51 protein-coding genes (2 of these 51 running past the window's edge) are annotated in these 57101 nt (G+C 64.4%); 24 read left to right on the top strand and 27 right to left on the bottom strand.

Translation table 11 applies throughout. The annotated features are described in order from the left end of the window. From I6F17_RS19890 to I6F17_RS19850, 9 genes are all read left to right on the top strand, one after another. Positions 1-233 carry the end of an acylneuraminate cytidylyltransferase family protein gene (locus tag I6F17_RS19890; RefSeq protein ID WP_225130448.1) on the top strand. The gene continues 469 nt to the left of window position 1, outside the view, so only the last 233 of its 702 coding nucleotides appear in the window; the start codon falls outside the window, past its left edge; it ends in the stop codon at positions 231-233. A 13-nt stretch (positions 234-246) separates the two neighbouring features. Continuing rightward, entirely contained in the window at positions 247-1068 is an 822-nt protein-coding gene (locus I6F17_RS19885) for an SDR family oxidoreductase (protein WP_225130447.1), read from the top strand. Positions 1069-1079: 11 nt separating this feature from the next. Continuing rightward, complete coding sequence (locus I6F17_RS19880; protein WP_225130446.1) at positions 1080-2606, top strand: hypothetical protein; 1527 nt, start codon at positions 1080-1082, stop codon at positions 2604-2606. Beyond that, positions 2603-3493 (top strand): class I SAM-dependent methyltransferase, encoded by an 891-nt coding sequence (locus I6F17_RS19875; RefSeq protein WP_057028697.1) that lies wholly within the window; start codon positions 2603-2605, stop codon positions 3491-3493. The genes I6F17_RS19880 and I6F17_RS19875 overlap by 4 nt, the downstream gene beginning before the upstream one ends. Further along, entirely contained in the window at positions 3490-4422 is a 933-nt protein-coding gene (locus I6F17_RS19870) for a hypothetical protein (protein ID WP_225130445.1), read from the top strand. Before I6F17_RS19875 ends, I6F17_RS19870 begins: the two co-directional genes overlap by 4 nt. A gap of 23 nt (positions 4423-4445) precedes the next feature. Then, positions 4446-5843 carry a surface carbohydrate biosynthesis protein gene (locus tag I6F17_RS19865; RefSeq protein WP_225130444.1) on the top strand — a complete coding sequence of 466 codons (1398 nt, stop codon included), beginning with the start codon at positions 4446-4448 and terminating at the stop codon, positions 5841-5843. Beyond that, the gene (locus I6F17_RS19860; protein ID WP_225130443.1) at positions 5840-7243 is read left to right on the top strand and encodes a capsule biosynthesis protein; all 1404 of its coding nucleotides are present in this window, start codon (positions 5840-5842) and stop codon (positions 7241-7243) included. Before I6F17_RS19865 ends, I6F17_RS19860 begins: the two co-directional genes overlap by 4 nt. Positions 7244-7254: 11 nt before the next feature. After that, positions 7255-8004 (top strand): glycosyltransferase family 2 protein, encoded by a 750-nt coding sequence (locus tag I6F17_RS19855; RefSeq protein WP_225130442.1) that lies wholly within the window; start codon positions 7255-7257, stop codon positions 8002-8004. A gap of 156 nt (positions 8005-8160) precedes the next feature. Further along, positions 8161-9123, top strand: a complete 963-nt coding sequence (locus I6F17_RS19850; RefSeq protein ID WP_036007439.1) for a UDP-glucuronic acid decarboxylase family protein — start codon at positions 8161-8163, stop codon at positions 9121-9123. Between the two features lie 119 nt (positions 9124-9242). On the opposite strand, the gene I6F17_RS19845 is transcribed toward I6F17_RS19850, so the two are convergent. Continuing rightward, complete coding sequence (locus I6F17_RS19845) at positions 9243-12188, bottom strand: M10 family metallopeptidase C-terminal domain-containing protein (protein ID WP_225190441.1); 2946 nt, start codon at positions 12186-12188, stop codon at positions 9243-9245. 197 nt (positions 12189-12385) lie between these two features. Between I6F17_RS19845 and I6F17_RS19840 the strand changes: the two genes are divergently transcribed. Further along, entirely contained in the window at positions 12386-12688 is a 303-nt protein-coding gene (locus I6F17_RS19840; RefSeq protein WP_057028692.1) for a hypothetical protein, read from the top strand. 118 nt (positions 12689-12806) lie between these two features. Then, positions 12807-14000 (top strand): CoA transferase, encoded by a 1194-nt coding sequence (locus I6F17_RS19835; RefSeq protein ID WP_225125709.1) that lies wholly within the window; start codon positions 12807-12809, stop codon positions 13998-14000. Positions 14001-14088: 88 nt separating this feature from the next. On the opposite strand, the gene I6F17_RS19830 is transcribed toward I6F17_RS19835, so the two are convergent. The 7 genes from I6F17_RS19830 to I6F17_RS19800 form a co-directional block, all read right to left on the bottom strand. Next, positions 14089-14955 carry an outer membrane protein gene (locus I6F17_RS19830; RefSeq protein ID WP_225125707.1) on the bottom strand — a complete coding sequence of 289 codons (867 nt, stop codon included), beginning with the start codon at positions 14953-14955 and terminating at the stop codon, positions 14089-14091. Positions 14956-15123: 168 nt separating this feature from the next. Next, a complete protein-coding gene (locus tag I6F17_RS19825) occupies positions 15124-16641 on the bottom strand; it encodes a tripartite tricarboxylate transporter permease (RefSeq protein ID WP_128266766.1) in 1518 nt (505 codons plus the stop codon). Positions 16642-16656: 15 nt separating this feature from the next. Further along, a complete protein-coding gene (locus I6F17_RS19820) occupies positions 16657-17199 on the bottom strand; it encodes a tripartite tricarboxylate transporter TctB family protein (protein ID WP_225125705.1) in 543 nt (180 codons plus the stop codon). Positions 17200-17366: 167 nt separating this feature from the next. Continuing rightward, entirely contained in the window at positions 17367-18353 is a 987-nt protein-coding gene (locus I6F17_RS19815) for a tripartite tricarboxylate transporter substrate-binding protein (protein WP_225125703.1), read from the bottom strand. Positions 18354-18496: 143 nt separating this feature from the next. Continuing rightward, positions 18497-19294: an enoyl-CoA hydratase/isomerase family protein gene (locus I6F17_RS19810; RefSeq protein ID WP_225125693.1), complete on the bottom strand. Its 798-nt coding sequence runs from the start codon at positions 19292-19294 to the stop codon at positions 18497-18499. 57 nt (positions 19295-19351) lie between these two features. Then, complete coding sequence (locus I6F17_RS19805; protein ID WP_225125690.1) at positions 19352-20551, bottom strand: aminotransferase class V-fold PLP-dependent enzyme; 1200 nt, start codon at positions 20549-20551, stop codon at positions 19352-19354. A 147-nt stretch (positions 20552-20698) separates the two neighbouring features. Further along, complete coding sequence (locus I6F17_RS19800) at positions 20699-21901, bottom strand: alanine--glyoxylate aminotransferase family protein (RefSeq protein ID WP_036043885.1); 1203 nt, start codon at positions 21899-21901, stop codon at positions 20699-20701. 133 nt (positions 21902-22034) lie between these two features. Between I6F17_RS19800 and I6F17_RS19795 the strand changes: the two genes are divergently transcribed. The 3 genes from I6F17_RS19795 to I6F17_RS19785 all read left to right on the top strand — a co-directional run bounded on the left by I6F17_RS19795 (position 22035) and on the right by I6F17_RS19785 (position 26281). Further along, positions 22035-22781, top strand: coding sequence for a GntR family transcriptional regulator (locus I6F17_RS19795; RefSeq protein WP_225125688.1), 747 nt, complete (start codon positions 22035-22037; stop codon positions 22779-22781). A gap of 103 nt (positions 22782-22884) precedes the next feature. Next, positions 22885-25860 carry an FAD-binding and (Fe-S)-binding domain-containing protein gene (locus I6F17_RS19790; RefSeq protein ID WP_225125686.1) on the top strand — a complete coding sequence of 992 codons (2976 nt, stop codon included), beginning with the start codon at positions 22885-22887 and terminating at the stop codon, positions 25858-25860. After that, positions 25853-26281, top strand: a complete 429-nt coding sequence (locus I6F17_RS19785) for a heme-binding protein (RefSeq protein ID WP_036043888.1) — start codon at positions 25853-25855, stop codon at positions 26279-26281. The genes I6F17_RS19790 and I6F17_RS19785 overlap by 8 nt, the downstream gene beginning before the upstream one ends. Positions 26282-26451: 170 nt before the next feature. On the opposite strand, the gene I6F17_RS19780 is transcribed toward I6F17_RS19785, so the two are convergent. Further along, complete coding sequence (locus I6F17_RS19780; RefSeq protein WP_225125684.1) at positions 26452-27234, bottom strand: enoyl-CoA hydratase/isomerase family protein; 783 nt, start codon at positions 27232-27234, stop codon at positions 26452-26454. A 166-nt stretch (positions 27235-27400) separates the two neighbouring features. On the opposite strand from I6F17_RS19780, the gene I6F17_RS19775 reads away from it, so the two are divergent. Further along, positions 27401-28780, top strand: a complete 1380-nt coding sequence (locus I6F17_RS19775; protein ID WP_225125681.1) for a caspase family protein — start codon at positions 27401-27403, stop codon at positions 28778-28780. Here the strand turns inward: I6F17_RS19775 and I6F17_RS19770 are convergent. The 8 genes from I6F17_RS19770 to I6F17_RS19740 form a co-directional block, all read right to left on the bottom strand. After that, the gene (locus I6F17_RS19770; RefSeq protein WP_225125679.1) at positions 28753-30879 is read right to left on the bottom strand and encodes a molybdopterin oxidoreductase family protein; all 2127 of its coding nucleotides are present in this window, start codon (positions 30877-30879) and stop codon (positions 28753-28755) included. The genes I6F17_RS19775 and I6F17_RS19770 overlap by 28 nt on opposite strands. 165 nt (positions 30880-31044) lie before the next feature. Next, positions 31045-31851, bottom strand: coding sequence for an SDR family oxidoreductase (locus tag I6F17_RS19765; protein WP_225125678.1), 807 nt, complete (start codon positions 31849-31851; stop codon positions 31045-31047). Between the two features lie 23 nt (positions 31852-31874). Further along, positions 31875-33167 (bottom strand): TRAP transporter large permease, encoded by a 1293-nt coding sequence (locus I6F17_RS19760; protein ID WP_036029014.1) that lies wholly within the window; start codon positions 33165-33167, stop codon positions 31875-31877. Further along, on the bottom strand, positions 33158-33709 hold the full coding sequence (locus I6F17_RS19755) for a TRAP transporter small permease (protein WP_225125676.1): 552 nt from the start codon (positions 33707-33709) through the stop codon (positions 33158-33160). The genes I6F17_RS19760 and I6F17_RS19755 overlap by 10 nt, the downstream gene beginning before the upstream one ends. Before the next feature lie 63 nt (positions 33710-33772). Next, the gene (locus I6F17_RS19750) at positions 33773-34744 is read right to left on the bottom strand and encodes a TRAP transporter substrate-binding protein (RefSeq protein ID WP_036043896.1); all 972 of its coding nucleotides are present in this window, start codon (positions 34742-34744) and stop codon (positions 33773-33775) included. A gap of 299 nt (positions 34745-35043) precedes the next feature. Continuing rightward, a complete protein-coding gene (locus tag I6F17_RS19745) occupies positions 35044-35772 on the bottom strand; it encodes a Crp/Fnr family transcriptional regulator (protein WP_036007486.1) in 729 nt (242 codons plus the stop codon). Positions 35773-36093: 321 nt separating this feature from the next. After that, complete coding sequence (locus tag I6F17_RS37765) at positions 36094-36222, bottom strand: hypothetical protein (RefSeq protein WP_275970700.1); 129 nt, start codon at positions 36220-36222, stop codon at positions 36094-36096. A 93-nt stretch (positions 36223-36315) separates the two neighbouring features. Next, the gene (locus tag I6F17_RS19740; protein ID WP_036043897.1) at positions 36316-37029 is read right to left on the bottom strand and encodes a helix-turn-helix domain-containing protein; all 714 of its coding nucleotides are present in this window, start codon (positions 37027-37029) and stop codon (positions 36316-36318) included. Between the two features lie 151 nt (positions 37030-37180). On the opposite strand from I6F17_RS19740, the gene I6F17_RS19735 reads away from it, so the two are divergent. Beyond that, positions 37181-37498, top strand: a complete 318-nt coding sequence (locus I6F17_RS19735) for a cytochrome c (protein ID WP_081493895.1) — start codon at positions 37181-37183, stop codon at positions 37496-37498. Positions 37499-37505: 7 nt separating this feature from the next. Here I6F17_RS19735 and I6F17_RS19730 read toward each other — a convergent pair whose 3' ends face one another. Genes I6F17_RS19730 through I6F17_RS19720 form a run of 3 tightly spaced genes read right to left on the bottom strand, consistent with a single transcriptional unit; the run spans position 37506 to position 40519 of the window. Beyond that, a complete protein-coding gene (locus I6F17_RS19730) occupies positions 37506-38609 on the bottom strand; it encodes an ABC-type transport auxiliary lipoprotein family protein (RefSeq protein WP_225125674.1) in 1104 nt (367 codons plus the stop codon). A 3-nt stretch (positions 38610-38612) separates the two neighbouring features. Beyond that, a complete protein-coding gene (locus I6F17_RS19725; RefSeq protein WP_225125672.1) occupies positions 38613-39380 on the bottom strand; it encodes an ATP-binding cassette domain-containing protein in 768 nt (255 codons plus the stop codon). A 2-nt stretch (positions 39381-39382) separates the two neighbouring features. Next, positions 39383-40519 (bottom strand): ABC transporter permease, encoded by a 1137-nt coding sequence (locus I6F17_RS19720; RefSeq protein ID WP_036043916.1) that lies wholly within the window; start codon positions 40517-40519, stop codon positions 39383-39385. A 177-nt stretch (positions 40520-40696) separates the two neighbouring features. On the opposite strand from I6F17_RS19720, the gene I6F17_RS19715 reads away from it, so the two are divergent. Both I6F17_RS19715 and I6F17_RS19710 read left to right on the top strand, forming a co-directional pair. Then, on the top strand, positions 40697-40972 hold the full coding sequence (locus I6F17_RS19715) for a hypothetical protein (RefSeq protein ID WP_036043901.1): 276 nt from the start codon (positions 40697-40699) through the stop codon (positions 40970-40972). Then, positions 40973-41461, top strand: a complete 489-nt coding sequence (locus I6F17_RS19710; RefSeq protein WP_225125670.1) for a phage holin family protein — start codon at positions 40973-40975, stop codon at positions 41459-41461. Positions 41462-41470: 9 nt separating this feature from the next. Here I6F17_RS19710 and I6F17_RS19705 read toward each other — a convergent pair whose 3' ends face one another. Together I6F17_RS19705 and I6F17_RS19700 are read right to left on the bottom strand one after the other, a co-directional pair. Beyond that, positions 41471-44164 carry a bifunctional acetate--CoA ligase family protein/GNAT family N-acetyltransferase gene (locus I6F17_RS19705; RefSeq protein WP_225125668.1) on the bottom strand — a complete coding sequence of 898 codons (2694 nt, stop codon included), beginning with the start codon at positions 44162-44164 and terminating at the stop codon, positions 41471-41473. 64 nt (positions 44165-44228) lie between these two features. After that, the gene (locus I6F17_RS19700) at positions 44229-45062 is read right to left on the bottom strand and encodes a universal stress protein (protein ID WP_225125666.1); all 834 of its coding nucleotides are present in this window, start codon (positions 45060-45062) and stop codon (positions 44229-44231) included. Positions 45063-45240: 178 nt separating this feature from the next. Here I6F17_RS19700 and I6F17_RS19695 point away from each other — a divergent pair, with 178 nt between their 5' ends. From I6F17_RS19695 to I6F17_RS19685, 3 genes are read left to right on the top strand one after another with little or no spacing between them, the layout of a single operon-like run. Next, positions 45241-46224 carry a zinc-dependent alcohol dehydrogenase family protein gene (locus I6F17_RS19695; RefSeq protein ID WP_036043920.1) on the top strand — a complete coding sequence of 328 codons (984 nt, stop codon included), beginning with the start codon at positions 45241-45243 and terminating at the stop codon, positions 46222-46224. Between the two features lie 23 nt (positions 46225-46247). Continuing rightward, entirely contained in the window at positions 46248-47786 is a 1539-nt protein-coding gene (locus I6F17_RS19690; RefSeq protein WP_225125719.1) for a bifunctional aminoglycoside phosphotransferase/ATP-binding protein, read from the top strand. Continuing rightward, complete coding sequence (locus tag I6F17_RS19685) at positions 47786-48772, top strand: CHAD domain-containing protein (RefSeq protein ID WP_036043922.1); 987 nt, start codon at positions 47786-47788, stop codon at positions 48770-48772. Before I6F17_RS19690 ends, I6F17_RS19685 begins: the two co-directional genes overlap by 1 nt. Here I6F17_RS19685 and I6F17_RS19680 read toward each other — a convergent pair. Beyond that, the gene (locus I6F17_RS19680; RefSeq protein ID WP_225125664.1) at positions 48769-50595 is read right to left on the bottom strand and encodes an alpha/beta fold hydrolase; all 1827 of its coding nucleotides are present in this window, start codon (positions 50593-50595) and stop codon (positions 48769-48771) included. The two genes, I6F17_RS19685 and I6F17_RS19680, sit on opposite strands and share 4 nt — an antisense overlap. Positions 50596-50800: 205 nt before the next feature. Between I6F17_RS19680 and I6F17_RS19675 the strand changes: the two genes are divergently transcribed. Next, positions 50801-51529, top strand: coding sequence for a CBS domain-containing protein (locus tag I6F17_RS19675; protein ID WP_225125662.1), 729 nt, complete (start codon positions 50801-50803; stop codon positions 51527-51529). Between the two features lie 12 nt (positions 51530-51541). Here I6F17_RS19675 and I6F17_RS19670 read toward each other — a convergent pair whose 3' ends face one another. From I6F17_RS19670 to I6F17_RS19660, 3 genes are all read right to left on the bottom strand, one after another. Continuing rightward, a complete protein-coding gene (locus I6F17_RS19670; RefSeq protein WP_225125660.1) occupies positions 51542-52006 on the bottom strand; it encodes a RidA family protein in 465 nt (154 codons plus the stop codon). Positions 52007-52021: 15 nt separating this feature from the next. After that, the gene (locus tag I6F17_RS19665) at positions 52022-53713 is read right to left on the bottom strand and encodes a benzoate-CoA ligase family protein (RefSeq protein WP_225125658.1); all 1692 of its coding nucleotides are present in this window, start codon (positions 53711-53713) and stop codon (positions 52022-52024) included. A 143-nt stretch (positions 53714-53856) separates the two neighbouring features. Beyond that, positions 53857-54348 (bottom strand): MarR family transcriptional regulator, encoded by a 492-nt coding sequence (locus I6F17_RS19660; RefSeq protein ID WP_036043987.1) that lies wholly within the window; start codon positions 54346-54348, stop codon positions 53857-53859. Positions 54349-54626: 278 nt separating this feature from the next. On the opposite strand from I6F17_RS19660, the gene I6F17_RS19655 reads away from it, so the two are divergent. Then, positions 54627-55802, top strand: a complete 1176-nt coding sequence (locus tag I6F17_RS19655) for an ABC transporter substrate-binding protein (protein ID WP_225125656.1) — start codon at positions 54627-54629, stop codon at positions 55800-55802. 105 nt (positions 55803-55907) lie between these two features. After that, positions 55908-56363, top strand: coding sequence for a cupin domain-containing protein (locus I6F17_RS19650; protein ID WP_225125644.1), 456 nt, complete (start codon positions 55908-55910; stop codon positions 56361-56363). Between the two features lie 9 nt (positions 56364-56372). Here I6F17_RS19650 and I6F17_RS19645 read toward each other — a convergent pair whose 3' ends face one another. Beyond that, positions 56373-57101: the 3' portion of a flavin-dependent oxidoreductase gene (locus I6F17_RS19645; RefSeq protein WP_225125642.1), read on the bottom strand. The gene runs 522 nt beyond the window's last position; 729 of the gene's 1251 nt are visible here — the last part of the coding sequence; the start codon falls outside the window, past its right edge; its stop codon occupies positions 56373-56375.

The following is a 57101-nucleotide window of genomic DNA, read 5'->3' as shown; positions in this document are numbered from 1 at the left end:
GCCTCTCGAAATCCGCCAATCCGCCCATCACCCGACGGCAGGACGCCCCGCGCTGCTTCGACATGAACGCGTCGATCTATGTCTGGCGGGTCGCACCGTTCCTGGAGCACCCCGCGGTGTTCTATCCGGATACGCGCCTGTTCGAGATGCCGGAAGAGCGTTCGATCGACATCGATTCGGATCTCGATTTTGCAGTGGTGGAACTGTTGCTCCGCCAGCGGCTACCGGCCTGAGGAGGCGCAAGCGATGACCGCGAGCTTCAAGGCTCTGTTCGATCTGACTGGGCGGACGGCCGTCGTCACCGGCGGCTGCGGCATTCTCGGACGTCGATTTGCCGAGGGGCTTGCCGAGTTCGGCGCCAATGTCGCGATCGTGGATCTCGATCAGGCTGCGACCGACGCGGCGGCGGCCGACGTCGCCTCACGCCATGCCATCCGGGCCAAGGGCTACGGTTGCGACATCACCAATTCCGATGCGGTGCGCAAGACGGCCGATGCAATCGAATCCGACCTCGGACCGGTCTCGATCCTTCTCAACAACGCCGCCAGCAAGACCCGCGACATCGACGCCTTCTTCGCACCGGTCGAGAAATTCTCTCAGGAGACCTGGCGCGAGATCATGGCTGTCAACCTCGACGGCATGTTCAACGTCGCGCAGGTGTTCGGCGGCCGAATGGCTGAGCGCGGCTACGGCGCCATCGTACAGACCGCCTCGATCTACGGCCTCATGGCGCCCGACCAGCGCATCTACGAGGGCTCCGAATATCTCGGTCGTGCCATCAACACGCCCGCGGTTTACACTGCGTCCAAAGCCGGCGTAATCGGCCTGACCAAACACTTGGCAACCTACTGGGCCGCGAAGGGCGTTCGCGTCAACACCCTTACCCCGGGCGGGGTGGAGAGCGGACAGAACGAGACCTTCAAGGCGCGCTATGGCGCCCGCATCCCGCTGGGCCGCATGGCCAGAGCGGACGAGATGGTCGGCGCGATGCTGTTCCTGGTGTCCGACGCGGCCTCCTACGTGACGGGGCAGAACATCGCCGTCGATGGCGGATTGAGCGCCTGGTAACGAAACACCAAATGATCAAGCGCCTGATCCAGAACACGGTGATTTCGGCGTTTGCCTTCGGCGTGGCCGCGTTGCTGGGCCTCGCAGTCATTCCGCTGATCATCGGAACCTGGGGGGTGACCGAGTTCGGTCTCATCGTCATTTCGCGGCTTCTGCTTCCCAGCGGCATGATGGCGGTGCTTGACCTCGGTCTGTCCGAGGTCGCAACCCAGGTCGTCGCGCGCGCGCGAGAGCACCGCAATTGGACCCAGGCCAGCCGCCAGATCGCCTTCCTGGGCGCGGCCTCCATCGCTCTCGCCTTGATCCTCAGCGCCGCCATCTGGCTCGCGACGCCGCTGTTCGTCATCGTGATGAAGGTGGACGCCGCGCACCTCGAGACGTTCGCCCGGATCATGCACTACACGGCCCTCGCGAATCTGATCTTCGTTCCGGCGCTGGTGTGGGAGGGCATTGTCAAAGGCTTCGAGCGCTACAACCTGCTCCGCGCCGCCGAGGTCACGTCGACGGCGGCCTATGTCGGCCTGACATTCGCAGCATCGTGGGCGGCGGCAGGCTTCGAGCTGGTCGCCTACATCTATCTCGCCACCCTGGTGGCCCGCGCCGTCGTCATCGGTATTGCCGCCTTCGTCGCCCTGCGGCACAAGCACGTACGATTGCTGCCATGGACCCAGGACATCCGGCAGGACATTCAGCATCGTTGCCTGCTGTTGCTGCAAGGCAAGCTCATGGGCGGCATTTCCGGACCGCTTCAGCCCTTCTTAATCGGATTGCTGTTCGGACCCAAGGCCGTCGGCACCTATGATGCGCTGGTGCGCCTGTCGCGAGTCTCAAAGGTTGTCGTGAGCCTTCTGACATCCGCCCTGCTTCCGATTGCCAGCCGTCTCGACGAGCGCGGCAGCGCCGCGTCGTTCCAGCGCCTCGGCGACCTCGGCGTCGTCATGATGCCGATGTTCGTCGTACCGCCGCTCGCCAGCACCGCTATCCTTTCGCCTCAAATCATGGAGATCTGGATCGGCCCGCTTCTTGCGCCCTACGCGTTCTGGATGGGCCTCAGCTTCCTGGTTCCGATCTGCGCGCAATATGTGGCAACCGGCAGCCTGATCTTCCTGACGCGGCCCGAGGTGCAGGCCAAGCTCAACCGGCTGGTGGCCGTTCAGCTTCTGATCTGGGCGGCGATCTCCGCCGCGACACTGCATTTGTTCGCGGAACGCGCCCTGATACTTGGCCAGGTCATCGGCAGTATCGCCGTGCTTCCCTTGCAGTTGAGAGAGTTGCGCAGTGCACTCGAGCTCGATCGCAATCAGTTCGCGAAGATGATCGGAACCCAGTTCGCAATCCTCCTCCTGGCAAGCGTTTTTCTCGCAACAATTGCAGGTTACATTCGGTTCGACAGCGTGCTAAAGCTCGCGCTCGGTTCCATGGTTTTCTGTCTGGTGACCTGGGTGCTCCAGTACTTTCTGGTCCTCGAGCATCGGCACCGGACCGTATTTCCCGCAGTCGGGCAACTGATGGGACTGACATCCAAAGCAGCTAAATGAACATCCACGCGACAGATACGAAAGCGGTCACTCCAGGGTTCGCTCCGGCGTCTTTGTCGGACAAGGCCATGAGCTATGCTATCGACGCAGCAAGGAGCATTGGCCGTCTTGCCTTGCGCCGCGTGAAGCGCACGGCCGACATCGTCGATTCCGAGTATAATCTGACGCATTGGCAGCGGATGCTGTCAGAAAAGAAATGGACCAAGGCTGCCAACGTCGACGAGTTCCTGATACAGAAGAACCCCGCGCTGGGTCTTCGCAAGGTGGACAATCAGATTTGCAGGACCGCGGCTGACGACTACTATCGCTATCGCGCCAGAGCCCTCGCCGACCTGCTGGCACGGCATACTGGTGGCGCCACGGAGGTCATCGAACTCGGCGCGGGCTGCGGCATCAATCTGCTGTCGCTTCACCTCAGTCATCCCGACTGGAGGCTCCGCGGGTTCGACATCGCGCCGAACGGCATTGCTGCGGGCCGGGAGATCGCAGCACATTTTGGCCTTTCGGACCGGATATCGCTCGACAAAATCGACCTGACCGACAGCAACGACCCGAACTATCCCGCCATCAAGGATCAGGTCGTCTTCACGTACTTCTGCATCGAACAAATCCCTTATGACGTGCGCAAGGTGGTGGATAACATCATTGCTGCGAGGCCAAAGCGCGTCATCAACATCGAGCCGACGACGGAGCTACTGAATCTCTCGAGCCCCCGAGATATCGTCAGCTTCCTCTACATCCGTTCGGTCGACTACCAGACGCAGCTGTTCTCGACGCTCGACGATTACGAGCGGCAGGGCCGCCTCCGCGTCCTGGCGCGCGAACGAATGCCGTTCGCGCCGACGATCCACAATGATGGTTTTTTGTATTGCTGGGAGCCCACATGACAGCCATCGACACGACGACTGATCGGCCCGCCCCGAGCAAGCCAAAGGTCAGCCAATTCCGTCGCCTCCTGTGGCATGTCAATCGCACTGATCTTGGATGGGCGATAAAGGCAGCTCTGACCACCTTGCAGTTGCCAGCGCGCGCCAAACGCATCGAGCTCCTCAATCGGCTTCCCTCGAAGCCCGAATGGTCCGAGGCGAGCCGCAAGCTGGCGGCGGACGGGTATGTCGACGTGTCCGAGCTCGTGGACCGCAGCCTCGCTGAAGCAGTCGCTGCGGTGGGCGAGGCCAAGGTGAGCCGGCTGAACGAACTTACCGGCAAGCAGCAGCTCGGGCATAAGTCCTTCTGGGTCAGTCTGCTGGACGAAGACCTCGTCAACGGCGCATTCGCGACCGACCATCCTTTCGTGCGCTACGCCCTACAACCGGCTGCACTGCGCATCATCGGCGACTTCATGCACGATCTGCCACAATTGTCGGACGTATTGCTGACGCTGTCGCAACCCACTCCGAACCAAGCACTGAGTTACTCTCAGCTGTGGCATCTGGATCACGACGACAAGCGCGTGTGCAAGCTCTTCATCTATCTCACCGATGTAAGGGACACGGCCGACGGTCCGTTCACGTTCATCCCGGCCGGCCCGTCGAGGCCTTTCCGCAACACGCTGAAGAGCCACATGAGCGACGCACAGGTGTTCGCCAAGACCGGTCCTGACGCGGTCAAGGAAATGATCGCGCCGCGCCTGTCTTCCTTCATTGTGAACACGGCCCGCTGCCTGCACATGGGAAGCCGAATTCAGTCGGATCACAACCGCCTCCTCTACACGGCAACCTACATCCAACAGCCGCGCATCTTCCCCGAGCCGCCGCCGCGCTTCCGAGCGGCCGGCGTGCTGACGGAGCTCGAGCGCGCAGTAATGCGGCTCTGACGCGGCCGGCCGGGAGTCACATCTTGCGCATAGGCCTGGTGGTCGATCACCCCAAGCGTGACCTGCCGGGGGCGGTCATGCTCGGTTATCAACTCGCGCGGCGCGGCGTCTCCGTCGTGCTGGTGCCGATGTACGAGCAGGCCGTCGATGTCCCACGGCTCGGGCTGGACGCACTGGTCGTCAACTACGCGCGTCCCGTCAATCTCGACCTGATGCGCAGCTTCGCCAGAGCCGGCCTGGCGCTCTACGTGCTCGATACCGAAGGCGGCGTGCTCGCGCAAAAGGGCGGCAACTCGCCACCGGCTATGGCGGCCCACATCAAGGACAGCGGCTACGCTGACATCCTGACTGGCTATTTCTTCTGGGGCAGCCGGCTGCACGAGGCCTTCCTCGGGGCCGGCACCATGAAGCCGGAGCAGCTTCACCTCACCGGCTGCCCGCGCTTCGATTTTGCGGCCCCGCGCTGGCGCCCGTTGCTCGACGGCGAGCCGCGCGGCTATCTGCTCGTCAACGCCAACTTTCCGCTTGTCAATTCACGCTTCACCGGCAAGCCGGGCGGCGAGCGCGAAGCCATGGTGCGGGCCGGGTGGGATGGCGGCTATGTCGATCGCTTCATCGCGGACCTGAAGCAGGTCTTCGCCAACTATCTGGCCGAAATCGACCGGCTCGCCGCGGCGCGCCCCGACCGCAGCATTCTCGTGCGTCCGCATCCGTTCGAGAGCGAAGACGTCTATCGCAACGCACTCTCGCGCCATGCCAACGTCCTGGTCGAAGGCTCCGGCAGCGTGCTCGATCGCATCCGCAATGCAGCCGCCGTCATTCATCTCAACTGCGGCACGGCGGTGGAATCGGTCCTGCTCGGCAAGCTCCCGCTCCAGCTCGAATACCTGAACACGCCGACCACCGCCAGCCATGCCGCGCTGCCCGCGCGCGTCAGCCGGCCGGTCGCCTCGTTCGACGAGTTGCTCGGCGCGATCGACAACATCGAGCGCGAGACCGAGGCCTTCGATTTCGCCCGCGTTCACGCCGCCGATATCGAGGCATTCTTTCACTTGAACGACGGGCAAGCCGCCGAACGCGTCGCCGACGTCCTGACGCGCGCGCTGAACGCGCGCCGGCCCTACGTATCGCTGCTTGCCACCATGAAGGGCACGCGCGACAAGCCGAGCATCGGCCAGATCATCAAGGGCGCCGCCAGCGCGGCGCTCGGCTCGGCCGTCACCGAGCGGCTGCGCAGCCAGTTCAATCCGGCCCGTCGCGACAAGCGGATCGCACCGTCCATCGTCCAGCCCCTGCTTCAGCGCATCGCCGCGCACGATCAGGCGAGCCCGTCGCAATATACGGCAAGGCGCGCACATTGCGCGATGACGGGCTTGCCGCTCGCGAGCATTGCGATCGAACACGCCCCAATAGAGCCATGACAGCATCTGCGAAGACCATTCTCATCACCACGCTTGCCGAATACCAGACGCGGTTCTGGATTCCGGTGGCGCAACGCTTGCGCGCGGCAGGCCATGACGTGGAGCTGCTTGCCTTCGACGATCGCAGTGCCGAGATGTCGGTAGCCGAGGGCGTGCCGGTCACAAACATGTATCGCGAAGGCCTCAAGGCCGGCTCCTCGCCCGACGATCGCGGCGCCTTCGATACGCGCGTCGCATCTTACGGGTTGGACGGAACGAACTTCCTGTTCAGCCATGAGCGCTTCACCTTCGGGATCCGCGATAGCGCCGCCTTGCGCCGCCGCTTCATGATCTACGCCAACGCGATGGAGACGGTGCTCGACCGGCTGGAGCGGCAAGGCAAGCACGCGGAGCTGGTGCAGGAGCTCGGCGGCTTTCTCTCGGTGATCGCGAGCTTCTACGCCGCAAGGCGCCGCAACATCCGCAACTGGTTCATCGAGCCGTCGTTCTTTCGCGGCCGCATGTATTTCACGCCCGACACGCTCGGCGCGCCCGACGTGATGCCGACGCCGGCGGACACGGTTTCATCAGAGGTCCGCGCCTATCTCGACGACACGCTGACGCAGCGCGCGATTGTCATTCCCAAGAAGGACCAGCATCATTATTCGGCGGCCTTCAAGAAGGTCGTCAATTTGCGCAACGCCAATCGTCTCGTCGAAAAGCTCTGGGACCAGTTCGCGCTCGGCAAGCACCAGGAATTCGGGCACAATCTGCGTCACGCTCAGGTGCATGCCGCGATGGCGCTTAACGCGACGCGGTTGCGCAAGCTCTACCAGCCGCTTCCCGAAACGCCCTTCGTCTACTATCCGTTCCACGTTCCGGCAGATATGGCGCTGACGCTTCGCTCGCCGGACTATCTCGACCAGGTTGCGACCATCGACTTCCTGCTGCGCACGATCCCGGATTCGCATGTGCTGGTGGTGAAGGAGCATCCTGCCCAGATCGGGGCAATCTCGGCCGCCCGCCTGTTCGAGCTCGCGCGCCGGTTCGACAATTTCGTGCTGTTGCCGCCGCAGACCAACAATTACACGGTGCTCGATCGCGCCGCTGCCGTCGTCTCCGTCAACAGCAAGTCGGGCGCCGAAGCGCTGCTGCTCGGCAAGCCGGTGGTGGTGATGGGCGACGCATTCTACCGCTCCTGTCCGCTGGTCTATGCGGTCGATCGTCTGGCCGACGTACCCGCACGGTTGCGCGCGGCGCTCGCCGCCGGGCCGTTCGATCCCGCCCAGGGCGCGCCCTATTTCGAGTCGGCCTGGCGACGGTCTTATCCGGGCGAGCTCTATGTCAGCGACACCAAGCTGCTCGACACCTTTGCGGCCTCCTTGCGTACCGCAATCGCCGCGCCTGACCGCGCGAACTGAACGGACCCGTCATGCCGCTCGTTTCGATCATCACTCCATCCTGGAACGTCGAAGGCCTGATCGAGGAGACGATCCGCTCGGTGCAGAGCCAGACATTCACAGATTGGGAGCTCTTGATCGCCGACGACTGCTCGACGGACAAGACCCCGCAGATCATCGCCGGCATCGGCGAGCGCGATCCGCGCGTCAAGCTGATCCGGCAGGCGAAGAATGGCGGCCCGGCGCTGGCGCGACAGGCCGCGATCGACCAGGCGAAGGGCCGCTATCTCGCCTTCCTCGACAGCGACGATCTGTGGCTGCCCGAGAAGCTCGAGCGGCAGCTCGCCTTCGCAAAGGCAAAGCAGGCCGCACTCAGCTACACCGCCTTTCGCCGCATCAACGACACCAACACGGTGACTGGCCGGCTGATCGAGGTGCCGGCCTCGCTCGCCTATGGGCAGCTCCTGAAGAACACTGCGATCGCGACGCTGACCGCGATGGTCGACCGCGAGATCGCAGGTCCCGTCGCGATGAAGAACGAGGGCTACGACGATTTCTGCCTGTGGCTCTCGATCCTCAAGCGCGGCCATACCGCATACGGCCTCAACGAGGATCTGGCCCGTTACCGGGTCAGAGGCTCCTCGGTCTCCAGTCGTCCGCTGCGCTCGGCCAAATGGGTCTGGCAGATCTATCGCAACGTCGAGCAGCTCTCCTTGCCCCGGTCCGCCTGGTGCTTTGCCCATTGGGGGGCGCGGGCCTGGCTGAAACGGCGGGAATTCTAGAGGCATGGCGGGACCCGGCTGGAAAGAAATGCCAAAACAACCCCATGCACAGTAGGGGTATTATAACACCTCCATCCAAACCCATTTGGCTATTGGCGAGTCCGGCCGTTGCCGATACCACTCAGCCTGCTCCCCGCGGACAATCTGGAACCGATCATGCCGTTTGAAAACTACAGGAACAGCCGCATCCTCGTGACCGGGGGCGCCGGGTTCATCGGTTCGCACCTCTGCGAGCGGCTGCTGGATGCCGGCGCCGAGGTGGTGTCCGCGGACAATTATTTCACCGGCAGCCGACGCAACATCGCCCATCTGATCGCAAATCCGCTGTTCGAGGCGGTCCGGCACGACGTCACCTTCCCGCTCTACATCGAGGTCGATGCGATCTTCAACCTGGCCTGTCCGGCCTCACCCATCCACTACCAGCGCGATCCCGTGCAGACCACCAAGACCTCGGTGCACGGCGCCATCAACATGCTGGGACTCGCCAAGCGCCTCAAGGCGCGCATCTTCCAGGCTTCGACCAGCGAGGTCTATGGCGATCCGCTGATCCACCCGCAGACCGAGGATTACTGGGGCAACGTCAACCCGATCGGCATCCGTTCCTGCTACGACGAGGGCAAGCGCTGCGCCGAAACTCTGTTCTTCGACTACTGGCGCCAGCACAGCCTGCCGATCAAGGTCGCGCGCATCTTCAACACCTACGGCCCGCGCATGCAGCCAAATGACGGTCGCGTGGTCTCGTCCTTCATCGTCCAGGCGCTGAAGGGCGAGCCGATCAGCGTGTTCGGCGACGGCGGCCAGACCCGCTCGTTCTGCTATGTCGACGATCTCGTCGAGGCCATCATGCGGCTGATGGTGACTGGGGAAGACGTCACCGGCCCGATCAATCTCGGCAACAATTCCGAGTTCACGATTCGCGAGCTCGCCGAAAAGGTCATCGAGCTCACCGGCTCGCGCTCCAAGCTCGAGTTCAAGCCGCTGCCGCAGGACGACCCGCGTCAGCGCCAGCCCGACCTCGCCAAGGCGAAGGCCGTGCTGAACTGGGAGCCGAAGGTTGCGCTCGAAGACGGGCTGAAGGAGACGATCGCTTACTTCAAGCACTCGCTCGAAATCGCCTGATCCCGCTCGCGGGCCATTCCCGTCACTGCGGATAGCTGCAATTTAGTCGCCAGGATGGGACATCGGCGAACCAAGACAGAGATGTTTGCCGGAGAAGCCTCGCGGAAACGACCTCGCCTTCAGGTCAGCTGGAAATCGAAATCGTGACGGGCCTGGAGAAAGTCGGCCAGAATGTCGATTGCAGCCGTGCCGTGACTGTCCGCCGGTGGAGTCCACTGATCCGACGCGGTCCACGGATCGGCTGGTGCCGGGATAAAGTCCGGCGGCTCGGATGGAGCAGTCAGCGGCGCCCCGCTTTGGGTGAAATCGAACGCGAAACCATCGCCGGATGTCGGCGCAGCGCCCACCGTGCCGTCGCCGTTGAGGTCCTGCTGGAGCGTCGGCTCCAGCGCTTTCAGAGACGGATCGGACCCGAGCACTTCCGGGGCCGCGGCAAGGGTCGTCAGGAAGTTGCCGTTCGCGTCCGTGCTCCACACGGAATAATGGGCATTCGCCGAGTTCTTCCAGACCACGTCGTAGCCACCGCCGGATACCTTCTCGGCGCCGATCACCGACCAGGTGCCCCAGTTCGCTGTGATCACCGCAGAGCCTGCATACTTCAAGGTCGGCCCGGTACCCGTCGCGATGCTCTCGAGATGGTAGTTGCCGCCGGATGAAACAACGCGCGTCGATCCAAACGCCTCGATCGTGGTGCTGACGGTAGCAGCGACGCCGATCGTCCCGTCACCGTTCAGATCTTGCTGCAGCGTCGGCTCCAGCGTCATCAGCGATGGATCGGTTCCCAGCATTTGAGGAGCCGAACCCAGCGTGGTCAGGAAGTTGCCGTTGCTGTCCGTGCTCCAGACGGAATATTGCCCGCCTGCCGAATCCTTCCAGACCACGTCATAGCTGCCGCCCGCCACCTGCTCGGCGCCGATCACCGACCAGGTGCCCCAGTTCGCTGCGATCACCGCAGAGCCCGCATATTTCAAGGTCGGCCCCGTACCCGTCGCGATGCTCTCGAGATGGTAGTTGCCGCCGGATGAAACCAGACGCGTCGATCCAAGCGCCTCGATCGTGGCGGTGACGGCAGCAGGGACGCCGATCAGACCGTCACCGTTCAGATCTTGCTGCAGCGTCGGCTCGAGCGTCTTCAGGGACGGGTCGGTTCCCGACATTTGGGGGGCCGAACCCAGCGTGGTCAGGAAGTTGCCGTTGCTGTCCGTGCTCCACACGGAATATTGCCCGCTCGCTGAATCCTTCCAGACCACGTCATAGCCGCCGCCCGACACCTGCTCGGCGCCGATCACCGACCAGGTGCCCCAGTTCGCTGCGATCACCGCAGCGCCCGCATATTTCAAGGTCGGCCCCGTACCCGTCGCGATGCTCTCGAGATGGTAGTTGCCGCCAGATGAAACGAGGCGCGTCGATCCAAGCGCCTCGATCGTGACGGCAACAGGGAAGCCGATCAGACCGTCACCGTTCAGATCTTGCTGCAGCGTCGGCTCGAGCGCCTTCAGGGATGGATCGGTTCCCAGCATTTGGGAGGCCGAACCCAGCGTGGTCACGAAGTTGCCGTTGCTGTCCGTGCTCCACACGGAGTATTGCCCGGTGGCCCCTTCCTTCCAGACCACGTCATAGCCGCCGCCCGACACCTTCTCGGCGCCGATCACGGACCAGGTGCCCCAATTCGCTGCGATCACCGCAGAGCCCGCATATTTCAAGGTCGGTCCGGTACCCGTCGCGATGCTCTCGAGATGATAGTTGCCGCCGGAGAGAACGAGACGCGTCGATCCAAGCGCCTCGATCGTGGTTGTCACCAAGCCGGAGCTTGCGAAGGTACCATCGGTGAATTGGAAGTACTCCACACCCACGGCAGTGTCGGTGCCGTCGGGCAAGCCGGAACGTTGATCGACGATCGTGAATGTCTGCGTCGCCACGTCGTACGAAATCAGGTAGTTGGCCCGGCTGCCCGAATATACCGCCGTGTCCGTGCCTGAACCGCCGTTGATGGTATCGCTGCCCGCACCGCCGGTGATCGTGTCGTTGCCGCCGGCGCCGTTCAGCGTGTTGGCGATGGCGTTGCCGATGATCGTGTCGTTGCCGGACCCGCCGGTGGCGTTGTCGATGTAGGAGCGCGCGTCGCCGCTATAAAGATAGGCGTTGTAGACGTTGCCCGATGCGTAGTGGCCGTCGCCGAGATAGGCCAGTTGCACGGCGGAGAACACCGACGAGGCACCGGGATTGAGGTTGATGCTCAGGTTCGTCGTGTAGTTCGACAGGTCGTAGGTATCGATGCCGCCGCCGTCCCAGACGGTCTCGTAGATGCGATTGGCCGAGCCGCCGACGCCTCCGCCCGGTGCGAGCTGGCCGACGCCATTGATGAACTGCTGCCCCGTGGTCGGATTCCAGGTGTAGACGGTGCTGCTGCTTTGCGTCGTGTAGTCCGCGCCGTACATCGTCTGGAGCGCGAGGATATCGTTGGCCATGTAGGTCTGCGAATATCCGTAGGCTTCGTTGGTATAGCCGCCCGTGGTCGAAGCGCCGACATAGCTGCGATAGCTCATGACGGTGTATTCGCTGCTGTCATGCGCGCTCGGCACCGCAACGTTGCCGGGGCCGCCGGCCTCCTGGCTGTGCTTGAGGCCGATCGCGTGTCCGAGCTCGTGCAGCGCAGTGGTGAAGTAGTAATTGCCGAGCTTGGCCAGCGAGAAATTGTATTGAGTCCCGAACCAGATGTCGCCGCCGGGTGCATAATTGCCGGGATAGTAGGCGTAGGCGGTCGGATTGGCGGCCGACGACTGCGCGATCATGAGGTCGGCGCCGTTGGTGCCCGCATATTGGATGTTGGCGTTGGTGTAGCTCAGGATCAATCCGACGGCGTAGTTGATCGCCGCCTGGATCTGCGTGGGCACCGAGGCAAAGCCCGAGGTGGTTGGCTCGCCGCTGCCGCCGGAATAAGGATTCGAATAGTCGCTCGGCGCGTCAGGAAAGCTGTAGGTGATCGTGCCCGACCATTTGACGCCGGACAGCAGGCCGTCAATCTCGGCGTTGTTGGTGGCACTGACATAAACGGCGGTGGCCAATGGACTCTCCAAGCAACGCGTCGTGTGATTCGCCGCGGGGGCACATGATTCTAGCTAGAGAGTTAAACGTTTGGTTTAAATGGGGCAGCGGCGTTTGCGCTGCTCCCATAAGGCCGTGTTAGCCATTAAATCCCGTAGTCATACGGAACGGCAGCATAGAGTTTCGTTCCCGGAACACCCGTGATTTGCAGGGTTTCATGAAGCGACGCACACTCCCGGCCGGCCTGTTTGGCGCCTTGATTGCGCTTGCTGGACTGTCCCATCAACCTCTCGGAGGACTGCCCGTGATGGTGGAGAAGGCCAAGGCAGACGACAGCAGCAAGGCAGGGCGCGCGCCCTCCATGCCGATGGCGCGAGATCCTGCCGCTGCGGTGGCAGAGGAATATGAAGCTGCCCGCCGGAAGGGAACGCGGGAGGCCCTTGAACTCTTCATTGCGCGCCATGGCGATGATCCCCTTGCCGCGCAGGCGCGGGCCGAATTGAAGCGCCTGTCGCGCTGATCTCGCAGACAGCGCCTCAGGCAAGGCATTTCAGCAGGCGGCATCGGCGCCGGCCCGGCTTGTCGCGTGATCTCTGGGCACTATGGTAGGCGCCCAATCTGTCCCGGAGCCTTTCACGATGCCCTTCCCGCATGCCTCGGAAGCCCTGTCGCGCTTCACCGTGCTCGATCTGACCCGTGTCCGCTCCGGGCCGACCTGCGTGCGCCAGCTCGCCGACTGGGGCGCCAACGTCGTCAAGATCGACGCGCTGACCGAGGATGCCGGCGGCGAGCAGCCGGGCGGGCCACGGCGCGGTTCCGACTTTCAGAATTTGCACCGCAACAAGCGGGCGATGACGCTGAACCTGAAGGACGAGCGCGGGCTCGCGGTGTTCAAGCGCCTCGCCGTCAAGGCCGACGTCGTGGTCGAGAATTTCCGGCCCGACGTGAAGAAGAAGCTCGGCATCGACTACGACAGCCTCGCCGCGATCAACCCGCGCATCGTCTATGGCAGCATCTCCGGCTTCGGCCAGGACGGCCCCTACCACAAGCGGCCGGGCTTCGATCAGATCGCGCAAGGCATGGGCGGGCTGATGTCGATCACCGGCGCACCGGGCGAAGGCCCGATGCGGGTCGGCATTCCCGTCGCCGACCTCAGTGCCGGTCTGTTTTGCGCGATGGGCATCCTCACCGCCCTGCTCGAGCGCGAGGTCTCGGGCAAGGGCCAGTGGGTGCAGACCTCGCTGCTGCAGGCCCAGATCTTCATGCTCGACTTCCAGGCCGCGCGCTGGCTGATGGAGAAGGAGGTCGCCAAACAGGCCGGCAACAACCATCCGACCAGCATTCCGACCGGCGTGTTCAAGACCTCCGACGGCTACATCAACATTGCCACCACGGGCGGGCGGATCTGGGAGCGCTGTGCGCAGGCGATCGGCGCGCCGGAGCTCTACACTCATCCCGACTATGCGACGGCTCCCGCCCGCTCGAAGAATCGCGATGCGCTCAACGCCGAGATCGAGAAGCGCACCGTGACGAAGTCGACCGAGACCTGGGTCCGCGAGCTCAACGAGGCCGGCGTGCCCTGCGGGCCGATCTACGCCATCGACCAGATGTTCGAGGACGCGCAGGTCAGGCATCTCGGCATTGCGCAGGACGTGCCGAACGATGAAGGCCGGCATATCCGCCTGGTCGGCCAGCCCGTGACGCTGTCGCGCACGCCAAGCAGGATGGTGGTGCGGCCGCCGGAATTCGGCGAGCAGACCGACGAAGTGCTGAAGGAGTTCGGCTTCGAGACCGACGAGATCGCAAGGCTCCGCGACGCCAAGGTGGTGTGACTTCGCGCGCCCCCGCCTGCAACGACAAAGCCCGGCACGAGGCCGGGCTTTGTTTATTGTTAGACGCCTCTTTTGTGATCCAGCTCGCTCAGTACTTCGCGACGACCGGGCCACCAAATTGATAGTTGATGCCGGCGCGCAGGATGTGGTCGGTGAAGCGAGAGGAAGCACTGGCCGCAATCGTGGGCAACGGCGCCAGCGAGAACGGACCTGACGAGAACCGGCCGAGATCCACATAGAGATATTCGAGCTTGGCGCTCCAGTTCTGAGTGATCTTGCCTTCCACACCCGCACCCACGGTCCAGCCGACCCGCGTGTCCGACGAAGAGCTGGTCGAGGCGACCGTGACACCAGCCGGGGTGAAGCCGACGATGGTGCCCGTGGTCTTGATCTCGCCGAAGGCCACGCCGCCGGTGCCATAGAACAGCACTTTCGGCGTCGCCAGAATGCCGACGCGGCCGCGCACCGTGCCAAACCATTGCAGATGCTGGTCGAGCGTCAGAGTGGTGCCGGCAGCAGCGCCGGGGGGCAGAAAGGTCAAGCCGGGAAGACAGGCGCCGCCTGCAAGGCTGGTGGGGGCGCAGCTGAAGCCGGCCCGTCCCTTCTCGTCCGACCAATTCAGGTCGCCCTCGATGCCGAACACCCAATTCGTGCTCTGCCAGTTGTAGCCGGCCTGGCCACCGGCGACGGCGCCGTTCATGTCGAACGAGGCGCTGGTGACGGATCCGGCCGGCGGCGCGATCACCGCACCGGTCGCCGTGTTGGTATAGGTGACGTCAGTGCGCGAACGGCCCCAGCTGTAGCCGCCGTTGGCGCCGACATAGAACCCGGTCCAGCTCCAGACCGGATCGACGATAGGCGCCTTGACATACGGCTTTGCCGCGAGATCGGCGGCCAGCGCGCCGGTCGCAAACAGCGACATCGCGGCCGCCATTCCAATCACTACCCGCTTCATAGAGAATTCCCCCTTGCACGATCTTGTGATCGAAATATACCCGCCTCCTCGCCCAAGGGCTGTGCCGCCGCGGCAACATTCGGAAACAATCGGACACGCGGTGGTATCCCGACCGAAAAGCTACCTTACATATAAACCATTGATTTCAAAAAAGATTAGCCCAGTGCCCTAGGCGGATGTCGCCCTGGTCCCATGCGTCAACCCGACACGGGCGAGGAGGTGGTCGATCACCGGCCAGAATAGCAGCACAATCGCCAGGGTTGTGATCGAGCCGACTAGACCGTTCGACCAGAACACCTTCAGGGTGCCGCCCGAGCCGATCATCGACAGGCGGAAGGCATCCTCAGCGCGGTTGCCGAGCACGAGCGCCAGGGTGAACGGGGCCAGCGGAATGCCGATCTTCTTGAAGACGTAGCCGACGACGCCGAAACCCAGCATCAGCCAGATGTCGAACATCGCGTTCTGGATGGCATAGGCGCCGATTGCGCAGGATACCACGATCATCGGCGCCACCGCCGCGAACGGCACGCGCAGGATCGAGGCGAAGATCGGCACCGTCGTCAGCACCAGCACGAGGCCGACGACGTTGCCGAGATACATCGAGGCGATCAGGCCCCAGACGAAATCCTTGTGCTCGACGAACAGCAGCGGCCCCGGATTGAGACCCCACACCATCAGCCCGCCGAGCAGGATCGCGGCCGTGCCCGAGCCGGGAATGCCGAGCGCCAGCATCGGCAGCAGCGCCGAGGTGCCGGAGGCATGCGCCGCCGTCTCCGGCGCGAACACGCCCTCGATGCGGCCCTTGCCAAAACTCTCGGGCTCCTTGGCGAAACGTTTTGCCAGATTGTAGCCCATGAAGGAGGCCGCGATCGCACCGCCCGGGGTGATGCCGAGCCAGCAACCGATGAAAGAGGAGCGCAGCAGCGTCACCCAGTATTTCGGCAGATCCTTCCAGACGCCCAGCACGACGCGCAGCGAGATGCTAGCCGCATGCCCGCGCAGCGCAAGGCGCTCCTCCATCGTCAGCAGGATCTCGCTGATGCCGAACAGGCCGATGACGGCGACCAGGAAGTTGATGCCGCGCAAGAGCTCCGGCGAGCCGAAGGTCATGCGCAGACTGCCGGACACCGTATCCATGCCGATGCCGGCCAGCAGCAGGCCCAGCGACATCGAGATGACGGTCTTGTGCTTGGCTTCGCGCCCGAGGCCGACGAAGGAGCAGAAGGTGAGGAGGTACACCGCAAAGAACTCGGGCGGGCCGAACTTCAGCGCAAAGGACGAGATCATCGGCGCGAGGAAGGTGATCAGGAGCACCGCGACCAGCGAGCCGACGAAGGAGGAGGTGAACGCCGCAGTCAGCGCCTCCGCCGCCCTGCCCTGCTGCGCCATCGGATAGCCGTCGAAAGTGGTCGCGACCGACCAGGCTTCGCCCGGGATGTTGAACAGGATCGAGGTGATGGCACCGCCGAACAACGCGCCCCAATAGATGCAGGACAGCATCACGATGGCCGACGTCGGGTCCATCGTGAAGGTCAGCGGCAACAGGATCGCAACGCCGTTGGGGCCGCCGAGCCCGGGCAGCACGCCGACGAAGATGCCGAGCACCAGCCCGACCATCATCAGCACGAGCGTCTTCCACGTCAGCAGGACGGCAAAGCCGTGGAGCAGGAGACCGAGAGCTTCCATCGCGCGCGGCTCCGCCTAGCGGCCGAGGGCCGCTTCGAGCGGCCCCTTCGGCATGATGACGTCGAAGGCGACATCGAAGGTGACGAACATGATCGCCGTGAACGCGAACGCGGTGAGCAGCGACTTCCACAACGCGATCCGGCCAACCAGCCGCATGAAGCCCGCGATCAGGAGAAAGCTCGCGACATAGAGGCCGAGGAACTGCGTCGCCAGGCAGAACAGCAGCGTCGGCACGAACACCGCCAGCACGCGGCGACCTTGCGCACGTGTGACGAAGGTTCCGGACGAGGCACGCCGCGCCAGCAGCGCGGCGATCAGACCGTAGAGGCTGCCGCCGGCGAGAATGACGGAGAGATAGAACGGGAAATAGCCGGGCTCCGGCCCGGTCGCATCCCAGGACGCGCCGGTGCGCCAATTGTCGTAGCCGAGCGTGACCGCGAGCGCGAGCAGCAGCAGGCAGACGACGATCTCGATCGTGCCGGAAGAGACGACGGAAGGGGAATCGTCTTCTGGCGCGGTGGGATCCTCGACAACGATTTCGAAATCGGTTTGGGACATGCTCTGTTAGGGACGGAGTGCGTTCAATTCCCCCTCTCCCCGCTTGCGGGGAGAGGGTCGGGGTGAGGGGGAGTCTCCGCAGGGACGGTGAGAGTCGAACTCGCGGAGAGAGCCCCCTCACCCAACCCTCTCCCGTAAGAACGGGGAGAGGGAGAAAAAAGGGACAGCTACTTCGCGACGAAGCCGGCTTCCGTCATCAGCGACTTGTTCAGCGCATCGTCCTCCTCGAGGAACTGCACCATGTCCTTGCCGGCGAGGAAGATCGGCTTCAAGGCCTGCTTCTCCATGTAGTCCTTGTACTCCGCGGTCTGCGTCACCTTGTGGAACAGATCGACGTAGAACGCCTGCTGCTCCGGCGTGACCTTGCCAGGCAGGAACATCGCGCGCAGCATCAGATATTGCACGTCGACGCCCTCTTCCTTGCAGGTCGGGATGTCGGCCCAGGACTGGGTGTCGGTCACCTTGGTTGTATAGGCAATGCGCTCCCTGTCGAACACGCAGAGCGGACGCACCTGGCCGGCGCGCCAGACCTCGAGATTTTCGGATGGGTTGTTGACGTTGGCTTCGGTGTGGTTGCCGACCAGCTGGGTCGCTGCCTCGCCGCCGGACTTGTAGGGCAGATAGGAGAATTTCGCGCCAGTCTTCTGCTCCAGGAACACGGTGAGCACGTGGTCCTCGCGCTTGGAGCCGGTGCCGCCCATCTTGAACGGCGCGCTCGCAGCCTTCGCGGCCGCGACGAATTCCTTCAACGTCTTGGGGCCCGCGCTGTTGTCCCACAGCACGAACTGGTCGAGCGCGACCACGGAGACCGGCGTCAGCTCGCGCCAGTTGAACGGGATCTTCGCCGACAGCGGCAGCATGTAGATCAGCGAATAGGCGATCAGCACCTTGTTGGGATCGCCCTCGCTGGACTTCATGTACATCAGCGCTTCCGCGCCGGAGGCGCCGCCCTTGAGCGAGACCACCATCGGCTGCTTCATCAGATTGTTCTTCTGGATCGCGGCCTGCATCATCCGGGCCATCTGGTCGGAGGCGCCACCCGCGCCCGCCGCCACCACGATCTCCACCGGTTTGGTCGGCTCCCAGGCCGCAACGGCCGGCGTGCTCAACAACAGCGCTGTCGCAGCGCCGACGGCTTTCACTGGAATTCGCACGAGTTTCGTCCCCTGATGTTTTTTGAGTTGTAGGTGCGGAAAATTCTATCCCTGCATAGTGCGGACTAATCCTGAGGAGTTCAAGCGGACGGGCAATTGCACGCATATGACTTTCGACTGACGGAGCCGAAAGCCCGTGAGACTTATCTGCCCTTCCAGACCGGCGTCCGCTTGTTGAGGAAGGCATCCATGCCCTCGCGGAAATCTTCGCTCATATAGGCTTTCAGGATCAGGTCCTCGCCTTCCTCGCGCGAGAGCGTGCGGCGGATGCGGCGCACCGCTTCCTTGGTCGCTTCCAGCGTCAGAGGCGCGTGGCTGGCGACGAGCTTTGCAGTCTCGTCGGCACGGCGCTGCAGCGTCTCGACGTCAGGCACAACCTCGTTGAGCAGGCCGAGCGCCAGCGCCTCCGGCGCCTCGACCAGGCGCGCCTTGAAGATCATATCCTTCGTGCGGGCGGGACCGACCAGCGCGACGACGCGACTGATGTTCGACATCGACAGGCAGTTGCCGAGCGTGCGTGCAATCGGAAAGCCCATCCGCGTCGTCTCGGTGCCGATGCGAAGATCGCAGCAGGCCGCGATCCCTGCGCCGCCGCCGGTGCAGGCGCCGGCGATCGCCGCGATCACGGGCACGCGGCACTGCTCGAGCGTGCCGAGCACGCGATCGATGCGCGCCTCGTAGTCGAGCGCATCCTGCGCGGTCTTGAAGGCGCGGAATTGCGAGATGTCCGTGCCGGAGGCGAACGCCTTGTCGCCAGCGCCGGTCAGGATCAGCGCCTTGATCGAACGGTCGACGTTGATATCCTGGCATATCTCCGCCATGCGGTCATACATGGCGAAGGTCATGGCGTTGCGCGCCTGCGGGCGGTTGAAGGTGATCCGCGCGATGCCGTCCGTGACGGAGTAGAGCAGGTCTTCGTTGGCAGTCGTCGGTGCGTTCATCGCGCGCTCACTTTCTTCACTACAGTTCATTCAGGCCGCCCTCAGGCAACCTGAGCCTTAGGCGACTTGAGCCTTGGTCATCGGCACCACGTCGCGTCCCTTCAGGACGTCCATGGCCGCGAGCACGCCGCCGCTCCGGTGCGGGATCTGTGCAAGGTCGAGGCCCATCTCGACGCCGGCGAGCGTGCCCATCAGCATCAGATCGTTGAAATGGCCGATATGGCCGATGCGGAACACCTTGCCCTTGACCTTGTTCAGGCCGGTGCCGAGCGACATGTCGAAGTTCTCCAGCACCACCTTGCGGAAGGCGTCGGCATCAAAGCCCTCGGGCACGCGCACGCCGGTCAGCGCCGGCGAATGCGCGGCGGGATCAGCACATTGCGTCTCGAGGCCCCAGACCTTGACCGCAGCACGCGTCGCGGCGCTGTGGCGCTTGTGGCGGGTCCAGACGTTCTCCAGGCCCTCCTCCTCCAGCATCTTCACCGCCTCGCGCAGGCCGTAGAGCAGGTTTGTTGCGGGCGTGTAGGGGAAGGTGCCGAGCTTGTTGAAGCTGATGACCTCCTGCCAGTCCCAGTATGAGCGCATGCCGGGGTTGGCCTTGGCGACCGCGAGCGCCTTCTCCGAGACCGCGTTGAAGCCGAGGCCCGGCGGCAGCATCAGGCCCTTCTGCGAGCCCGCGACCGAGACGTCGATGCCCCAGGCGTCGTGCTCATATTCCATCGAGCCGAGGCCGGAGATGGTGTCGACCATCAGCAGCGCCGGATGCTTGGTGCGGTCGAGGATCCTGCGCACCTCCAGCGGCGGCGTCACGCAGCCGGTCGAGGTCTCGTTGTGCACGACGCAGACCGCCTTGATGGCGTGCTGCTTGTCGGCGGCAAGGCGCTTCTCGATCTCCGCAAGATCGGCACCATGGCGCCAGTCGCTCGGGATGAAGTCGACATCGAGCTTGAACTTGTCGGCGATGCCGCGCCACAGCACGGCGAACTGGCCGGTCTCGCACATCAGGACCTTGTCGCCGGGCGCGAACACGTTGACCATCGCCGCTTCCCAGGCGCCGGTGCCGGACGAGGGGAAGATGATCACGGGCTGCTTGGTGCGGAACACGCGCTGCATTGCGGCAAGCACGGCAAAACCGAGCTCGGCGAACTCCGGACCGCGATGGTCCAAAGTCGGCATATCCATCGCCCGCAGCACCCGATCGGGCACGTTGGTCGGTCCTGGAATCTGTAAGAAATGCCTTCCAGTATGCACGGTCATCGGCGTCCTTCCCGGTCTTGCCTTGGTTTGGTGGGCGCCGAATAGCACCATTTGACCGGCTTGTCCTCTCCTCCAAAGGGCCCCTCGCGCATAGCGAGCCGGCCTGCCCTCGGCCGCTCCGTCGCGACCATCTTCGCGGGCCGACCTTTACGTGCCGACGATCTTCAGATGCGGCGCGGCATTGCCCTGCGGGCGCTGCTCCAGCAGCTTCATCGCGACGTCCACACCGCCGGAGCGGTGCGGCACGCCGGCCACCGACAGGCCCATCTCGACGCCGGTGAGCGCGCCGAGCAGCGTCAGCGCGTTGCATTCGCCGAGATGGCCGATGCGGAAGACCTTGCCGGCGACCTTCGACAGGCCCGAGCCGAGCGACATGTTGTAATTCTCGAGCACGACTTTCCGGAACTGATCGGCATCATGCCCCGGAGGCATCAGCACGGCAGTGAGCACCGGCGAGAACTCCGAAGGCTCCTGGCAGAGCACTTCGAGACCCCAATGGTTGACCGCGGCCCGCGTCGCTGCCGCCAAGCGCTGATGCCGCGCAAAAACATTGTCGAGCCCCTCCTCGAGCAGCATCGCGATCGCCTCGCGCAGGCCGTAGAGCAGATTGGTCGCGGGCGTATAGGGGAAGAAACCCTTGGCGTTGGGCTTGAGCATCTCCTCCCAGTCGAAATAGGAGCGCGGCATCTTGTTGGTCCTGGACGCAGCCAAGGCCTTGTCCGAGATCGCGTTGAAGCCGAGACCGGGCGGCAGCATGAAACCCTTCTGCGAGCAGCTGACGCTGACATCGACCTTCCACGCGTCGTGACGATAGTCGACCGAGCCGAGCGAGGAGATCGTGTCGACCATCAAGAGTGCCGGATGCGAGGCGCGGTCGATCGCGGCGCGGATCTCGGCGATGCGGCTGGTCGCGCCGGTCGAGGTCTCGTTGTGCACGACCATCACCGCCTTGATGGTGCGCGCGGCGTCTTCGGAGAGCTTGGCCTCGATCACCGTGGGATCGGCGCCGCGGCGCCAGTCGCCCGGGACGAAATCGACCTCGATGCCGAAGCGCCCGGCCATCTGCCGCCACATCGTGGCGAAGTGGCCGGTCTCGACCATCAGCACCTTGTCGCCCGGCGACAGCGTGTTGACGATTGCTGCCTCCCAGGCGCCGGTCCCCGACGAGGGGAAGATCACGACCGGCCCCTTGGTCTGGAAGATCTGCTGGCTGCCTTCGAGCACGGTCCGGCCGAGCTCGCCGAATTCGGCGCTGCGGTGGTCGATGACAGGCATGTCCATCGCGCGCAGGACGCGCTCGGGGACCGGGCTCGGGCCCGGAATCTGCAGGAAATGGCGTCCCTGAGGCATGCAAAGCTCCCTTTCGGCAGGTTATGGCCGGCTTTGCCGGCTATTTTGCATTCATTTTTTGTCCCTTCAATCGAAATCTGGTATTCGATTGCGAGCGTCGACGCGACCAATCGGGGAAACTACTGTGCTGCAAATGAAATCCACGATTCCCGACAATGGGGTTCCGATCACCCCGTCCGCCGGTAACAGCGACCGCCAGGAAAACCGGCAGGAGGCCTCGCTCCATGGCGAGATCCTGCTGCGGCTGCGCGACTACGTGGTCGAAGGCAACATTCCCGAAGGCGCGCGCGTTCCCGAGCGGCAGCTCTGCGAGATGCTCGGCATCTCCCGCACGCCGTTGCGCGAGGCGCTCAAGGTGCTCGCCGCCGAGGGCCTGATCGAGCTACTGCCCAACCGCGGCGCTCGGGTGCGCCAGCTCAGCCAGCGCGATCTCGAGGAACTGTTCGACGTCATGGCAGGCCTGGAAAGCCTGGCAGGGCGCCTCGCCTGCGAAGCCATAACGGATGCGGAAATCACGGCGATCGAGCAGCTGCACTACGAGATGTACGGCCATTACCTGCATCGCGACATGCACGGCTATTTCCAGGCCAACCAGCGCGTCCACGAGAGCATCGTCGATGCCGCACGCAACGATACGCTGAAGATTGCCTACGCCAATTTCGCCGGCCGGATCCGACGCGTCCGCTACTCCGCCAATTTCGCCCGCAAGCGGCAGCGCTGGGCGGAAGCCATGCGCGAGCACGAGGCTATCCTCGATGCGCTACGCCGCCGCGCCGGCAGCGAGCTCAGCGACATCCTGTTCCAGCATCTGCGCAACAAGCGAACGGCCGCGATCGAGCACCTGACCGAGCCCCAAGAGGGCGCGCCGGCATCGCCTTGAGGGCGCCCGGCTTGCCCATTTTGCATTCACAACATGGTCGATCAGGAACCACAATGAATATCCCAGCAAGGCTGAGCCTCGCCGGGTCAGTCCGGGATCAGGGATGACGAACGCCTCCTCGCTCGAACGGCGCCTGCGGTCGGAATTGACCGGCGACGTGCTGTTCGACGGCTTCAGCCGCGGCCGCTACGCCACCGACGCCTCGTTCTACCAGATCATGCCGGCTGGCGTGGTGGTCCCCAAGACCATGGACGAGGCCTTGCGGGCGCTGGCGATCGCGCGCGACGAGGGGCTGAAGGTCACCCCGCGCGGCGGAGGCACCTCGCAATGCGGCCAGACCGTCAATGACGGTCTCGTGATCGATCTCTCCAAGCACCTCAACCGGATCCTGTCGCTCGATGTCGAAGGCCGCACCTGCGTAGTCGAGCCCGGCATCGTGCTCGACGACCTCAACCGCCAGCTCAGAAAACACGGCCTGTGGTTTCCGGTCGACGTCTCCACGGCCTCCCGCGCCACGATCGGCGGCATGGCCGGCAACAATTCCTGCGGCGGCCGCTCGCTGCGCTACGGCACCATGCGCGACAACACGCTGTCGATGGAGGCCAGCCTCGCCGACGGCACGCTGAGCCGTTTCGGTGAGGTCTCGCGCGATCTCTCCGACCTCGAGGCCGGCGACAGCACCCGCGCCCTGTTCCGCGACATGCTCGACCTCGGCACCCGCGAGGCCGACGAGATCGCCGCGCGCTTCCCAAAGGTGCAGCGCCGCGTCGGCGGCTACAATCTCGATGCGCTGGTGCCGCGCAACGCGCCGAACAACATGGCGCATCTGTTGGTCGGCTCCGAAGGCACCCTCGCCTTCACCACCAAGGTCGAGCTGAAGCTGTGGCCCGTGATCCGCAACAAGGCGCTCGGCGTCTGCCATTTCGGCAGCTTCTACGAGGCGATGGATGCGGCCCAGCACCTCGTCAAGCTCAAGCCGATTGCGGTCGAGCTGGTCGACCGCACCATGATCGCGCTCGGCCGCGACATTGCCATGTTCGCACCAGTCATCTCCGCGGCGATCAAGGGCGATCCGGATGCCGTGCTGGTGGTCGAATTCGCTGAAGAGGACCAGTCGGACAATCTGGTGCGCCTCAAGCAGCTCGGTGAGCTGATGGCGGATCTTGGCTTCGGCTGGAACAACGACACGCGCAAATGGGGCGGCGTGGTGGAGATCACCGAGCCCGCGCTGCAGAGCGGCATTGCCGATTTCCGCGCCGCCGGCCTCAACGTGATGATGTCGATGAAGCAGGAGGGCAAGCCGGTCTCCTTCGTCGAGGACTGCGCCGTGCCGCTGCCGCACCTTGCCGACTACACCGCGCGGCTGAACGAAGTGTTCGCCAAACACGGCACCAGTGGCACGATGTACGCGCACGCCTCGGAGGGCTGCCTGCATGTGCGCCCCGTTCTGAACCTGAAGCTGGAGAAAGACGTCAAGGCGATGCGCGCCATCGCCGAAGAGGCCTTTGCGCTGGTGCGCGAGTACAAAGGCTCGCATTCCGGCGAGCACGGCGACGGTCTGGTACGCTCCGAATTCCACGAGGCCATGTTCGGCGAGCGCCTCGTCGCCGATTTCAGGGAAGTGAAGCAGCGCTTCGATCCCGGCGGCGTGCTCAATCCCGGCAAGATCATCGATGCGCCCAGGATGGACGACCGCTCGCTGTTCCGCTTCAAGCCCGACTATCGGGTCGGCGAACTGAAGACGAAGCTCGACTGGTCCGCTTATCCCGGCGCCGGCGGCGGTTTCCAGGGGGCGGTCGAGATGTGCAACAACAACGGCGCCTGCCGCAAGCTCGAGGGCGGCGTGATGTGCCCGTCCTATCGCGCCACGCGCAACGAGAAGGACGTCACGCGCGGCCGCGCCAACACGCTGCGGCTTGCGATCTCCGGCCAGCTCGGCCCGGATGCGCTCTCTTCCGACGAGATGATGGAGACGCTCAAACTCTGCGTCTCCTGCAAGGCCTGCCGCCATGAATGCCCGACCGGCGTCGACATGGCCAAGATGAAGATCGAGGTGCTCGCGGCGCGCGCCGCCAGCCGCGGCCTGATGCTGCGCGACCGGCTGGTCGGATATCTGCCGCGCTATGCCGGTCTTGCTTCGCGCTTGGCGCCCCTGGCTAATTTGCGCAACGGCAGCCCGCTGCTCCGAAGGCTATTTGAGCGCTTTGCCGGCATCAGCGCGCGCCGTGCCCTTCCCGCCTTCCGCCGCGATGTGTTCGCGCCGCCGGCCGAAAGCGTCGGACCTGCGGACGGTCGCGAGGTCGTGCTGTTCACTGACACTTTCAATCGCATCTATGAGCGCGAGAACCTCGAGGCCGCGCTGCGGGTGCTCACGGCCGGCGGCTATCGCGTGCATCTGCCAAAACCTGCGAGCGGGAGCCGTCCACTGTGCTGCGGCCGCACGTTCCTCTCTGCCGGTCTCGTTAAGGAAGCCAAAGCCGAGCTCGACCGGCTGGTGACGGCTTTCGCGCCCTACGCGGCGCGCGGCGTGCCGATCGTCGGCCTCGAGCCGAGCTGCCTCCTGACGCTGCGCGACGAGCTCGCTTCACTGCGCAAGGACAAAGATGCCAAGGCGGTCGGCGCCCATGCGCTGACCTTCGAGGAATTTCTGGTGCGCGAGGCCGAGGCCGGAAGGCTGCAACTGCCGCTCGGCATGGTCGCGGACAAGGCCGTGGTGCACGGCCATTGCCATCAAAAATCCTTCGGCGCCTTCAAGCCTGTCGAGCAGGTGCTGCGCCTCATCCCGGGCCTTGAGGTTGAGACCATCGAGTCGAGCTGCTGCGGCATGGCCGGCGCGTTCGGCTATGGCGCGGATACCTATGCTGCTTCAATCGAGATGGCCGAGCTGTCGCTGCTGCCGGCCGTGCGGAAGGCTGACCGGAATACGCTCGTCGTCGCCGACGGCACCTCATGTCGGCACCAGATCCACGACGGCACGAAGCGCGAGGCGCTTCACGTCGCCCGCGTGCTGGCGATGAGCCTCGATCGCGCCAACTCCAGCCCCATTTCTCCAGCTGCAAAGGAAACCAGCCATGGCTGACCTCACCCTCGACACCGCCCGAAAAATCCTCGACGCCGCCTTCGCGAAGGCCGGCGAGCTGAAGCTGAAGCCGCTGGTCGTCACCATCCTGGACGCGCGCGGCGTGCTCAAGCTTGCGGCCGCGCAGGACGGCACCAGCCTGATGCGCGCCGAGATCGCGCATGGCAAGGCCTATGGCGCGCTCGCCATGGGCATGGGCTCGCGCGCTTTGTTCCAGCGCGCGCAGGAGCAGGCCTATTTCATCGATGCGGTGAATACGATCGCCAAGGGCGCACTGGTGCCGGTCCCCGGCGGCGTGCTGATCATGGACGGCGCGACCCTGCTCGGCGCTGTCGGCGTCTCCGGCGACACCTCCGACAATGACGAGGCCTGCGCGGTGGCAGGGATCCAGGCGGCGGGGCTGAAGGCGAACGCGGGATAGCTCGTCATTCCGGGGCGCGCCTCCTTTGGCGCGAGCCCGGAATCCATTTCTCCGCATCGCTTGCTGCACGATGGATTCCGGGCTCGCGCTACGCGCGCCCCGGAATGACCGCGGAGAATGCGGCTACATTCTCGTTGAGAATCGGACCGAGCTGGTAAACTCCGCTCTCCCTACCTCCCCGTCCAGACCGGCTTCCTCTTCTCGCTGAACGCCTTCAACCCTTCCTTGGCGTCCTCGGTCATCGCGAGCAGTGCGATCTGGCTTTCGGTGTAGGCGATGCTCTCGTCGAACGACATCGAGGCGATGGCGCGCATGGCGTATTTGCCGCGGCGGATCGCGGTTGGGGATTTGTCGACGATGCGGCCGATCAGCCAGTCGACCTTGGCATCTAGCTCGGCGGCAGGCACGACATAGTTGAGCAGCCCCGCGCCCTGCGCGGCCCTGGCGTCGAACGGCTCGCCCGTGAGCGCCCATTCGTTGACGAGGCGGGGCGGAGCGATGCGCTGGAGCAGGCTCAGCACCTGCATCGGGAACACGCCGACCTTCACCTCGGGCAGGCCAAAGACGACGTGATCGGCCGCAACCGCCATGTCGGTCATGCACAGAAGGCCCATGCCGCCGGCCATGCAGACGCCGCCAACCCGCGCAATCGCCGGCTTGGTGGCGTTCTGTGACAAACGTAACAGATCGGCATAGTCGACATTTGGTTTGGAATGATCCATCGCGAAAGCCGCGCCGGAATTCTGCAAGTCGGCGCCCGCGCAGAACGCCTTGTCGCCCGCGCCCGTCAGCACGATGACGCGGACGTCCTTGTCCTCATGCGCGTCGCGATAGGCTCTTGTGATCCCGGCGATGACCTCGCCGTTCAGCGCGTTGCGTTTCTCCGGCCGGTTGATGGTGATCCAGAACGCCTGCCCGCGCTTCTCGGTGATGACGGCTGTGGTGTCTGTCATGACATGCTCGCTCGCTTGGTCCCGTTTTGCAGCCATTTGCGGCAGGACCGGCGGCGCGCGCAAGGGCAATCTGCAGGGGCGCCTCACCATAGCGTGTGGGCGCAACTTCGCTTCGCGATTGAATTGGAGCTTGCGCGCGTTATCCTGACTGGAGATTTGATCACCGATGAGCCATTTCATGCGCGCCGCTTTCATGTTGTTGCTGGCAGGATTGGCCGTGCTGAGCGGCGGCGCCGCAGGCCATGCCGCCGATGCCGCGAAGATCGCGCTGGTGATCGGCAACGCGAAATATCCCGACAATGAATTCGTCCTGAGCGAGGTCGCCAACGATGCCCAGGACGTCGCCGAGGAATTGAAGCGCGGCGGCTTCGTCGTCGACCGGCAGAGCAATCTCACCGGCGATGCCATGCGGCAGGCGCTGGGGCGCTTCTACGACCGCATCGAGCGCGGCGCGGTGGCGCTGATCTTCTTCGACGGTTTTGCCATCCAGTCCAACCGTCAGACCTATCTGCTGCCGGTCGACGCCCAGATCTGGACCGAGCCGGACGTCTCGCGCGACGGCTTCGGCCTCGACGCCATCCTCGCCGAGATGAACACGCGCGGTGCCGCGATCAAGATCGCGCTGATCGACGCCTCCCGCCGCAACCCGTTCGAGCGGCGCTTCCGCCGCTATTCGGCCGGCCTGGCACCGGCGATCGCACCGAGCAATACGCTGGTGCTCTACTCCGCCGCGCTCGGCGCGGTCACGGCGACCGGCAAGACCGATCGCAGCCTCTTTGTCGCCGAGCTGCTGCGCGAAATGCGCGCGCCGAACATCAGCGCCGAGCAGGCCCTGACCAACACCAAGAACGGCGTCGTTGCCGCCACCAACCGCGAACAGGTGCCCTGGCTGTCCTCCTCGCTGACGACGGAGTTCTCGTTCGCAAGCCCGGCGACGCGGCCGCGGGACGATGCGGCCAAGCCACAGGTGCAGACACCCGAGCCGCAAAAGCCGGTCTGCGAGGTACCGCAGGCGGAGCCCGCCCCGAATGCGGACGAGCTGGCACGAGATCCTGTCATCGCCGATCTCAGCCGCAAGATCACCGCAAACGCCAACGATGTCACCTCGCGCTACAAACGCGGCCAGGTCTACGCGATCAAGCGCGCCTATGCGCTCGCGATACAGGATTTCGACGCAGTGCTCCGCCGCGCGCCCAAGGACGCGGAAGCCCTGAACAACCGCTGCTGGAGCCGGGCTGCGACGGGCGACCCGCAAGGCGCGCTGGCCGACTGCAATCTGGCGCTCCAGATCAACCCGGGCTTGAGCGATGCACTCGACAGCCGCGGCCTAGTCAACCTCAAGCTCGGACGCAATGCCGAGGCGATCAAGGATTATACCGACGCGATCCAGCGCAACCCGCGCTCCTCGTCCTCGCTGTTCGGCCGCGGCATCGCCGCGCGCAGAAGCGGCGGCGACGGCGCCACCGATATCGCGCAGGCGAAGTCGATGAACCCAAACATTGCGAAGGAATTCGCAGGCTACGGCGTCACGGAGTGCACGCCTTGAGCTGAGGCGGCCTTCCTGATCCAAACCTTGTTGTCGTGGAACGCCGCGCCGCCGATCGGCGCGATCGTGTCTGCGCCCGTCAGCGTGTTGATGCCGCGGCCGCCGATATGGTTGCTGTTGGGATGAACGGATTCGGCGATCAGGACGCCGCGCCGGACGCCCTCGAATAGCGTCGCGATGAGCGTGGTCTCGCCGCGGCCGTTGCCGAGCGTCACCGCATCGCCATCGGCGATGCCGAGCGCGGCGGCGTCGAGCGGGTGGATCATCACGCTGGCCCGGCCCTCGCGCGCCTGCGAGGACGGCGTCTCGTTGAAAGTGGTGTTGAGGAAGCTGCGCGAGGGGCTGGTCGCTAGCCGGAACGGATGGGCCCGGTCGGCGTGCTCGATCACTGCCCAATGATCCGGCAGACCAGGCATCTTGTCGTAGTCGCCCATGGTGACGCCGAACGGCGGATGCGCCCAATCGGCTTTGAAATGAAACTTGCCGTCGGCGTGGGCGAAGCCGTCGAGATAATGCGAGGTGCGGAAATCCGGCTGCAGGTCGCGCCAGATGTCGGCTTCAAGGCCAGCGATGTCGCCGTGATTGCTCAGCCTCAAGGTCGCGTCGATCAATTCGCGCGGGCTCATCTCGAAGCCCGGATGCCTGGCGCCCAGCCGCGGCGCCAGCGCCTGCAACACCTCGTGGTTGGAGCGGCACTCGCCCGGCGGGTCGATCAGCTTCGGCCCGACCGAGATGTGCTGATGGCCGCCGCCGTAATAGAGGTCGTCATGCTCCATGAACATGGTCGCCGGTAGCACGATGTCAGCCATCTGCGCCGTCTCGGTCATGAACTGCTCGTGCACCGCCACGAACAGATCCTCGCGCGCGAAGCCCTGCCGGACCAGCGCCTGCTCCGGCGCCACCGTCATCGGATTGGTGTTCTGGATCAGCATCGCCTTGACCGGGCCCTTGCCGTGGAGAGCTTCGGCATCGCCGGTGAGGATGCGTCCGATCTGCGACTGGTCGAGCGCGCGCGTCGACTTGTCGATGGCCTCGTGGGCCTCGATGATGGATTCGTTGAAATGCCACAGCGCGTAATTGTTGAAGAAGGCGCCGCCGCCTTCATACTGCCAAGCGCCGGTCACCGCGGGAATGCACAGCGCGGCGTGCATCTGCGTCGCGCCGTTGCGCGAGCGGGTGAAGCCATAGCCAAGACGGAAGAAGCTCCGCTTGGTCTCGCCAACGGCCTTGGCGAACGCCTCGATCTCGGACACCGGGACGCCGCAAATCGCCGACGCCCATTCCGGCGTGCGCGACTTCAGATGCGCCTCGAGCTCGGTCGGGCAGTCGGTGTACTTGTCCATGTAGGCGCGGTCGGCATAGCCGTCGCGGAACAGGACATGCATGACGCCGCAGGCGAAGGCACCGTCGGTGCCGGGCCGCAGGATGATCCTGATGTCGGCCTGCTTCATGGTCTCGTTGTCGTAGATGTCGATCGCCGCGATCTTCGCGCCGCGCTCCTTGCGGGCGCGCGAGGCGTGCGTCATCACGTTGACCTGGGTATTGACGGGATTGGTGCCCCAGATCACGACGAGATCGGACAGCGCCATCTCGCGCGGATCGACCCCGGCAATCTTGCCGGTGCCGATTGCAAAGCCGATGCGCGCAACATTGGCACAGATGGTCTGGTAGAAGCGCGAATATTTCTTCACATGCGTGAGACGGTTGAGCCCGTCGCGCATCACGAGCCCCATCGTCCCCGCGTAGTAATAGGGCCAGATCGATTCCGCACCGAACTCGCGCTCGGCCGCATTGAATCGGTGCCCGATCTCGTCCAGCGCCTCGTCCCAGGAGATCCGCGCGAACTGACCTGAACCCTTGGGGCCGGTGCGGCGCAGCGGATAGATCAGCCGCTCGGGATGATGGATGCGCTCGGCATAGCGGGCGACCTTGGCGCAGACGACGCCGGCGGTGTAGGTCTGCTTCTTCGAACCGCGGAGGCGGCCGATGCTGCGGCCTTCGACCACCTCGACATCGAGGGCGCAGGCCGAGGGGCAATCATGCGGACAGGTCGAATGGCGGATCTCGATCTTCGTGTTGATCTTGGCGTGCTGGTTCATGTCCCAGTTCGTAACACCAAAATACCGGCCAGCCGAGCGCATTTATCCGGCAAGCCCCATGCGATTTGCTCAAGCCGCGCGCGCCGGAGCTTCCTGCTGCGGTTGCGAAGGAGGCCTGCCAGTGAGCCGCGCGACGTGCAAGCGCAACCCGAGCTACACCCCTTGCTACTTGTGCAACTGGGTGAGACCGGTCGGCGGGCCGTCGACGGCGGTCCAGCCGCCATCGACGAACAGCGTGCTGCCGCTGACATAGCTTGCGGCATCCGAGGCGAGATAGGCGACGGCGGTCGCGACCTCGTCGGCGCTGCTCCAGCGGTTGAACACGGTGTGGCCGGCGTAGAGATTGTAGATGTCGGGGCGCTGCTTGAACGGGCCGGTCAGCGCGGTCTCGGCGATGCTCGGCGCGATCGCATTGACGCGCACGCCGGCGTGCCCGACCTCGGAGGCAAAGCCCTTCACCAGAAGGCCGATCGCCGCCTTGGTCGAGCCGTAGACGCCGAGACCGGGTTCGATGGTCACCGCGCGAACCGAGGAGCAGGCGATGATGCTGCCGCCCTTCTGCGCGACCATGATGCGGCCGAAGGCCTGGAAGAAAAAGACCGTGCCCTTGACGTTGAGGGTGAGGACGCGGTCGAGATCCTCCTCGGTGTAGTCGAGGATGGTCTTGCGGATGTTGAGGCCGGGCGTCGTCACGGCGATGTCGAGCCGCGGAAACTTCTGCATCACGGTTTTCGCGAGTGCATTGACATCCGCGGCGCTTGCGGCGTCGCAGCCAGCTGCTTCCGCCCAGCCGCCCTTGTCGCGAATGCCGGCGGCCGTCGCCTCCGCTGCGTCGAGCGCACGATCGGCGCAGACAACCCGGGCACCGAGACCCGCAAGCGCTTCGGCCGACGATTTGCCGATGCCGGATGCGGCGCCGAGAACGAGCGCGGTCTTGCCGGTGAGATCGAAGAGCTTGCGATAGTCCCTCACTGACAATGTTCTCCCTGGTGCTGCTAGCCCTTGTAGCCCATCAGGAGGCGCGGCAGCCACAGCGAGAATGCAGGGACGTAGGTCACGAACATCAGTGCTGCGATGAGCGCAGCATAGAACGGCAGGATGGTGCGCATCACCGCGCCGACCGAGATGCCGCCGATGGCGCAGCCGACGAATTGCGTCGTTCCGACCGGCGGCGTGTTGAGCCCGAGGGCGCAATTGATCAACATCAGCATGCCGAACTGCACCGGGTCCATGCCCGCCTTCATCGCGATCGGCAGGAAGATCGGGGTGCAGATCAGGATCGTTGCCGCCATGTCCATGAACGTGCCGAGCACGAACAGGATGATGTTGATGAGCAGGAAGATCACCCAGGGCTGCGTCGACAACTTGTTCATCATCGCGCCGGCGAGATCCGCCACCTCGTAAAGTCCCATCAGGTACTGGAACATGGTGGAGACGCCGATCAGCAGCAGCACCACCCCGGTCGTCTTCACCGCCTTGGCGGCGGCGCGCAGGAAGTTGCCCCAGGTCATGGTGCGATAGATGAAGAACGTCAGCAGGATCGAGTAGGTGACGGCGATGGCCGCCGATTCGGTTGCCGTGAAGACGCCGGACAGGATGCCGGCCAGGATGATGCCGACGATCAGAAGCCCAGGCACCGCGGCCGCCAGCGAGCGGACCACCTCGGCCCAGCCCGGGAATTTGCCGGCGGGATAACCGCGCTTCACCGCGACCGCGTAGGCGGCAACCAGCATGCAGACCATCAGCACCAGCGCCGGCAGCAGGCCGGCCGCAATGAGCGCGCCGATCGAGACCTTGCCGCCGGCCGCGAGCGCATAGATGATCATGTTGTGGCTGGTCGGCATCAAGGCGCCCACGAGCGAGGCGTGGGTGGTGACGTTGACGGCGTAATCGGTGTCGTATCCCTCCTTCTTCATCATCGGAATCATCACCGCGCCCATGGCGGACACGTCGGCCACGGGCGAGCCCGAGACGCCGCCGAACAACGTGCAGGCGACCACGTTCGACATGCCGAGACCGCCGCGGATGTGCCCGACGAGATTCTTGGCGAGTTGCACGATCTTGTCGGCCACGCCGCCATGCAGCATCAGCTCACCGCTGAAGACGAAGAATGGAATGGCGAGGAAGGAGAAAATGTTCATCCCCGACATCATCTGCTGGAAGATGACGGCGACCGGCAGGCCTTCGTAGAGGATGGTGCAGATCGCCGACAGGCCGATCGCGAAGGCGACCGGGACGCCGAGGATCAGAAAGCCGAAGAAGGTGGCGCCGAGGATGATCAGTTCCATGAGGGGACGACCTCTTCGCCGCGCAGGAGCGCAATGATGTGCTCGATGGAAAACGAAACGATCAGGACGCCGGAGGCGAACAGCGGCACGTAGCGGATCACCTCGGGCAGGCCGAGATTGGGGATCTTCACGGTGCCGACCGACGCGCCGAGGATCCAGCCGTTGTAGGCCATTGCGAGGCCGAACCCGGCGACCAGAATGTGGATCACGATCTCGATCTTCTCCCGCGCGTGATCGGGGAGCATGACCAGCAGGCTGTCCATGCCGATATGCCCGGCATCGCGTACGCCGACGGCGGCGCCGATCAGCGTGACGTAGAGGATCAGGACCAGCGCCAGGTTCTCCGTCCAGGTCGGGCTGGAGTTGAGCACGTAACGTCCGAACACCTGGTAGAAGACGATGGCGACGATGACGAGCAGGCCTGTCACCGACAGGTACATGCCGAGGCGCGCGATGGGGGCATTGACCCGCGACAGCAAGCCGGTGGACGGGCGTGCTGCTACGGCCCCCTGCTCGTGACTTGCGACGTGTGGGTCTGTCATCGCGCGCCTCCTCACGGGATCCGGTGCCACCTGCGGCGACGCCGGACCCGGTTTCGAATTGTCCTACTTCGTGTCCTGGATGCGCTTGACGAGGCTCTGCAGCTTCTCGTTCCCGGCGAACTTCTGGTAGACCGGCTTCATTGCATCGACGAACTCCGCCTTGTTGCCGATCGTGACCACCTGAACGCCAGCGGCCTCGACGGTCTTGCGGGCGGCCTGCTCGCGCGCGTCCCAGAGCTTGCGCATGACGGGCACCGATTCCTTGGCTGCCTTGCGGACCATCGCCTGGTCCTCCTTGCTCAGCGCGTCCCAGACCTTTTTCGAGATCACGAGAACTTCGGGCGCGAGGGAGTGCTCGGTGATGTTGTAGAACTTGGCGGCTTCGAAGTGCCGGGAGGATTCGTAGGACGGCCAGTTGTTCTCGGCAGCGTCGACGAGACCGGTCTTGAGCGCGGTGTAGACCTCGCCATAGGGCATCGGCGTCGGGTTGGCCCCCAAGCTCTGGATCATGCCGACCCACAGGTCGGATTGCTGGACGCGGATCTTCAGGCCCTTCAGATCGGCCAGCGATTTGACCGGACCCTTGACTGTGTAGACCGAGCGCGCGCCGCTGTCGTAATAGGCAAGGCCGACCAGGCCCGCGGGCTCCATGGCTGCCAGGATCTCATCGCCGATCGGACCGTCGAGGACGGTGCGCATGTGCTGCGTGTCCCTGAAGACGAAGGGCAGACACAACGCGATGGTCTCGGGCACGAAATTGTTCAGCGGCGATGCGTTGATCCGCATCATGTCGAGCGCGCCGATCTTGAGTTGCTCGATCGTGTCCTTCTCCGAACCCAGGGCGCCGTTCGGAAACACCTTCACGCCAAGCTTGCCGCCGCTCGCCGCCGCGAGTTGCTGGCCCATGAACTTGACCGCCTCGACGGTCGGATAATCGGCGGGGTGAACGTCAGCCGAGCGGAAATCGCGTGCAGTGGCCAGGGGTGCTGAGACCGCCAGTGCAACGGCTGTGATGATACCGGTGAGCGTCTTCATGTGGGCTTCCTCCTGGGTTGATTGAGATCGATTATATCGTTGTCGGCCCGGCTGCAGGCCGCCTTGGGTCGCTCCGCTTCAGGTGTGAAGTCAAGCGCCAATGTCGTCCCTAGGGCGGGCGGCATTCTCTGTCCAAGCCAAATCCGGCATCGATCGATGCAAGACTTGCATCGATCGATTCCTGGCGCAATTCGCACTATGGTGGGTATGGCGGGCTGGCTCGACGTCGCTAGCCCGTGACTTGACGCCTTCAATCGAGGCTCCGCGCGGTCGCCAGCATCGACCGTTAGGCCGACGCGTCACTCGCCGCCGAGGCCGCTCTCGGCGAGCTCGCGCAGCGCGTCCGTATCGAGCACGACGATGGCGCCGTGCTCGAGGCGGACCCAGTTGCGGCCGGCCCAGGCGCGCAATTGCTTGTTGATGCTCTCGCGCGTCATCCCGACCATCTCGCTGATCTCCTGCTGCGTGATGGCGAGCGTGCCGCTGCCGGAATCCAGCTTGCGCTCTTCGGTGAGACCGAGCAGTGCACTGGCAAGCCGGCCCGGCAGATTCTGCAGGATCACCTGCTCGACCTGCTGACTGGTCCAGCGCAGACGCGCGCACAGCAGCTCGATGAACTTCATCGCCAGCGCCGGCTGGCTCTTCACGAACGGCAGGAAGTCCCGGCGATCGATGACGTAGAGCTCGCAATTGGTATTGGCGGTCGCATCCGCCGACCTGGGCGCGCCGTCGAGCACGGCGATCTCGCCGAAGATTTCTCCGGGGCCGATCAGATTGAGAATAGCGTTCCGCCCATCAGGCGATGAGGAGGAAATCTTGACTGTCCCCGCGATCACCGCGAACAGACTGTTGCCGGGATCGCCCTTGGCGGCGATCGTCGCTCCACGCTTGACGGTGGTGTGCTTGGCGTAGCGGCAGAGTTGATCGAGCGCTTCCGGCTCCAGATCCGCGAAGATCGGGTGCTTGCGCAGGACCGATAGTTTGTTGCCCGCCGGTTGTCGGGGATCGCCGGTCTTGTCCTGAGGCACGCCGCGGGGCTCCTAAGACTACGAGGCACTGAGTTCCTGCGTAGTCAACGTTACCAGGCATTTCAACCGGAAAGCACGCGCGCGATTTGAGGCAAATGCCACGAAAAGGCCCGTAACGAGGAAGTCAGCAGCCAAAAGCTGCGGCGATGCGTCTTCTTCGACGCAGAGTTGCGGATTACGCAAACCCCGATTGCGTCGAAACGCTGCCGACGGGGGGCGCCCGCCCAGGCGAGCATCGGCCCTGGCGCGCCGGACTCGGACCTAAACCTGGACTCGGACCTAAACCTGGACTTGGACCTGCACCTGCACCTGCAGAAGGCTTCAGTGCCTGGAATCCGGATCAAGCCGGCCCGCCCTGGTTTGCCGGTCAGCCCAGGCCAGAACTGCGGCGAACACGACAAAGATCGCGACGACGACAACGGTCACCAGCAACGCGTCAGCAGGCATCATTCCCTCCCGGATTTGTTTCCGGCAGTATTTTGCGGAGGATGGCCGCCGTCATTGATCGGGATCAAATTTGGCCGAGACGGCGTGGACGAGAGGTCAGGCTGCGGCCATGGCCTCGACGCGGGCCGGATCGAGCAGGCTGATGCCGCCGTGAATGATCTCGATCACGCCCAGGCGCTCCAGCTTGGTGAAGGTGCGGCTGACGGTCTCGATAGTCAGGCCGAGATAATCGGCAATGTCCTGGCGGCTCATTGGAAGCGCGACCATGTCGGACGGACCCTTGAGCGCGACCAGCCGCTCACGCCAGCCGAGCAGAAAGGTGGCGACCTTCTCGTCCGCGGAGCGTCGACCGAGCAGAACCATGTGGTCGCGCGCCTGGCTCAACTCGCGAATGGCCAGTTCGTTGATGCGCCTGAGCAATTGCGGCCGGTCTTCGATGAAACGGCCGAAAGGTCCTTTTGGGAATTGGCAAACGTTCACCGCGCCGATCGCATCGGCCGAAAAATTGTGCCGGCCGGACAAATTCATCCCCAGGAAATCACCGGGCAAGGCAAAGCCGACGATCTGCCGCCGGCCGTCAGGCAGCAGCTTGTACAGCCGCATGACGCCTTCGAGGACGTTGTAGAACGAGGTCGTGATGTCCTCCTCGGAAAACACGGTCTCGCCCGAATCGAAATGGACGCGGCGGCCGAGATGTTCGAACTCCCGGAGTTCGGCTGCATCGAGCGACGAGCAGACCGCCGCTCCACGCACGGCACAATCGTCGCAATAATGTCCGTTCGGCTCACTCGTGACCACGGAAGGCTTCATCCATCGCTCCCCGCGCCGGCCGCTCCCGACGTCAGGCCGAGTCCACCGCGCGGCTGCATTTTACTGCACCGTGCCGCAGCCGATTGACCCAGATCAAATTTGGCTGGCATCCCGCTCTTATTCTGCGTTCACGGTTCGACGGGATGATTCCATGCTGCAAAGAGCACTGCGTCACGGCCTGATTGGGCTGCTTCTGATCACGCCTGCGCTCGCGGCCCCGGCCGCCGAACAACGCGGCAAGGCTTTCGCCCGAGCCAATTGCGCACGCTGTCACGCGATCGACCGCGCCTCCAAGAGCCCGCTGGAGATCGCGCCTCCGCTACGCACCCTGCATCGGCGCTATCCGATCAACAGCCTTGGCGAGGCGCTGGCCGAGGGGATCTCCACCGGACATGCCGACATGCCAGCCTTCGCGCTCAGCCCGGACCAGATCCACGACCTGCTGTCCTATCTGAAGACGCTGGAATAGTCGCCCCTCACACCGCCTGCACGGTCCATCCGATCAGCTCCTTGGCGATGCGCGCGAAGGCGGCATCGAAGGCGGCGACTGAAGCGGCCGGTTCGACCTTGTCGAGCTTTTCGCTGACCTCGATGAGCCGCGATGCGATCACCTTGCCATTCTTGTCGACGATCCGAGCCGACAGTCCGATCTCGGCCCGAGCCTCCCCATCCGTCGCGATCCGAAAGCGCCGGATGTCGAGCAGGAGCTGGTAGTCCGCCGGCCCGAGATCCGTCGTGCGCAGCGGGGCGTGGGCGATGTCGTAGTTCTCGAAACTGTCGATCAGGCGCGCCTGCACCAGTTTCGGAATGCTGTCAGCCCAGAGGAAGTCCGCAAAGCCCGGCCTGTCGCCGCTAGGCGCGAACAGCATGCGCTGGGTCTGCAGCATCGCCACCGCCGTCGGCTCGGGAATGGCCAGTGAGGCGGATAGCGTCTTGCCGGCCGGCCCGAGATTCTGCGGCGTGCGCAGGTCGTAGGTGACTTTCTGCGCGGGCGTGCCGCCGCCGGTCATCTTGTCGAGGCCTGCCAGGATGCCGTCGATCTTGCCGGTGTTGCGCGCGAGCCCGTCGGAGAAGGTCTTGAAATTGGCAATGGTGTCCTTCAGCGGACCGGAATTGTCCTGAAGCACCGTGTCGACCCGCCGCAGCGCATCGCGCGCCGCCTGCGTCATGCTCTGGCCTGCGCCGGCCTCCGCGATCAAGGTCGTCAGCTCGCCGGACTTGGCGACGATCACGCCCCCCTCCAATGTCACCACGGGAACGCCGGTCAGGCCCTGGAATTCGAGGCCGACCTTAGTGTCGGCACGCACCGGCGTCGCGGTGGCAACCGAGATCGTGGCATTGACGAAGCGCGGGTTATCAGGCGCGAGCCCGAGCTGGGTGACCTCTCCGACCCGAATGCCGTTGAACAGCACGCCGGCGCCGACCAGCAGGCCGGGCACCGGCCCCTGGAATTGCACGTGGTAGCTGGTGCGCGGGCCGATGCCGCCGGTGTTGTTCAGCCAATAGACGAAGCCGAACACTGCGACGATCGCGGCCAGCACGAAACTGCCGATCAGCACATAGGGAGCGCGGGTTTCCATCTCTCATCTCATCTCGTGTTGCAGCATCTGCGAGCGCTTGCCGTGGAAGTAGGCGCGCACCCAGGGATGCCCGGATTGCAGCAATTCGCGCATCGGGCCGATCGCCACGATCTTGCCGTCGGCGAGCGCGGCGACGCGGTCGCAGACCGTGGTCAGGCTCGCAAGGTCATGGGTCACCATGAACACGGTGAGCTCCAGGGTCTTTTGCAGCGTCTTGATCAGCGTGTCGAACTCGCCGGCGGCGATGGGGTCGAGGCCCGAGGTCGGCTCGTCCAGGAACAGGATCGGCGGATCGAGCGCGAGCGCGCGCGCCAGCGCCACGCGCTTGGTCATGCCGCCGGACAGCTCCGCCGGGTATTTGTCGGCGTCCTCGGCGCGCAGGCCGACCATCTCGAGCTTGGCGATCGCGATCTCGTCCATCAGCTCCTGCGACAGGACCAGATTTTCGCGCAAGGGAAATTGGACGTTCTGGCGCACCGTCAAGGAGGAGAACAGCGCGCCCTGCTGAAACAGGATGCCCCATGCCATCGCAGCGCCGCGGTCGTGGCTTCCGCCGGCTTGTCCCATGACCTCGATGTTCCCGCTCCGGCGCGGGATAAGGCCGATGATGGTCCGCATCAAAACCGACTTTCCGCCGCCGGATGCGCCCACCAGCCCGAGGATCTCGCCGCGGCGGACGTCGAGCGACAAATGGTCGAGCACGGTTTGACGGCCGAAGCCGACCACGAGGTCACGGACGCGGATGGCGAACTCGTCTTGTGGTCCGTCCATTGTCACATTCCGATCGAGGCAAAGAAGATCGCGAACAGGCCGTCGAGCACGATCACCAGGAAGATCGATTTCACCACCGACGTCGTGGTCTGCCGCCCAAGCGACTCCGCGCTGCCCTTGACGCGCAATCCCTCGCTGCAGGCCACGATCCCGATCACCAGCGCCATGAATGGCGCCTTCAGGATGCCGACCTGGAAATGCGCGACGGAAATGGCCTCGTGCAGGCGCGCGATGTAGATCGCCGGCCCCATGTCGCCATAGAACTGCGCGACCAGCCCGCCGCCATAGAGCGCGGCGATCGATCCGATGAAGGTGAGGATGGGCAGCGCAACGACCAGGGCCGCAACGCGCGGCAGGATCAGGACGTCGACCGGATCGAGCCCCATGGTCGAGAGCGCGTCGATCTCCTCGCGCATCTTCATCGAGCCGAGCTCGGCCGTGTAGGCGCTCCCCGACCTTCCCGCGACCATGATGGCGACGATCAGCACGCCGAGCTCGCGCAGCACCAGGATGCCGACCATGTCGACCGTGTATGATTCCGCGCCGAATCTACGGAAGTGGAAGAAGCCCTGCTGCGCGATGATGGCGCCGATCAGGAAGGTGATCAGCGTGATGATGGGGATCGCCTGCCATCCGATGCGGTAGAGCTGATACACCAGAGAGGTCAGCCGCAGCGAACGCGGCCGGCGCAGCACGCCGACGACGGCCATGAACAAGGCGCCGAGCATCTGGAGGAAGATCGTGACGTCCTCCCGCGCGCCGACCGCGGACTTGCCGAGATCACCCAGCCGCGCCAGAACCGGATTGGGCGCGGCCGCCGGAGCCGGTGTGCGGCGGTTGACCTGGCGCACCTCGTCCATCAGCCCGCTGAAATGATCGGCGACGCCGACGAATTCGGCTGGCCTGCCTGACGAGGCGGCCCTGCGCGACAGCTTCTCCAGGACCCAGGCGCCGAGCGTATCGAGCGCGCTGATCCCCGACATGTCCAAGGATACGGCGCGCGAACGATCGACGTCGGCCCCGACCGAGCGGGACAAGGTCTCGAGCGTCACCACGTTCGCGGCGGTCCAGGGCCCCTCGGGGCGCAATTTCAGCACGTCGCCGGACGGCGTCGCGTGCAGCAGCGGTTCGTGGTTCACGCTTTCCACCTCATCGGGACAATTGATCCCCATTCAGCCGGCATTTCTAGGCCAGCATGTGGCGGCCGGATTGACCTGTCTCAAGACCCCGAACGGGCTCCGCCTCTTGACGCAAATCAAGCGCGATCGCACGGGCTGGTCTTAGACTCGTTTGAATTTAATGAGGACACCAAATCCATGTTCGACAGTGACAGGATGAGCGAGGAATTGCGCACGCTGAAGGTCGACGTCACGCACCTGTTGAGCACCGCCGGCGAGGAGATGTTCGAGAGCTCGAAAGCTCGCACTGATGCGCTCGCCGATCAGATCAGGGCCGCACTCGCCGAGCTCGGCGAGACCATCGAACAGGAGGGGGAGACGCTCCAGGGCCTCGTTGCGGAGCGTCCGATCACATCGCTCGCCTCTGCCTTCGCGCTGGGCGTGGTTGTCGGCTTCATGCTGAGGAGACACTAGGTGAATACCGAGAATGTCGTCAAACATCTGCGCGTGCTGTGGCGCACCGACAGGATCATCGCCGACATCAGGCTGCGCCATTTGCTGATCGGCCTCGGCCTGCGTGCCTTCGCGGCGCTGATCGCCGCGTTCGGGCTGCTGATGCTGGAGCTGTCGGCCTATTTCGCACTGGTGCAGATCTGGAGCGCGATTGCGGCGGCTGCCATCCTCGGCGCCGTCAATTTCGTCATCGCGGCCGCTCTCTTCCTGATCGCCGGCAGCGCTCCGTCGGGGCGTGACATCGAGCTCGCCAACGAAATTCACGACACCTCCATCGAAGCCCTCCAGCTCGAGGCCCGTGCGCTCCAGGCCCAGGTGTCGGGCGCGGTGCACCACCCGCTGAGCACGATCGTGCCGGTGCTGCTGCCGCTGATCGCGATCATCATCAAGACTCTGCGGACGACGGCCAGGTCGTCCAATGATGCCAGTTCGGCCGAGGCGCAATCGTAGCCGACACGCTCAGAGCTTGAGCCTGACGTCGCAGATCTCAGGCTCGGCCGGGTCCGGCTTGACCTCGAAGCCGAGCTGCCGGCACATGTCGAGCATCACGGTATTCTCCTGCAGCACGTCGCCCGATATGGTCTTCAATCCTTCCGACCGCGCGTAGTCGATGATCAGCTGCATGAGGGCCCAGCCGAGTCCCCTGCCCTTGAGGTCGGACCGCAGCAGGATCGCGTATTCGCCGGTCTCGTAGATCGAGTCGGAATGGAGCCGGACCACGCCGACCATTTCGCCGCTGGCCTCCTCGAATGCGATGAAGGCCATCGCGCGCGCATAGTCGAGCTGGGTCAGGCGTGCGATGAATTCGTGGGTGAACTCCTTCATCGGGGCGAAGAAGCGCAGGCGAAGGTCGTTCGCCGTGACGTGACGCAGGAATTCGTGGATGGTCGGCTCGTCCTCGGGGCGCATGGGCCGCACGAAGATGCGCCAGTCCTCCTTGAGCTTGAGGCGGCGCTCCCATTGCGACGGATAGGCGCGAACGGCGAAATTGGCCGGGCCGGAGCCGGCGAACTTCCGCTGTGGCGGTCCGACCGCGACGCGGGCATCCACCGCGGTCACGCCGGTTTCGTCCGCCAGCAGCGGGTTGATGTCGAATTCGCGGATCTCGGGAATGTCGGCCGCCATCTGCGCCAGCTTGACCAGCACCATGGCGACGGCGTCGTGCTTGACCGCCGGCACGTCCCGATAGGCCTTCAGCAGCCGCGACACGCGCGTGCGGTCGATCAGATCGCGGGCCAGTTGCAGATCGAGCGGCGGCAGCGCCAGCGCCTTGTCGTTGATGATCTCCACCGCCGTGCCGCCGCGGCCGAAAACCACCACCGTGCCGAAGGTCGGATCGTCGGCAAGGCCGAGGATCAGCTCGCGCGCCTTTGCCTTGACGACCATGGCCTGGACGATGACGCCGCCGATGCGCGCCTCGGGCCGCAGCTTCCGCGCTCGCGCAAGAATGTCCGTCGCCGCCGCACGGACGGCCTCCGGCGACGTCAGATTGAGCACGACGCCGCCGACGTCGGATTTGTGGGTGATGTCGCGCGACATGATCTTCAGCACGACGGTGCCGCCTTGGGCGAAGATGTCCTTTGCATAGGTCACCGCCTGCTCGACGTCTGCTGCCGCATAGGTCGGCACCATCGCGATATCGTAGGCTTCGAGCAGGTGCTTGATCTCGACGGGTTCGAGCCACTGGCGGCCGTCCGCGATCGCGGCTGTGACGATCTCTCTCGCCCCGCTGGCATCCGGAACGAACGTATCGGGCATCGCGGGAGGCACCTGGGTCAGCTCCTCCACCACTTCGCGGTGCCGGACCAGATGCATGAAGCCGCGCACGGCGTCGTCCTCGGTCGGATAGTTCGGCACGCCGGCGCTGGAGAGTGCCTGGATGATGTGCTGATCGGCGCCGACCCAGGCCGCCAGCACGGGCTTTGCCCATCGCCGGTGCTGCTCGCGATACTTGGCCACGAGCTCCGTCACGGTCTTGGCGATCTCGGCGGCCGATGAGATCGCGGTCTGCACGTTGAGGACGAGGACTGCGTCGTTGTCGCGATCGGCCAGCAGTTCCTCCAGCGCCGCTGCGTAGCGCGCAGCATCGGCGTCGCCCACGATGTCGACGGGGTTTGCACCCGACCAAGTCGGCGGCAGCGCCGCATCGAGCTTCCTGTGCGCATCAGTCGAGATCGTCGCCGGAATACCGCCGAGCTCGACCAATCGATCGACGGCGAGGACGCCGATGCCGCCGCCATTGGTCAGGATGGCGAGACGCTTTCCGGTCGGCGATTCGACGCGGCCGAGTGTCTCGGCACAGTCGAACAGCTCGCGCAGGTCGGACACCCGCAGCACGCCCGCGCGGCGGAACGCCGCGTCATAGACGGCGTCGGCACCGGCGAGCGCCCCGGTATGCGTGGCAGCGGCCTTCGCACCCTGCGCCATGCGGCCGGACTTCACCACGACGACCGGCTTCACCCGCGCGGCGGCGCGCGCCGCCGACATGAACTTGCGCGCGTCCTTGATCGCCTCGATGTAGAGCAGGATCGCGCTGGTCTTGTGATCCATCGCGAAATGGTCGAGCAGATCGGCAATGTCGACGTCGATCTGATCCCCGATCGAGACGATGCCGGAGAAGCCGACGCCGCGCTGCGCGGCCCAATCCACCATGCCGGCGGCAATGGCGCCCGATTGCGAGATCAGCGCGAGGTTGCCGGCCCCCGGCATGTGCGCGGCGAAACTGGCATTCAGGCTGACGCCGGGCATCATGATGCCGAGGCAGTTCGGCCCGATCAGCCGCATGCCGTGTTTGCGGGCGGCAGCGCTGGTCGCCTCGTGCAGCGATCCCGGTCCCTGGCCGAGACCGGCCGAGACGATCAGCGCACCCGCAGATCCGCGACGGCCGGCCTGCTCGACGATGCCTGGAATCTCGCCCGCGGGCGCGGTGACGACGACGAGCTCGGGCACGAAGTCCAGCCTGTCCAGGCTCTTCACCGCCGCGAGGCCGCCGATCTCGGCGTGGCGCGGATTGACGAGGCCAAACCGCCCCTTGAATCCCGCTTTCCGAATGTTTTCCAGGACCGCGCGTCCAACGGACGCCGGACGCGCGCTCGCGCCGACGAGCGCAACCGAGCGCGGCGACAGCAGGTTGTTTAGACGATAAGTCGACATGAAAACAAATGCGCCGCGCCAGCGGCGGTTCCGATGATTGGACGATCCGGCTGGAAGAAGACGCCTAGTGCGAGATCATAACCCAGCATGGTGGCTGGCCAATGACGGTCTTTGTCACACCGCCCCACACGATCTCGTTCAGGCGCGAATGATGGTAGGCGCCCATCACGATGGCATCGATGCCATGGGAATTCGCCCAGCTTCCCAATACTTTGCCGGTCGAGCGGCCGCCCCCCTTTGTGGTTTCGAACGAGGCAAAGACGCCGTGTTCCCGCAAATGGTCGACGAGTGCCGTTCCGGATCGGACGACCGCGTCCGTCTCGTCCTCCGCCACGGTCAGCACACGAACCGAACTGGCAGCCTGAAGAACAGGCAACGCATCGCCGACCGCACGCGCGGCCCGTGCCGAATGATCCCATGCAATCACGACGTTCTCGAACTCGGGCCGGAGCTCGTCGGCGCGATGTTCAGGACAGAGCAGAAGCGGTCGGCCGGATTCGAACAACAGCGCCTCCACGATGGTCTCCGTTCGACTGTCATGCGGTTTCACGGGAACCAGCGTGAGGTCGCTGAAGCGGGCGTGCTCGGCCAGGATCGCTCCGATCTGATCCGCAGGCACCTTGCCCGACCGGCTCTGGGCGCGGGCGTTGGCGCAGCAAGCCGCATCGGTGAAGGCATTCAGCAGCTGCTGCATGTCGCTCGCCTCGAGGCTGGCCTGCGCGAATTCGCGATCGTCGGGCAGCATCACCTTCGGTCGCTCGAAAACATCTTCCTCGAGCGCGAGCGCGGTGATCCTGGCGCCGAGATCGGCGGCGACAGAAACGCATTTCTCGATCGCAACCAGGGCTGGCCCGCGTGGCTGGCCGACAAGGGGCAGAAACACATCCTTGATGGGCATCGGAATTCTCCTGAGCCACCATGATAGGCGGGCTGTCGTCGAGACCCTTGATCCGCGTCAAGACCGGGGGAAACTCCGTCCGATCAGCCCGGGAAACAGGCGTTGACTGACGTCAAGGACTGGTCACTCGGTCGTTCTATGAATAGTTCAGTCGGAGCGGTTCGCCCCGGAGACAGACATGCGTGCGATGGTGTTGCCGGCCCCACGAGCGCGGCTCCGGATGGAGGAGCGGTCCGACCCGATGCCGGGCGAGGGTCAGATCCGGGTGAAGATCAGCGCCTGTGGTGTATGCCGGACCGATCTTCATCTCGTCGATGCCGAGCTGCCCGGCATCCGCTATCCGATCGTGCCTGGCCACGAGATCGTCGGCCGGGTCGACCTCATCGGTGCGAATGTGACGACACATGCGCCTGGTGACCGGGTCGGCATTCCCTGGCTAGGCTTCACCTGCGGAAAATGCCGCTTCTGCCGCGAGGGTATGGAAAATCTCTGTGATGCACCGCTGTTCACCGGCTACACGCGCGACGGCGGCTACGCGACCCACACCATCGCCGACGCACGTTACGCTTTTCCGCTCGGCGAGGCCGGCAGCGACGTGGAGATTGCGCCCCTGCTGTGCGCGGGGTTGATCGGCTGGCGCTCGCTGGTCCTGGCTGGCCCCGCCGAGAGGCTGGGCCTCTATGGCTTCGGCGCGGCCGGCCACATCATTGCGCAAGTCGCGGCTTGGCAGGGACGCTCCGTCCATGCATTCACGCGGGCCGGCGATGCCGCTGCACAAGATCTTGCCCGCCGTCTGGGCGCTGTCTGGGCGGGGTCATCGGACCAGGTGCCCGACGAGCCGCTCGACGCCGCGATCATCTACGCGCCAACCGGCGAGCTGGTCCCGGCGGCGTTGCGCGCCGTGCGCAAAGGTGGTCGCGTCGTCTGCGCCGGCATCCACATGAGCGACATTCCAAGCTTTCCGTATGATCTGCTGTGGCAGGAACGGCAGCTGGTCTCGGTCGCCAATCTGACCCGGCAGGATGGCCTCGATTTTCTCAAGGTCGCGCCGCAAGCCGGCGTGCGCACCGAGACGACGGCGTTTCCGCTCGATCAGGCCAATGAGGTCCTGACCATGCTGCGGAATGGCCAGATCCTCGGCGCGGCCGTGCTGACGCCCTGATGGTGCTTGCCATGTCCGCTTCGATGAAGGATGACACGGCGGCTCAGGAGCGCATCTTTCGGATGCTGACCGACCATCCCGACGTGATGCGCATCGACACGCATGCCGCCTCGGTGTTCCTGGACGCAAAGCGCGCGCTGAAGATCAAGCGCGCCGTCCGGTTTCCCTTCCTCGACTATTCGACGCTCGAAAAGCGCAAGGCGGCCTGCGAGGAGGAGATCCGGATCAACCGGCCCCTGGCGCCGCAGATCTATCATGGCGTCGTGGCGATCACGGAAGAGCCGGATGGATCGGTGAAGGTCGAGGGCGCCGGCCGGCCGATCGAGTATGCGGTCGACATGTCGCGCTTCGACGAAAGCAGGACGTTGGATCATCTGGCCGAGGCGGGACCGCTGGACGCGAAGCTTGCCTCGGACGCCGCTGACGCAATCGCGGCTTCGCATGCGGCGGCGACGCGCGCCGACGGAAAGGCATGGGTATCCTCCATTCCGGGCCTGATCGACGGCAACACGAATGGTCTGCGGGCCGGCGGCCATTTCAGCGCAGACGCGATCGAGCAACTCGGGAAGGCTTCGCATGCGGCCTATCTGCGTATTCGTCCCCTGCTCGCAGGGCGCGGCAGCCGGGGCTTCGTGCGCCGCTGCCACGGCGATTTGCATCTGGCAAACATCGTTATGATCGATGATCGGCCCGTGCTGTTCGACGCGATCGAGTTTGACGCGCAGATGGCGACGGTCGACGTGCTCTACGATCTCGCATTCACGCTGATGGACCTGTTGCAGCACCACCAGCCGAGCGCGGCAAACATGGTGCTGAACCGCTATCTCGCCGCGACGCCGGCCGACAATCTCGATGCGCTCTCGACCCTGCCGCTGTTCATGTCCATCCGGGCGGCGATCCGCGCCCAGGTGGCGCTGGCGCGACTGAAACCGCCGCACTCCGACGATCCCGGCATTGTCGACCAGGCACGGCGTTATTTCGACCTCGCCGGGACGCTGATCCGCCCTCCTGCTCCGTGCCTGATTGCGGTCGGTGGACTGTCGGGCACCGGAAAGACCGCCCTGGCGCACGGGCTTGCGCCGGTCGTGGCACCGGAGCCGGGCGCCGTCGTGCTGCGCAGCGATGTCGTCCGCAAGCAGATGTTCGGGGTCGAGGACACCCACCGCCTGCCGCCTTCAGCCTATACGCCGGAGGTCACGGCCCGCGCCTATGACACGCTGGTGCAGCAGGCCCGCCGGGTGCTGGCGCAGGGCCATTCGGCGATCGTCGACGGCGTATTCGCGCGCGAGGACGAACGCGATGCGATCGCTGCGCTGGCGCGCGAGTGCAACGTGACGTTGAACGGGCTGTTCCTGGTCGCAGACCTTGCAACCCGGCAAGCGCGCATCGGCAACCGCCGGGGAGACGCATCGGACGCCACGCCGGAGGTTGCCGCGCTGCAAGAGCGCTATAATATCGGCCATGTCGGCTGGGCGACCATCGATGCATCCGGGACACAAGAGCAGACGCTTCAGAACTGCCGGAACGTCATCGCTGAGGGGCAAACAAGGCAATCAGACTGATGCGGGCAAGGAAGTCGCGATCCACCACGCGCTCGACGGCAAATACGCATGCCAAGCCGGCAACGCGGCGCAATGTCCTGCCCGCCCGCCTCAGCCCCGGCATGGCCTGCGACACGGCCTTCCGCATCATCGCCCGCCGACACCTCGGCGCGGTGATCGCTCAGCACGACGGCACCTGCCGCGGCGATCCGGATGCACTGCACCAGATCCGGATCGCACTGACTCATCTGCGGACTGCCATCCGCTTCTTCTCGCCGATGGTCGACGATAACGTGCGACCGGAAGTCTGGGCCGAACTGAAATGGCTGAACAGTCAGCTCGGCATGGTGCGGGACCTCGACGTGGCCATCGAGCGGATCGTCGCAGAGAGTGGCGACGAGCTCGCCGTGGTCGCCGAGCTTCAGCGCTGGGACGAGAAACGCGCGGAGAGCCATCGGCTGCTGGCGCGTGCGCTGCAATCGGCGCGGTATCGCCGCCTGGTCGAGCAAACCTCGACGTGGATCGAAAGCGGCCCCTGGTCGACCCGCCGCAGCAAGGAAGCGATCCGGTTGCGCCGCTGCACCCTCGCCGACCATGCGACGGAGCGGCTGACCGAGTGGGAGACGACGCTGCTCAAGAAGGCCCGGAAGCTGAAGAAGCTCGATGTCGAGAAACGTCACAAGCTGCGGCTGCTCAACAAGCGGATGACCTACTCGGTCGAGTCGCTTGCGGATCTGTTCGCCGATGGGGTGGCGACGAAGCAAAAGTCCATCCTCAAGCAATTGCGCAAGGCACAACGGTCGCTCGGTCAATTGAACGACGATGCGCGCGGACAAGCACTAGCGGCGTCGTTGAATGGCGCCGGCATCGAGGCCAGCCGTCGCTTCCTCAACCGCAAACGCGAGAAGAAGCTGTTGCGGAAGGCGTCAACGGCCTATCGCAAATTGGACAAGGCCAAACCGTTCCGCTCTTCGGATCTCGCGCCGAGATCGGAGCCGGAGGCTTAGGTGCGGACGTAGTCCCCCGGCGCATCCGGCAGGCCGAGGGCGTCGCCAAGTCCGATCTGCGGCGGATCGCAGGGCGCGCCGGAACGTGCCGCCAGCCAATTGGTCCATTCCGGCCACCACGAGCCTTCAATGCGCGGAGCCAGCTTCAGCCATTCGTCGGCACCGACATAGGGCGCATCGGCAGCCTTGGTCAGCACCTGATAAAAGTGGCCCTCCTCCTGCGGAGGCGCCACGACACCGGCATTGTGACCGCCGCTGGTCAACAGGAACGTTACGTCGGCATCGACCTGATAGTGGATCTTGTAGACGGATCGCCAGGGCGCCACGTGATCGGCGAGCGTGCCGACCACGAACATCGGGGTATGAATGTCGGACAGCGAGACGCTCCGGCATTCGACCCGATAGCGACCTTCCGCCAGATCGTCGTTCAGGAACAGCTTGCGCAGATACTCCGAGTGCATGCGATAGGGTAGCCGCGTGGCGTCGGCATTCCAAGCCATCAGGTCGCTCGGTGGCGAGCCGTCGCCCATCAGATAATCACGCGAGAGCCGCGACCAGATCAGCTCGTTGGAGCGCAGGAGCTGGAACGCGCCCGCCATCTGTGTCGTGTCGAGATAGCCGCGCTGCCACATCATGTCTTCGAGAAAGGCAACCTGGCTCTCGTTGATGAACAGCGTCAATTCGCCGGCCTCGGTGAAATCGGTTTGCGCCGCGAGAAGCGTGACGGTGCCGAGACGGCTATCGCCGTCCCGCGCCATGGCCGCCGCGGCAATCGACAGCAACGTCCCGCCAAGGCAATAGCCGAGCGCATGGATCTTCCGGCCCGGCACGATCTGCCCGATCATGTCCAGCGCGGCCATCACGCCCAGCTTGCGGTAGTCGTCGAAGGCAACATCCCGATCGTTCGCATCCGGATTGCGCCAGGAGATCGCGAAGACGGTGAAGCCCTGAGCGGTCAGGTATTTGACCAGGGAATTCTGCGGCGACAGATCGAGGATGTAGTACTTCATGATCCAGGCCGGCACCATCAGAATCGGCTCCGGCCGCACCTGCGCAGTCGTCGGATGGTACTGGATCAGCTCGATCAGGCCGTTGCGGTAGACGACCTTGCCGGGCGAAGCCGCCACCGTCTTGCCAACGACGAACTGATCCTCGCCGGCCAGCTTCGAGCCAGAGAGCAGGCGCATCAGGTCGCTGCACCAGTTCTGCCAGCCGAACACGAAGTTCTCCCCGCCGCTTTGGAACGCTTTTTCCAGCACCTGCGGATTGGTGGCGGCGAAATTCGAGGGCGCCAGCATGTCGAGCATCTGGCGCATCGAGAACTCGACGATGGCCTCATTTGCGTGCGACACGCCGCGTATGCCGGTCGTGGCATCGTGCCACCAGCGCTCGGTGAGCAGAAACGCCTGCGCAAGCAGATTGAACGGCGCGGCTTCCCATTGCCGGTCCTTGAAGCGGCGATCCCGCGCCTGCGGCCGAATGACGGACCATGGTTCTTTGGATGTCGCGTGAGCGGCAGCTTCCAGGAAGCGGCCTGAGTCGCGGAAGATATTGCGGAAGAGCTCCATCTGGTGCTGAGGCGCCGCCGCAAGATGCGCGCCCCAATCGAGCCAGGCGAGCGACAAGGCCACAGGCGAGATTCCGCCCGTGAACCGCGCCAGCATGGCATGAAACGCGCGATCGAGTGGATACGAATCCGTTGTTTGCGGGCAAGTGCAGTCAGCCGGCGTGCCTGCGACCCTTTCGTGAATCCCGGCAGCCGGCCTGGTAGCGGGAGCTTGCAGCGGCGCTTCGGCCCGTGGAAATATTTTTACGACGCTCATGGCTCATTGTTCCTGCGGGCTTCCGTTCTACGCCTCCGGCAGGATATGGCGACGCTTCCGCCGCGCGTTGAGCTGCATCAAATCGCGGCACGGATCAAAATCGGTCAATCAAGGCAAGCTTTGTCCGCTTGACCTGAGTCAAACCGCACCCCGATGGACTCACTAGGCTTTGTCCATTGAAATTGACATGCCAGCGGAGTTGTCCATGCGCGCCCACCAGATCATGACCCGGTCGGTCATCTCGGTTACCCCCGACACCAGCATCGTCGAGGCGGCCAATATCATGCTGAAGCGACATGTGAGCGGCCTCACGGTGGTCGACGCTACCGGCAAGCTGGTGGGCGTGGTGTCGGAAGGAGATTTCATCCGCCGCAGCGAGATCGGCACCGGGCGCAAGCGCGGGCGCTGGCTGCGGTTCATCCTCGGTCCGGGCAAATCCGCCAGCGACTTCGTTCACGAACACGGCCGCAAGGTCTCGGAAGTGATGACCGACCTGCCCGTGACCATCACCGAGGATACGGCGCTTGCGGAGATCGTCGACCTCATGGAGCGAAACAATGTCAAGCGGCTGCCGGTGGTGCGCGGCGACAAGGTCGTCGGAATTGTGTCCCGCGCCAACCTGTTACAGGCCGTGGCCGGGCTCGCCCGCGAAGTGCCGGATCCGACCGCCGATGACGACCACATTCGCAGCCGCATCATCGACACCATGGAGAAGAACGACTGGTGCCCGTTCGGGCTGAACGTCATCGTGCGCGACGGTATCGTTCATCTCAGCGGCGTCATCACTGAAGAGCGCGCTCGACAGGCCGCGATCGTCGCCGCAGAGAACGTCGAGGGCGTGAAGAAGGTGCACGATCATCTCTGCTGGGTCGACACCATATCCGGCGTCTATCTCAACTCGCCCGAAGACGACGAGCTCGCCAAAGCGAGCTGATCGCCGCGGAGTTCAGCTCGGAATGACGGCGGTGGCTTCGATCTCGACGCGCGCCGCCTTCTCGACGAGGCGCACGACCTGAACCAGGGCCATCGCTGGATAGTGCGTTCCGAAGACGTCGCGGTAGATCTTGCCGAGCTCCTTCAGATTGGCCAGATACTCGTCCATGTCGACGACGTACCAGGTCAGGCGCACGAGGTGCTCGGGCCGGGCACCGGCCTCGGCCAGGATCGCTGCGATGTTGTCCAGGGTCTGGCGCACCTGCGCGACGAAGCCGTCGGCGAGACGCTCCTCGGCGTCCCAGCCGATCACCCCGCCGGTGACGACGATACGTCCTTCGGCAGCCATGCCGTTGGCATAGCCCTTCGGCAGCGGCCAGCCTGACGGCTGCAGGATCAGCGCCTTGGTGCGCGTTTTATCCTCGGCTGCGGTCGGTAGCACCGCGAATTGCGGGCTTTTCGGCGTCGTCACAGACAATTCTCTATCCTTCTCTCATTCCGCGGCGACGCCTGAGGACGTCACTGCAGCCTGCGCCAGCTGCCGCAGGGCAAAGCGCTTCAGCTTGCCGGTCTCGGTCTTCGGCAATTGCGCGACGAACTCGATGGCGCGCGGATATTTATACGGCGCGATCTCGCGTTTGACGTGCTCCTGCAACTCGGCCACCAGCTGAGCGTCAGGCGTCACGCCGGGCGCGGCAATGACATAGGCTTTGACGATCATGCCCCGCGCCTCGTCCGGCGCGCCAACCACACCGCATTCGGCGACCGCCGGATGCGTAAGCAGCGCCGCTTCGACGTCAGTTCCTGCGATGTTGTAGCCGGCCGACACGATCATGTCGTCGGAGCGCGACTGGTACCAGAAATAGCCGTCGCTATCCATCAAATAGGTGTCGCCGGTGATGTTCCAGCCGTTCTGGACGTATTTCCGCTGCCGCTCGTCGGCCAGATAGCGGCAGCCGGTCGGCCCGCGCACGGCGAGAAAGCCCATCGTTCCGGGCGGCACGTCGCGGCCCTCATCATCGACGATCTTGGCTTCATAGCCCGGCACGGGCTTGCCGGTGGCGCCGGGGCGGATCTCGTCCTCGGTCGCGCTGATGAAGATGTGCAGCATCTCGGTCGAGCCGATGCCGTCCATCAGCTTGATCCCGGTCGCCTTGAGCCAGGCATCGAATGTCGGCTTGGGCAGAGTCTCGCCCGCAGAGACGCATTTGCAGAGCGAAGAAATGTCGCGGCCTGCGAGCTTGCCAAGCATGGCGCGGTATGCGGTCGGCGCCGTGAAGCAGACCGTGGTCTTGTACTGCTCGATCGCATTCAGAATGTCGTCCGGCGTCGTCTTCTCCAGCACGACGAAGGAGGCGCCGATATGCATCGGAAACAGCACGCCGCCAAAGCCGAAGGTGAAGGCGAGCGGCGCCGAGCCGATGAAGCGATCGTTTTGCTCGGCGCGCAGAATGTTGCGCGCATAGCCGTCACAGACCGCGAGCATGTCGCGATGGAAATGCATGGTGCCCTTGGGATCGCCGGTCGTGCCCGAGGTGAAGGCGATCAGGCAGATGTCGTCGGCGGCGGTATCGACCGCCTCGAACTCCGGGCTGACATCGGCGATCAACGCTTCCAGCGAATCCGCCGCGCCATTGCCCCAATAGACGACCCGATCGAGACCGGGCGCAGCAGCTTTCGCCTTCTCCATCTCCTCGGCGAGCTTTCCGTCGCACAGCGCCAGCGTGATCTCCGCCTTCTGGATCGGATAGGACAGCTCCTTGGCGCGCAGCAGCGGCATCGTCGCCACGCAGATTCCACCGGCCTTGATCACCGCGAGATAGGTCGCAACCATCATCGGATTGTTGGCCGAGCGCAGCAGCACGCGCCCGCCGGTGACGAGACCGAGCTTGCCAACCAGCACATTGGCGATGCGGTTCACCAGCGCCTGCAGCTCGCGGTAGGTGTAGCTGACGGCCGGGCTGATGACGCAAGGAGCGTCGCCATGGCCCTGCTCGACCCAGCGATCGAGGAAATAGCTGACGCAGTTCAGTCGCGGCGGATAGTTCAGTTCCGGCCGCGTGAAGATGAATTCGGGCCAGAGCTCGCGCGGCGGCAGATGTTGCCGCGCGAACGTATCGACGTGGGCCGTTGCGGCGCTGCCGTCATACGAGCCCGTCCCTTGAATCTTGGCGGCGTTGGCCATCGCACGCTCCTTTCAGCATGGATTGCACCCGGCAGCACGATCTGGAAAACATTTTAGGCTTAAAACAATTCGGCGCAATAGGGGATTTTGGGCATCCCGCGCTTTTTCATGGGGCAAAAGGTGGGGTCGTCGCGCCCGCAGAGCTACGGCCGGCGGCGGGCGGCCGATTTCTGCGCGGACCCCTTGGTCTTGGCGAGGAGGCGCATCAATTCCCGCACGTCCTTCGGCGAGAGGTCGGCGAAGAGATCGGCGATCCAGGTCTCGTGCTCGGCGGCCATCCTGCGGAACTCGGCACGCCCGAGCTTGGTCAGCCGGATCACCTGGACGCGGCGATCGGTCTCCGAGGTCCGGCGGTCGAGATGGCCTGATTCCACCAGGCGCTCCACGAGCCCGGTCACATTGCCGTTCGAAACCATCATGCGCTTGGAGACATCGGACAGCGTCATGCCGTCAGGCGCCCTGTCGAGCTGTGCCATCAGGTCGAAACGCGGCAACGTGACGTCGAACCGCTGCCGCAGCCGGCCGCGCACCTCGCCCTCGATCAGCGTCGTGCAGGTCAAGAGCCGCAGCCACAGCCGAAGCTCTTCGGCGTGGTCCTCCGGTGTTTCGACGGCCTTGGTCTCGGAATCGAGCATGTCGATGCAGTCACTCACGGCCGGCCTCGGCGCGGGCACGGATTCCCCAACGTTTTGAGCTTCAAATAAATCCGAGCCGGCCGCAAGTCCAAAGCTGCAACAATCGACCGCACGCCAGTTTCTTTAGGCTTCAAATAATTGGCGCGCAGCTTGCATGCACAACTGCCCGCAGGATGCGACGCATCGCGCTCGGCTTGCCGGGGCCGCCGTCATCGGCATAAGCTTTGGATTGAAGTACGTGGCTTGCAGCGCAAGCCAATCGTCACAAGGGACAGATCATGAAGACGAAAATGACCTTGGCCGCAGCTGCGATGCTACTCGGCACCGTGGTGACCCCTGCCCTCGCCCAGGAAAAAATCAAGCTGGGTGTGATCGTGACCCTGTCGGGGCCCGCCGCAGCACTGGGCCAGCAGGTTCGCGACGGCTTCGCGCTCGCCGTGAAGGATCTCGGCAGCAAGATGGGCGGCCGCGATGTCGAGGTCGTGGTCGTCGACGATGAGCTGAAGCCGGATGCTGCGGTGACCAAGGTGAAGGGCCTTCTGGAACGTGAGAAGGTCGACTTCGTGGTCGGGCCGATCTTCTCCAACATCCTCCAGGCCATCCATCGGCCCATCACGGAGTCGAAAACCTTCCTGATCAGCCCCAATGCCGGTCCGTCGACCTTCGCCGGCAAGGATTGCAACCCGTTCTTCTATGTGACCTCGTATCAGAACGATCAGGTGCACGAGATCCTCGGCAAGGTCGCGCAGGACCGCGGCTACAAGCGGATGTACCTGATGGTGCCGAACTATCAGGCGGGCAAGGATTCGGTGGCTGGCTTCAAGCTGGACTACAAGGGCGAGATCGTCGAAGAGTCCTACATGCCGCTGAACACGTTGGATTTCCAGCCGGAGCTCTCCAAGATTTCCTCGCAGAAGCCCGATGCACTGTTCACATTCATGCCGGGCGGCCTCGGCGTCAATCTCGTCAAGCAGTACCGGCAGGCCGGGCTCGCCGATACTATTCCGGTGCTCTCGGCCTTCACGGTCGATGAATCGACCCTGCCGGCACAGCAGGATGCGGCGGTGGGCATGTTCGGTGGCGCGAACTGGGCGCCCAATCTCGACAATCCCCAGAACAAGAAGTTCGTTGCCGCCTATGAGGCCGCCTACAACAGCGTTCCCGGCACCTACGCCTTCCAGGCCTATGATGCCGCGATGCTGATCGAGAGCGCCGTCAAGGCCGTGAAGGGCAATCTCTCCAACAAGGAGGCCGTTGGCGCCGCGTTGAAGAAGGCCGACTTCACCTCGCTGCGCGGGGCCTTCAAGTTCAACAACAACAATTATCCGATCCAGGATTTCTACCTGACCAAGGTCGCCAAGCGTCCGGACGGCAAGTTCCAGACCGAGATCGTGCAGAAGGTGTTCGAGAATTACGGCGACCGCTATGCCAAGGACTGCAAGGGGTCGAACTGAGCATGATCCGCACCCGAAGGGCCGCACTAGCGCAAAGTGCGCAGCGGTTGCCGATGAAGATCATGCTCTGACAATAGCTGCGCAGCGCGCTACGGGAGGACTGCAATGAAGAGCGAAATCACCGGCATCACGCGGGCCAATGAAGGAATCCAGGGCATTTCCTGGAACATCCTCGGCCAGACCTACGTGCCGAAGAGCCACGCGGAGAACAGCTTCTCCTGGCACGCGACGCTGCCGCCGGGCACCTTCGTGCCGCCGCACATTCACCCCGACCAGGATGAGTATCTCTACATGCTGGAGGGCAAGCTCGATTTCATGCTGGGCAATTCGGAGGCGCAGGCAAGTGCAGGCGACCTGATCCGCCTCGGCATGGGCGTGCCGCACGGCATCTTCAACAAGTCGGAGCAGACCGCCAAGGTGCTGTTCTGGGTCTCGCCGAGCCGCAAGCTGTTCGACCTGTTCTGGGGCCTTCACAACATGAAGGAGCAGAAGCCCGAGGACGTCGTGGCGATGGCCGCCGAGTTCAACATCCACTTCCTGCCGCCGCCGCCCGGCGGCTAGCGGAGCGCTTCAGGCGCGCACCGCCGCGAGTCCGGGCACCGCGGCGAAACCGGCCTTGGTGGCATAGCCGCGCACGATGGCCTCGCGCTGGGAATAGCTCAGGACGTTGTCGACATTGTCGAAACCGTCGGGCGCGAGCTGCTCGACCGCGTCAATGACGCCCTCCGGCCCGCCGCGCCGGTTGGAGCGAACGATCTCGGCCGTCATCGGCAGACGCTTCTTCTCGTATTCGAGCAAGGCCTGACGCGGGTGTTCGGCGCGCACCAGCACATCCGCAAGACAGCGGGCGTCGAGAATGGCCTGCGAGGCGCCGTTCGACCCCACCGGATACATCGGATGCGCGGCATCGCCGAGCAGCGTGACCCGGCCCATTGACCAATAGGGCAAGGGATCGCGATCGCAGGTCGGATATTCGTAGAATTCGGGCGTTGCCGAGATCAGGCTCTTCACGTCGATATAGGGCACCGAGAAGCGCGCCACGTGCGGCATCAGCTCCTCGCGGCGACCCGGCCGCGACCAGTCTTCCTTCCGCGGCGGCGGCGCGTTGCCCTCGCCCACTTTCACCAGCACCGCCCAATTGGTCAGGCGGCTCGCCGGGCTCGATCCTTCCGCGATCGGATAGATCACCACCTTGGCATTGAGACCGCCGGCCACGATCATCGATTTGCCGGTGAGAAACAGCGGCCAGTCGCGCGCACCGCGCCACAGCATGAGGCCGTTCCAGCACGGCGGCCCTTC

The sequence above is a fragment of the Bradyrhizobium sp. NBAIM18 genome (assembly GCF_020193825.1).
In the GTDB taxonomy this organism is placed as follows: Bacteria; Pseudomonadota; Alphaproteobacteria; order Rhizobiales; family Xanthobacteraceae; genus Bradyrhizobium; species Bradyrhizobium yuanmingense.
This window is presented reverse-complemented; position numbering and strand designations above follow the sequence as displayed.

Coding starts and splice junctions, on each gene's coding strand:
- I6F17_RS19870 (WP_225130445.1), top strand. CDS start 3,490: ATGACAGCCATCGACACGACGACTGATCGGCCCGCCCCGAGCAAGCCA.
- I6F17_RS19655 (WP_225125656.1), top strand. CDS start 54,627: ATGAAGACGAAAATGACCTTGGCCGCAGCTGCGATGCTACTCGGCACC.
- I6F17_RS19705 (WP_225125668.1), bottom strand. CDS start 44,164: ATGTCGACTTATCGTCTAAACAACCTGCTGTCGCCGCGCTCGGTTGCG.
- I6F17_RS19675 (WP_225125662.1), top strand. CDS start 50,801: ATGCGCGCCCACCAGATCATGACCCGGTCGGTCATCTCGGTTACCCCC.
- I6F17_RS19695 (WP_036043920.1), top strand. CDS start 45,241: ATGCGTGCGATGGTGTTGCCGGCCCCACGAGCGCGGCTCCGGATGGAG.
- I6F17_RS19775 (WP_225125681.1), top strand. CDS start 27,401: ATGAGCCATTTCATGCGCGCCGCTTTCATGTTGTTGCTGGCAGGATTG.
- I6F17_RS19785 (WP_036043888.1), top strand. CDS start 25,853: ATGGCTGACCTCACCCTCGACACCGCCCGAAAAATCCTCGACGCCGCC.
- I6F17_RS19725 (WP_225125672.1), bottom strand. CDS start 39,380: ATGGACGGACCACAAGACGAGTTCGCCATCCGCGTCCGTGACCTCGTG.
- I6F17_RS19730 (WP_225125674.1), bottom strand. CDS start 38,609: ATGGAAACCCGCGCTCCCTATGTGCTGATCGGCAGTTTCGTGCTGGCC.
- I6F17_RS19835 (WP_225125709.1), top strand. CDS start 12,807: ATGCCCTTCCCGCATGCCTCGGAAGCCCTGTCGCGCTTCACCGTGCTC.
- I6F17_RS19665 (WP_225125658.1), bottom strand. CDS start 53,713: ATGGCCAACGCCGCCAAGATTCAAGGGACGGGCTCGTATGACGGCAGC.
- I6F17_RS19840 (WP_057028692.1), top strand. CDS start 12,386: ATGAAGCGACGCACACTCCCGGCCGGCCTGTTTGGCGCCTTGATTGCG.
- I6F17_RS19685 (WP_036043922.1), top strand. CDS start 47,786: ATGCGGGCAAGGAAGTCGCGATCCACCACGCGCTCGACGGCAAATACG.
- I6F17_RS19735 (WP_081493895.1), top strand. CDS start 37,181: ATGCTGCAAAGAGCACTGCGTCACGGCCTGATTGGGCTGCTTCTGATC.
- I6F17_RS19855 (WP_225130442.1), top strand. CDS start 7,255: ATGCCGCTCGTTTCGATCATCACTCCATCCTGGAACGTCGAAGGCCTG.
- I6F17_RS19850 (WP_036007439.1), top strand. CDS start 8,161: ATGCCGTTTGAAAACTACAGGAACAGCCGCATCCTCGTGACCGGGGGC.
- I6F17_RS19790 (WP_225125686.1), top strand. CDS start 22,885: ATGACGAACGCCTCCTCGCTCGAACGGCGCCTGCGGTCGGAATTGACC.
- I6F17_RS19820 (WP_225125705.1), bottom strand. CDS start 17,199: ATGTCCCAAACCGATTTCGAAATCGTTGTCGAGGATCCCACCGCGCCA.
- I6F17_RS19650 (WP_225125644.1), top strand. CDS start 55,908: ATGAAGAGCGAAATCACCGGCATCACGCGGGCCAATGAAGGAATCCAG.
- I6F17_RS19760 (WP_036029014.1), bottom strand. CDS start 33,167: ATGGAACTGATCATCCTCGGCGCCACCTTCTTCGGCTTTCTGATCCTC.
- I6F17_RS19690 (WP_225125719.1), top strand. CDS start 46,248: ATGAAGGATGACACGGCGGCTCAGGAGCGCATCTTTCGGATGCTGACC.
- I6F17_RS19825 (WP_128266766.1), bottom strand. CDS start 16,641: ATGGAAGCTCTCGGTCTCCTGCTCCACGGCTTTGCCGTCCTGCTGACG.
- I6F17_RS19800 (WP_036043885.1), bottom strand. CDS start 21,901: ATGCCTCAGGGACGCCATTTCCTGCAGATTCCGGGCCCGAGCCCGGTC.
- I6F17_RS19750 (WP_036043896.1), bottom strand. CDS start 34,744: ATGAAGACGCTCACCGGTATCATCACAGCCGTTGCACTGGCGGTCTCA.
- I6F17_RS19770 (WP_225125679.1), bottom strand. CDS start 30,879: ATGAACCAGCACGCCAAGATCAACACGAAGATCGAGATCCGCCATTCG.
- I6F17_RS19700 (WP_225125666.1), bottom strand. CDS start 45,062: ATGCCCATCAAGGATGTGTTTCTGCCCCTTGTCGGCCAGCCACGCGGG.
- I6F17_RS37765 (WP_275970700.1), bottom strand. CDS start 36,222: ATGATGCCTGCTGACGCGTTGCTGGTGACCGTTGTCGTCGTCGCGATC.
- I6F17_RS19830 (WP_225125707.1), bottom strand. CDS start 14,955: ATGAAGCGGGTAGTGATTGGAATGGCGGCCGCGATGTCGCTGTTTGCG.
- I6F17_RS19880 (WP_225130446.1), top strand. CDS start 1,080: ATGATCAAGCGCCTGATCCAGAACACGGTGATTTCGGCGTTTGCCTTC.
- I6F17_RS19795 (WP_225125688.1), top strand. CDS start 22,035: ATGAAATCCACGATTCCCGACAATGGGGTTCCGATCACCCCGTCCGCC.
- I6F17_RS19755 (WP_225125676.1), bottom strand. CDS start 33,709: ATGACAGACCCACACGTCGCAAGTCACGAGCAGGGGGCCGTAGCAGCA.
- I6F17_RS19860 (WP_225130443.1), top strand. CDS start 5,840: ATGACAGCATCTGCGAAGACCATTCTCATCACCACGCTTGCCGAATAC.
- I6F17_RS19885 (WP_225130447.1), top strand. CDS start 247: ATGACCGCGAGCTTCAAGGCTCTGTTCGATCTGACTGGGCGGACGGCC.
- I6F17_RS19805 (WP_225125690.1), bottom strand. CDS start 20,551: ATGACCGTGCATACTGGAAGGCATTTCTTACAGATTCCAGGACCGACC.
- I6F17_RS19660 (WP_036043987.1), bottom strand. CDS start 54,348: ATGCTCGATTCCGAGACCAAGGCCGTCGAAACACCGGAGGACCACGCC.
- I6F17_RS19740 (WP_036043897.1), bottom strand. CDS start 37,029: ATGAAGCCTTCCGTGGTCACGAGTGAGCCGAACGGACATTATTGCGAC.
- I6F17_RS19780 (WP_225125684.1), bottom strand. CDS start 27,234: ATGACAGACACCACAGCCGTCATCACCGAGAAGCGCGGGCAGGCGTTC.
- I6F17_RS19715 (WP_036043901.1), top strand. CDS start 40,697: ATGTTCGACAGTGACAGGATGAGCGAGGAATTGCGCACGCTGAAGGTC.
- I6F17_RS19810 (WP_225125693.1), bottom strand. CDS start 19,294: ATGAACGCACCGACGACTGCCAACGAAGACCTGCTCTACTCCGTCACG.
- I6F17_RS19680 (WP_225125664.1), bottom strand. CDS start 50,595: ATGAGCGTCGTAAAAATATTTCCACGGGCCGAAGCGCCGCTGCAAGCT.
- I6F17_RS19875 (WP_057028697.1), top strand. CDS start 2,603: ATGAACATCCACGCGACAGATACGAAAGCGGTCACTCCAGGGTTCGCT.